The following is a 56,355-nucleotide window of genomic DNA, read 5'->3' on the forward strand; positions in this document are numbered from 1 at the left end:
TGAGCTTGTCGGCCATGGCAGTCTCGAAGTTGGAGAAGAAAACAAAAACGGCCCGCTGCTTGCGCAAGGCGGGCCGTTGATCGGAGAGAAACCTACAGGTGGTGACGGACGTGTTCGATCAGCGAGCCCAAGGCGCTCCTAGTAGCGAGGCAACAGCGATCGAAAGACGGATCATGGACTCAATATAGCATGCCAACGCGGCGAATCGACAGCACCCTCGCTCAATGCAGGCCGCGCTCGTCTGGCTCGTCGGTCGAGGTGGCGATCACGCTGACGGGCTTGCCCTTGACCTTGCGATAGACGTACACCGCATAGCCCGACAGGCCGTAGGCACAGAAAACGCCGAACAGGACCATCGGTGGATGGATGTTGATCAGTGCGATGCCAAGTGCGATGGCCACGATCACGATGAACGGCACGGTGCGCTTGAAGCTCACGTCCTTGAAGCTGTAGAAGGGCACGTTGGTGACCATCGTCAGCCCGGCATACAGGGTCAGCGCAAAGGCACCCCAGGCCAGCGCCGGAAGCGTGCTGACACCCTTGAAGCCGGCGTCGTCCATCACCCAGATGAATCCGATCACCAGCGCCGCGGCGGCCGGGCTCGGCAAGCCCTGGAAGAAGCGCTTGTCGACGATTCCGATGTTGGTGTTGAAGCGGGCCAGCCGCAAGGCGGCGCAGGCGCAATACACGAATGCGGCGATCCAGCCCGCCTTGGCCAGACCCTTGAGCGCCCACTCATAGACGATCAGCGCCGGCGCCGCGCCGAAGCTGACCATGTCCGACAGGCTGTCCATCTGCTCGCCGAATGCGCTCTGGGTATTCGTCATGCGCGCCACGCGCCCGTCAAGGCTGTCCAGCAAGGCCGCGGTGAAGATGCCGTAGGCCGCCAGTTCGAAGCGGCCGTTCATCGCCATGACGATGGCGTAGAAGCCTCCGAACAAGGCCGCTAGGGTGAACAGGTTCGGCAGGATGTAGATGCCTCTGCGACGCGGGCGGCGCGGCTCGTGGAATTCGGCGTCGTCGTCGGGCAAGGCCACGGCAACGTCGGGCGGCGAGAGGTCCGGTTCAGGCATGGGCGGGGAGCATAACCCAGTAGCTGGATGAAAAAGGCCGCCCCGAAAGGGGGCGGCCTCGATGCGGCAATTGCGATGCCCGCAAGGGCATCGGCATCAGTTGCGGCTCTTGTCGACCAGCTTGTTGGCCTTGATCCAGGGCATCATGGCGCGCAGCTTCTCGCCCACGACCTCGATGGGATGCTCGGCGGTGAGGCGGCGACGCGAAATCAGGGTCGGTGCGCCGGCACGGTTCTCCAGGATGAAGCTCTTGGCGTACTCGCCGGTCTGGATGTCCTTCAGGCACTGCTTCATGGCCTTGCGGGTCTCGTCGGTCACCACGCGCGGCCCGGTCACGTACTCGCCGTACTCGGCATTGTTCGAGATCGAGTAGTTCATGTTCGCGATGCCGCCTTCGTAGATCAGGTCGACGATCAGCTTCAGCTCGTGCAGGCACTCGAAGTAGGCCATCTCGGGGGCATAGCCGGCTTCCACCAGCGTATCAAAGCCCGCCTTGATCAGCTCGACGGTGCCACCGCACAGCACGGCCTGCTCGCCGAAGAGGTCGGTCTCGGTCTCTTCGCGGAAGTTGGTCTCGATGATGCCTGCCTTGCCGCCGCCATTGGCCGCGGCGTAGCTCAGGGCCAGGTCGCGCGCCTTGCCGCTCTTGTCGGCATGCACAGCGATCAGGTGCGGCACACCGCCACCTTGCGTGTAGGTGTTGCGCACGGTGTGGCCGGGAGCCTTGGGTGCCACCATCCAGACATCCAGGTCATCGCGCGGCTGGACCTGGCCGTAGTGCACGTTGAAGCCGTGCGCGAAGGCCAGCGAGGCGCCTTCGCGAATGTTCGGCTCGACCTCCTTCTTGTAGACCTCGGCGATCTGCTCGTCGGGCAGCAGGATCATGACGACGTCTGCGCCCTTCACAGCCTCGGCCACCTCAGCCACCTTCAGGCCCGCCTTCTCGACCTTGCCCCACGACGCGCCACCGCGGCGCAGGCCGACGGTCACCTTGACCCCGCTGTCGTTCAGGTTCTGGGCATGCGCGTGGCCTTGTGAGCCATAGCCGATGATCGTGACGTTCTTGCCCTTGATGAGGCTGAGATCGGCGTCCTTGTCGTAGTAGACCTTCATGATGTTTCTCTCTGGCTGGCGGGGGAAATGGGTTCTTGGGAATCGGGCATCAGACCCGGAGGATTCGTTCACCGCGGCCGATGCCGCTGGTGCCTGTGCGCACCGTCTCGAGGATGGCGGCGCGGTCGATGGCCTCGATGAAGGCGTCCAGCTTGCCGGCATCGCCGGTGAGCTCGACGGTGTAGCTCTTTTCGGTCACGTCGATGATGCGGCCGCGGAAGATGTCGGCCATGCGCTTCATCTCTTCGCGCTCCTTGCCGACGGCACGCACCTTGATGAGCATGAGTTCGCGCTCGGTGAACTGGCCTTCGGTCAGGTCGACCACCTTGACCACGTCGACCAGGCGGTTCAGGTGCTTGGTGATCTGCTCGATCACTTCGTCCGAGCCGGTGGTGACGATGGTCATCCGGGACAGCGAGGCGTCCTCGGTAGGCGCGACCGTGAGGCTTTCGATGTTGTAGCCGCGGGCGGAAAACAGCGCCACCACGCGTGACAAGGCGCCGGGCTCGTTCTCGAGCAGCACGGCGATGATGTGTTTCATGGGTGAACTCCTGGCGCGCTCTTCACGGCCGGCGGCGGTAACCGCCGGCGCTTGGCCACGCCCTCAAGTCGAACGGAAAATGAATGGCCAGAGGCTGTTCTGACGATCCGGCCGCCTTTCCCGCACCGCGGTAACCGCGCGGGAGCAGCCAGCCTTCACGCCGTCACAGGTCCTCGGACCCCAGCAGCATCTCGCTGATGCCCTTGCCCGCCTGCACCATCGGCCAGACGTTTTCGGTCGGGTCGGTGCGCACGTCGAGGAAGACGGTACGGTCCTTCAGGCGGATCAGCTCCTTGAGCGCCGGCTCCACCTCGGAAGGCTTCTCGATCTTGATGCCGACGTGGCCATAGGCTTCGGCCAGCTTGACGAAGTCGGGCAGCGCGTCCATGTAGCTGTGCGAGTAGCGGCCACCGTAGTCCAGCTCCTGCCACTGCCGGACCATGCCGAGGTACCGGTTGTTCAAGGAGATGATCTTGACCGGCGTCTTGTACTGCTGGCAGGTGGACAGCTCCTGGATGCACATCTGGATCGAGCCTTCGCCGGTGATGCAGAAGACGTCCGAATCCGGCTTGGCGAGCTTGATGCCCATCGCGTAAGGCAGCCCCACGCCCATGGTGCCCAGGCCGCCGGAGTTGATCCAGCGGCGCGGCTCGGCAAAGCCGTAGAACTGCGCGGCCCACATCTGGTGCTGGCCGACATCCGAGGTGATGTAAGTGTCCCGATTGCGGGTCAGCTGCCACAGCGTCTCGATGACCTGCTGCGGCTTGATGACCTCGTCGCTCTTGCGGTAGGCGAGGCACTCCTTCTTGCGCCAGTCGTTGATCTGGCTCCACCAGGCATTGATCGCGTCCTTCTCGGGTTTGGCGGTCGACTCCTTGAGGTGGGCGATCAGCTCCTGCAGCACGTCCTTCACGTCGCCAACGATGGGAATGTCCACCTTGACCCGCTTCGAGATCGACGACGGATCGATGTCGATGTGGATGATCTTTCGCTCCACCGAGGCGAAATGCTTCGGGTTGCCGATCACCCGGTCGTCGAAGCGCGCACCCACGGCCAGCAGCACGTCGCAGTGCTGCATCGTCATGTTGGCTTCGTAGGTGCCGTGCATGCCCAGCATGCCGAGGAACTTGGGATCGCTCGCCGAGATGGCGCCCAGTCCCATGAGGGTATTGGTGCAGGGGAACCCCAGCAGATCCGCCAGTTCGCGAAGCTCGGCCGCCGCGTTGCCCAGCACCACGCCGCCGCCGGTGTAGATGTAGGGCCGCTTGGCGCCCAGCAGCAGCTGGGCGGCCTTGCGGATCTGACCGCCATGGCCCTTCTTTACCGGGTTGTACGAGCGCATCTCGACGCGCTCGGGGTAGTGGAACGGCGCCGTCTTCAGCGAGACATCCTTGGGGATGTCCACCACGACGGGGCCCGGCCGGCCGGTGCTCGCGATGTGGAAAGCCTTCTTGATGGTCGTCGCCAGCTCGCGAACGTCCTTGACCAGGAAGTTGTGCTTGACGATCGGTCGGGTGATGCCGACGGTGTCGCACTCCTGGAAGGCGTCCAGGCCGATGGCCGGCGTGGGGACCTGCCCGGTGATGATCACCATCGGGATCGAATCCATGTAGGCCGTCGCAATGCCGGTCACCGCGTTCGTGACACCCGGGCCGGAAGTGACCAGCGCAACGCCGACGTCTCCGGTGGCGCGGGCATAGCCGTCCGCTGCATGGATCGCCGCCTGCTCGTGGCGCACCAGCACGTGCTGGATGCTTTCCTGCTTGTACAGCGCGTCGTAGATGTAGAGAACCGCGCCACCTGGGTAGCCCCACAGGTACTTCACGCCTTCGGCCTGAAGACAGCGAACGAGGATCTCGGAGCCGTTCGGCTCCTGGGAGGATGAAGAGGGATGCGGTTGTGCCGAAGCGGCACGCTTGACTTCCGCGGCAGACATGTCCATTTCGAACCTTTGTGAATTTCTCTGACGAAAAACCATCGGTGCCCCTCCTCTCGCCCTTGTGGGGCGGATTTGGAACCTGCGCGTTACAAAAATGCCTGTAGCCCGTGGTCGGGCCGGCCTGAACGACGAGTTCGCAAATTGTGCGAAGCAGCATTATTGCACTGTTGTCCGAGGCCGACGGTTTTTGTGGGGCGAATGACATAATCGCCGCCGATTTCGCAGGGGCTGCGGCCTCCTGACGTCCGCCTTGGCCACCGATAAAGAACTCACCGATTTCCTCAAGAGCGTCGAGAAGCGCGCATTCAAGCGAACGGTCTATGCCGTGCGTGACGATGACGCTGCGCTGGACATCGTCCAGGACTCGATGATCCGCCTGGCCCAGAAGTACGCCGACCGCCCGGCAGCGGAGCTGCCGCTGGTGTTCCAACGCATCATGTCGAACGCGACGATGGACTGGTTCCGGCGCCAGAAGGTGCGCAACGCGGTCATCCAGAACCTGTCCGACTTCGACACTGGGGACGACGACGGCGACTTCGACCTCCTGGAACTGCTCACCACGGTGGAGGGCTCGCTCGGCTCCGAGAGTGCCGCAGACACGGTCGGACGGGAACAGATATTGCTTCTGATCGAAAAGGAAATCGCCCTGCTTCCTGGCCGTCAACGAGAGGCCTTCCTGCTTCGTTACTGGGAGGAACTGGATGTTGCAGAGACAGCCACGGTCATGGGTTGCTCCGAGGGCAGCGTGAAGACGCATTGCTCGCGTGCAGTGCATGCCCTGGCGAAATCGCTCAGAGCCAAGGGAATCTCGCCATGAACAGCACTGTCAACCGCCAGGCGGCCGAAGCCGAGCGCCTGGAGGCCCGCTTCGGGCTCCGCCTGGGGGCCCTGCTGAACGAGCAGGCGGCCCGAACTCCGCATGACATCTCGGAGCGCTTGCGTGTCGCGCGCGAGCAGGCGTTGGCGAGCGCGCGATCTTCCCGGCTGTCGACGGCAGGCACGGACACCGTGGTCGGCAATGGTCGCAGCGCCGTGCTCGGCCGCCTGCCGAGTTGGCTGTTTCGCTTTGCCTCGGTGATGCCGCTGGTCGTCTTGGTCGCCGGAATGGTGCTGATAGACGAGTGGCACGATCGCGCCCAGATCGAAGCCGCCGCTGACGTGGACGTCAATCTGCTGGCCGATGAACTGCCGCCTGACGCCTACAGCGACGCCGGCTTTGTTGAATTCCTGAAAGAAGACGCGCAGTGATCCGAGGGTTCCCGCTCGCCGCTGCGTGCCTGAGCGTTGCGCTGAGCTGGCCTGTGCTTGCCGCGGCGCAGGGTCCGGCCGGCGGCCCGGCCTGGACAGAGCTCTCGCCGGACCAGCAGACTGCCCTGGCGCCCTTGAAGAACGACTGGAACAGCCTGGACACCGGGCGCAAGCAGAAGTGGCTCGAGGTGGCATCGCGCTTCGGCTCGATGAAGCCTGAGCGCCAGGAGCGGGTGCGCGAACGCATGACCGAATGGGCGCGGCTGTCCCCTTCGCAGCGCACCGAAGCCCGCGTCAACTATCAGCAGTCCAAGCAATTGCCGCCGGAGGATCGCCAAGCTCGGTGGGAGGCCTATCAGGCGCTTTCGCCCGAGGAACGTGCCGCGCTCGCCGCCCGCGCCCGGCCGCCGGTCAACACCGCGCCCTCCAGCCCGGCCCAGGCCTTGCGCCGGGCACCGGTGGATGCCCAGTTGCCGAAGTCCAACATCGTCGCTCCTAACCGCGCTGTGGTCCCCCCGCTCAAGCCGGTGGCACCGACCGTCGTGCAGGGCAATCCCGGGGCGACGACGACCCTGGTGACTGCCACGCCCAAGCCGCCGCCGCACCAGCAGCCGGGCCAGCCCAAGATCGCGGCCACGCCCAAGCTGGTCGACAAGACCACGCTGCTGCCCAAGAGCGGTCCGCAGGCAGCGGGCACGTCCCAGAAACCGGCCAGGCCGGGGGGGCCGGCGCAGGGGTCCACTGCGTCCAAGCCGCAGTGAGTGGGGCCCCGCTGGCCCAGGGCCTTGACGCCCTGCCGGCGCCGACGCTCCTGCGTCGGCTCGCAGCCTTTGTCTACGAGGGCGTGTTGCTGTTTGGGGTGCTGATGATCGCCGCCATCGCTTATTCCGCATCGACAGGCCTGCGAGACCCGGATGCACAGGGCACTCTGGGGCTGCAGGTTTTCCTCTTTTTCGTGCTGGGCCTGTACTTCGGCTGGTTCTGGTCCCACGGTGGGCAGACCGTGGCCATGAAGGCCTGGCACATTCGCCTCACCAGCGTCACTGGTGGCCCCGTGTCCATGCGGCGCGCTCTGATGCGCTACGTGTTGAGCTGGCTGTGGTTTGCGCCGGCACTGCTGATTGCCCATCTTTCGGGCCTCAAGAGCGGTGGGAGCTTGTTCGGCATCGTGACGACCGGCGTGCTCGCCTATGCAGCCCTGTCCCGGTTGAGTCCGGAGCGACAGTTCTGGCACGACATGGTCTGCGGGACCCGGCTGGTGGACTCCCGGGCGGACAGGAAGCCCGTGCACGCCTGAGCAGGTGTCCGGCGCCCTGTCAGAATCGGGCTGATGAGCAACAAGCCGTTTTCTGTCTGCGTCTACTGCGGCTCGCGCTTTGGCGACTCGCCGGCGTTCTTGTCAGCGGCTCGGGCGCTGGGCGAGGCGATTGCCTCCCGTGGCTGGCGACTCGTCTATGGCGGGGGCAACGTAGGCCTGATGGGAGCGACAGCGGACGCGGCGCTCGAGGTCGGCGGCCATGTCGTCGGAGTCATCCCCGAGCGTTTGATGAACCGCGAAGTCGGCCATCGAGGTCTGACCGAACTGCATGTAGTGCAGACGATGCACGAGCGCAAAAAGGTGATGGCCGAGCTGGCAGACGCCTTCGTCGCGCTGCCTGGCGGCATCGGCACGCTGGAGGAGTTGTTCGAAGTGTGGACCTGGCGCCATCTCGGGTACCACGACCAGCCCATCGGTCTGCTCAATGTCGGCGGCTTCTACGACCCGCTGCTGACCTTCATGAACCACACGCGGGATGCCGGCTTCGTCGATGACGAGCAGCAGCGGATGCTGACAGTTTCGGCCGACGCGGCCGACCTGCTGGATCGCCTGGCCGCCGAAGCGGTCGGTGCCGGCGGCGTCGAAGATTTCAGCCGGATCTAGACAGCTGCCTCGTCCGTCTCGCCGGTGCGAATGCGCACCACCTGCTCGACGGCCGTGACGAAGATCTTGCCGTCGCCGATCTTGCCGGTCTTGGCCGCCTTCACGATGGCCTCGATCGAGCGCTCCACGTCGTCATCGCGGACCACCACTTCGACTTTCACCTTGGGCAGGAAATCGACCACGTATTCGGCGCCCCGGTACAGCTCGGTGTGTCCCTTCTGGCGGCCGAATCCCTTCACTTCCGTCACCGTCAGGCCGGAGACCCCCACCTCGGCCAGGGCCTCGCGCACTTCCTCGAGCTTGAAGGGCTTGATGATGGCGGTGATCTGCTTCATGGCGGGCTCCGTTGGGTCAGTCAACAGTGAGAGGCTCGACTCGATTTAAGCACGGAACTTCGACGTGATCGGATACCGCCAGTCGCGTCCGAAGGCCCGGTGGGTGATCCGGATGCCGACCGGCGCCTGGCGACGCTTGTACTCGTTGATCTTGATGAGCCGCGTCACCCGCTCGACGTCCGCCCGGGAGTAGCCGGCCGCCACGATCTCCTCTATTCCCTGGTCATCCTCCATGTAGCGGGCCAGGATGGCGTCCAGGACGTCGTAGGCAGGCAGGCTGTCCTGGTCCTTCTGATCGGGCCGCAGCTCGGCCGAAGGCGGCCGCGTGATGATGCGCTCGGGGATCACCGGGCCCACGGTGCCGTCGGCGCGGGGGGTGGGCTGCCGGTTCTTCCAGTCGGCCAGGCGGTAGACCAGCGTCTTGGCCACGTCCTTGATCACCGCGAAGCCGCCGGCCATGTCGCCGTAGAGCGTGCAGTAGCCGGTCGCCATCTCGCTCTTGTTGCCGGTGGTCAGCACGATCGCGCCGGTCTTGTTGGACAAGGCCATCAGCAGCGTGCCCCGCACGCGGGCCTGGATGTTCTCTTCGGTGGCGTCTTCGGCCAGGCCGGTGAACTGCGTCGCCAGCGCGGCGCGGAAGGCCTCGAACATCGGTGTGATGCCGATCTCGTCGTAGCGCACGCCGAGCCGGGCCACCATGTCCCGGGCGTCCAGCCACGAGATGTCGGCCGTGTAGGGCGAGGGCATCATCACGCACCGCACTTTGTCGGCCCCCAGCGCATCGACTGCCACCGCCAGCACCAGCGCTGAATCGATGCCTCCCGACAAGCCGATGATGGCGCCCGGGAAGCCGTTCTTGCCGACGTAGTCCCGCACGCCGGTCACAAGCGCGGCCCAAGCCTGGCCCTCGGCATCCGGAACGGCAGCCACAGACCCGCCGACGACGCCATCGGCACCGAGCTCGACCATCAACGTCGCCGCCTCGAACATCGGCGCCCTCGCCTTCACGCAGCCCTGCGCATCCACGGCAAAGGAGGCCCCGTCGAACACGACTTCGTCCTGGCCGCCGACCAGATGCGAATACAGCAAAGGCCGCCCGCACGCTCGCGCTCGCTGGGCCATGCGCTCTTCGCGCTCCTCGTGCTTGTCCAGGTGGAATGGGGAGGCATTGAGGACGCACAGCACATCGGCGCCAGCCGCACAGGCCGCTTCGGGCGCTTCGTCGAACCAGGCGTCCTCGCAGATCAGGATGCCGAAGCGCAGACCTTGCACCTCGAACACCAAGGGGTCGCGGCCGGCATCGCGCCCGGAGGCGAAGTAGCGCCGCTCGTCGAAAACCTGGTAGTTGGGCAACTCGCGCTTGCAGTAAGAGGCGACAACCTGGCCGCCAGCAAGCACCGAAGCGGCATTGAACCTGCGCGGCAATGCGGCATAGGACTTGGACCTAACATCGACCGCTTCTTCCCACGCCATCGGATGCCCGACGACCAGATGCAGCCCCTCGCAATCCGCCAACTCGATGGCCAAGGCCGAAAGCTGTGCGTCGCAGGCCCGCATGAAGGCGGGTCGCAGCAGCAGGTCTTCCGGCGGGTAGCCGCACAGGGCCAGTTCGGGTGCCAGCACGAGGCGCGCGCCTTGCGCATGCGCTTCGCGCGCGGCGGCAGCGATCCGGCTCGCGTTGCCGGACAAATCGCCCACCGTCGCGTTGATCTGGGCCAGGGCCACCACGACGGTGCCTGATGCGGTGTCCGGGCTGCGCATGAGCGATCTCGAAAGCGGAGCGACAAATTATGTCATCCGGGTCCATGGCGACCTGGACGATATCGACGCCTCGGCGTGGAACGAACTGCTGTCCAGCCAGGACCAGCCTCTGCCCTTCCTGCGCCTGGAGTTTCTGCGCGCTCTTCACGACACCGGATGCGCAGCGCCGGACGAAGGATGGGCACCGGCCTTCGTCACCCTGCATCGCGAGGGACGCCTGGACGGCGCCGTGGCCGCGTACCTGAAATCGCACTCGTATGGCGAGTACGTGTTCGACTGGGCCTGGGCAGATGCCTACCAGCGGCACGGCCTCGTCTACTACCCCAAGCTGCTGGCCGCCGTGCCGTTCACGCCGGTCCCCGGGCCGCGACTGCTCGCCCGCAGCGATGCAGACCGCCGTGTGCTGCTGCGGGCGCTCAAGAGCCTGGCCGTGCAGACCGAGCTGTCATCCGCCCACCTGCTCTTCGGCAACGAGGCTGACTTCGAGGCGGCCGAGGCTGAAGGCTGGATGATCCGCCACGGCGTGCAGTTCCACTGGCGCAATCGCGAAGGCGAGCCCTACGCGGATTTCGCCGACTTCCTTTCGGCGCTGCAGCGCGACAAGCGCAAGAAGATCCAGCAGGAGCGCCGACGGGTGGCCGAGGCGGGCATCACCTTCGAGGCACGGGCCGGACGAGAGATCAGCGAAGCCGACTGGCGGTTCTTTCACCGCTGCTACACCCTCACCTACCGCGCCCACGGATCCGCGCCCTACCTGAACCTGGCGTTCTTCAAGCGCGTCGCGGCCGAACTGCCGGACCATTGGCTGATGTTCATCGCCCAGCGGGCGGGCCAGCCGATCGCGGCGTCTCTGGTCGCCATCGATGCGAGCCGCGGCTGGGCCTGGGGCCGCTACTGGGGCGCGACCGAGCCCGTGCCGCTGCTGCACTTCGAGGCCTGCTATTACCAGCCGCTGCAGTGGTGCATCACCCAGCGCTATCAGTGCTTCGAAGGAGGCGCCCAGGGCGAGCACAAGATGGCCCGGGGCCTGACGCCCACACCGACGCGCTCGGCGCACTGGCTGGCCCATCCGCAGTTCGCCCGCGCCGTCGAGGACTTCCTCGCCCGCGAGGGCCAGGGGGTGGCCGCCTACCTGGACGAGTTGCGCGAACGCGACCCGTTCAAGGCGTGAACGCGGCCGGCCCCCGCCTCACTTGCCCTTGAAGTCGCCGGCCAGGGCGCCCACGAAGCGCTGGGGATCGATGTACTTGCGCCAGACGGCCGTCGCCTGCTCCGCCGTCACCGCCGCGATCGCCTCATCCACCTTCTGAGACACGGTGAAGCGCCGCCCGAGGTAGTCGTTGCGGACCAGGGCCCCGGCCAGGTTGCCGTCCTGGGCCCGGGCGAGGCGGCGGTAGTTCAGCAGGGCCGCCTTGGCCTGCTCGATCTCGGCTGGCGTGAAGCCGTTCTTGAGCAAGCGGTCGGACTCGTCCTTGAAGGCCGCTTCGACCTTGGCGCGGTTCTGCGGCGCGAAGATCGCCGTCACCTGCCAGCCGGTGTTGGCGTCTTCCGCGTTCCAGTCCAGCGTGCTGCCCACGTGGTAGCTCAGGCCCTCGGCTTCGCGCACCCGCTTCCACAGGCGCGAGTTGCCGCCGCTGCCGAACGCGAAGTTGGCCACCATCAGCGCCGCCTGGTCAGGGTCCAGCTCCTTGATGGGCAGTGACTGGCGGACCTCCATCGTCGCGTTCTGCTTGTCCGGCGCTTCGAACGCCAGACGCGCCGGCGGAACAGCGACCAGCGGCCGCGGAACGTGCCGGAAGCCGACGCCCGGCGCCCAGCCTGCGAAGGCCTTGTCGAGCGCCGTGCGCACCGCAGCGGCATCCATCGACCCGACTGCAGCGAACTGCGCGTTGGCCAGGCCGACGAAGCGCTTGTGAAACGCCTTGAGCTGGTCGACGTTCACGGCCTTCACCTCGGCGATCGTCTCTTCGAAGCTGCGGGCATAGCGCACATCCCCCTTCGGATACGGATTGCCGTGGCGATCCAGGGCCTCCTGCACGATGGCCTCCGGTTCCTTGCGGCTTTGCTCGACCCCCGTCATCACCTGACGTCGCACCTCCTCCAGCGCGTCGGGCGGGAGGGTCGGCTGGCGAAGCAACTGGCCGACCAGCTCGATGGTGGCCGGTAGGTTCTCGCGCGTCGTCATCACATTGACCGTCAGGTCCTCCGCGCTGCCGCCGATCTGGATTTCGGCCTTGAGGGCCGTCATGCGGTCCTGGATCTGCTGGCGCGAAAGCTGGGTGGTGCCCTTGTCCAGCATGGCCGCCATCATCTCGCCGGCGGTGGACTGGCCCTTGAGGCTCGCCTCGTCGCCCAGGCGCAGCGTCAGCTGGGCATTGACCACGTCGCCACGGGTCGCCTTGGGCAGCAGCGAGACCTTCATGCCCGGCGCGATCTCGAAACGCTGGGTGCGCGCCTCGATGTTGGCCGGCGAGGCATCGAAGGCCTCGGCCTGCGCCAGCGTCTCGACCGGCTTGAAGCTCTTGAGCTGCTCCACCACATCCACGGCCTCCGGCTTCGGCGCGCGCGTCGGCTGCTCGGTCGGCACGTAGGTGCCCAGCGTCCGGTTGTCGCGCAGAAGGTAGGCCGTGGCGACGCGGTTCACATCTGCCGCAGTAACGGCCTTGACCCGGTCACGCAGCAGGAAGAACAGGCGCCAGTCTCCCTGCGCCACCGTCTCGGACAAGGCGACGCCCACGGTCTCGGGATCCGAGAAGCGCAGCTCCCAGTCCTTCAGCCATTTGGCCTTGGCGCGGTTCACCTCCTCGTCGGTGATGGGTTGCGAGGCCAGGGCCTCGAGCGTCGAAAGTAAAGCCTCTCGCGCCTTCTCCAGGCCCTGCTCCGGCCCGAGCTGCGCCCCGAAGATCACGAAGCCCGGATCGTGCAGATCGGCGTTCCACGAGAACACACTGGAGGCCAGTTGGCTCTCGACCAGCTTCTTGTGCAGCCGCCCCGCCGGCACATCGCTCATCACCAGGCCGAGCAATTCGACCGCCGCCGTGTCCGGGTGCGCCCCGGGCGGGACGTGGTAGGCCGAGAAAAGCAGCGGCACGCCACTCTGGCGACGCAGCGTGACGGCGCGATCGCCGTCCTGCACGGGGTCTATGGTGTAGAGCTTGGGCAACACCCGCTTGGGTGCCGGAATGCGGCCGAAGTCGGCTTGCACCCAGCCCAGCACCTTGGCCGGATCGAATTTGCCGCTGACGATCAGCGTCGCGTTGTCCGGCTGGTAGTACTGGTGATAGAAGGCCTGCAGGCGCGGGATGTCGACGTTCTCGACATCGGCTCTTGCGCCTATGGTGTCGTGGCCGTAGTTGTGCCAGTCGAACATCGTGGCCAGCGTCTTCTGGAAAAGGATGCGCGACGGGCTGTTCTCGCCCTTCTCCATCTCGTTGCGCACCACCGTCATCTCGGTGTCGAGGTCGCGGCGGGCGACGAAGCTGTTGACCATCGCGTCGGCCTGCCAGCCGAGATACCAGCGCAGGTTGTCCTCGTTGGCGGTGAAGCTGGCGAAGTAGTTGGTGCGGTCCAGCCAGGTGCTGCCGTTGTAGTTCAGGCCGCGACGGCTGAACTCGGCCTTGGGATCGCGGTGCAGCGGCGAGCCCTTGAACAGCAGGTGCTCCAGCAGGTGCGCCATGCCGGTCTCGCCGTAGTTCTCCTGGCGCGAACCCACGCGGTAGGTGACGTTGACGGTCGTGGTGGGCTTGGCATCGTCAGGGGCCAGGAGCACCTGGAGGCCGTTGGGCAGGCGGTATTCAGTGATGCCTTCGACGGTGCGCACCGGCTTGAGCGCACTGGGCACCGGTGCGGGCGCGGTGGCCACGGGCTTGCGCTGCGGGGCCTTGGGCGCGGGCTTGCGCGCCGGCGCGGCTTGGGTGGCACTGACCAGCAGGATGCTGGCGAGGATCGCCCAACGGGACGAGAAGAGACGCATCGTTTCGGCTCCTGAAGCGGACAACGCGCGTCGCCGAAACGAAAACGCCGCCTGAGCGAGGCGGCGTTGCGGCCGGCGGCACGCCAGCGCGGACGATAACCCAAGCGTGTTGCTGGGTCGTATCAGGCAGACATCAGGCCTGCTTGGCCTTCCAGCTGGCCTGGCCCAGGCGAATCTCCTCGCGGGCGGCTTCGGCGCCTTCCCAGCCCAGCACCTTGACCCACTTACCGGCCTCGAGATCCTTGTAGTGCTCGAAAAAGTGCTGGATGGTCTTCAGGCGCATCGGGTTCAGATCCTCGGGCTTCTGCCACTGGGTGTAGATCGGCAGGATCTTGTCGATGGGCACCGCCAGCAGCTTGTTGTCGCCGCCAGCCTCATCGTCCATGCGCAGCATGCCGAGCGGGCGGCAGGTCACCACCACGCCGGGGATCAGCGGCACCGGGGTGATCACCAGGACGTCCACCGGATCACCATCGTCGGCCAGCGTCTGCGGGATGTAGCCGTAGTTGCACGGGTAGTGCATCGACGTGGACATGAAGCGATCGACGAACAGCGCCCCGCTGTCCTCATCGACCTCATACTTGATCGGGTCCGCGTTCATCGGGATTTCGATGATCACGTTGAACTCGTCGGGGGCCTTGGGGCCCGGTGTCACGTTGTGCAGGCTCATGGTGTTCTGGAGAGTTTGCAGTCAGCGGGAAAACCCCGATTCTACGGACCGCCCTTGCCCTGCCCTGACGCGGCATGCCCATTGCTGCACCGCAGGAAAACACCAAGCCGGGGTGAAGGGGCATCCCGTAGCATGCCAGCGCGACCCCCTCGGGGCAGCCGAAGCGCGCCCTGTGCCTGGCTGTGACAGCCCCGGGCGCAAAGCACAAACGAGTGTCTGTGAGCGGAAGGAGAACCCTTTGATGTCGACCACCATGGCGCTTTATGTGGCGCTGGCGTGCGGCCTTGCGGCTGTGATTTACGGCTTCATCCAGCGCAGCTGGATCCTGAGCCAGGACCCGGGCAATGCCCGCATGCAGGAGATCGCCGGCGCGATACAGCAGGGCGCTGCGGCCTACCTGGCACGTCAATACAAGACCATCGGCATGGTGGGCGTGGTCCTCGCCGTCCTGATCGCCGTCTTCCTCGACGGCAAGACCGCCGGCGGCTTCGTCCTCGGCGCGGTGCTTTCCGGGGCCTGCGGCTTCATCGGCATGAACGTTTCGGTGCGCGCCAACGTGCGAACCGCGCAAGCGGCCACGCAAGGCATCGGCCCGGCACTCAACGTCGCGTTCAAGGGCGGCGCCATCACCGGCATGCTGGTGGTGGGCCTGGGCCTGCTGGGCGTCGGCCTGTTCTTCTGGTGGGTCACCGGCGGCACCAACGTGGAATCGGCGACGCTGAAGCCGCTGCTCGGGCTGGCCTTCGGCTCCTCGCTCATCTCCATCTTCGCGCGTCTGGGCGGCGGCATCTTCACCAAGGGCGCCGACGTGGGCGCCGACCTGGTCGGCAAGGTCGAGGCTGGCATCCCCGAGGACGACCCGCGCAACCCGGCGGTGATCGCGGACAACGTGGGTGACAACGTCGGCGACTGCGCTGGCATGGCCGCCGACCTGTTCGAGACCTACGCCGTGACCCTGATCGCCACCATGACGCTGGGCGGCCTGATGGTCACCGGCGCGCCGCTGAACGCGGTGGTCTATCCGCTGATCCTCGGCGGCGTTTCCATCATCGCCTCGATCATCGGTTGCAGCTTCGTCAAGGCCTCGCCGGGCATGAAGAACGTGATGCCGGCGCTGTATCGCGGGCTGATCGTCGCGGGCGTGCTGTCGCTCATCGCCTTCTACTTCGTGACGACCGCCCTGTTCCCGCAGGCCGTGACGCTGACGGACGGCAAGACGATCAGCGCCATGGCCCTGTGGGGGGCGTGCGCCGTCGGGCTGGTGCTGACGGCCTTGATGGTGTGGATCACCGAGTACTACACCGGCACCGACTACAAGCCCGTGCAGCATGTGGCGCAGGCCTCGACCACCGGCCACGGCACCAACATCATCGCGGGCCTGGGCGTGTCGATGAAGTCGACCGCCTGGCCGGTGATCTTCGTCTGCCTCGCCATCGGCGTGTCCTACTGGCTGGGCGGGCTGTTCGGCATCGCCGTGGCAGCGACCTCGATGCTGAGCATGGCCGGCATCGTCGTCGCGCTGGACGCCTACGGCCCGATCACAGACAACGCGGGCGGCATCGCGGAGATGGCCGACCTGCCCGACAGCGTGCGCGATATCACCGACCCGCTGGACGCGGTGGGCAACACCACCAAGGCGGTGACCAAGGGCTACGCGATCGGCTCGGCCGGCCTGGCAGCGCTGGTGCTGTTCGCCGACTACACCCACGCCCTCGAGGGCCGAGGCATGCACCTGCGCTTCGACCTGTCGGACCACATGGTGATCATCGGGCTGTTCATCGGCGGCCTGATCCCGTACCTCTTCGGTGCGATGGCCATGGAGGCCGTGGGCCGTGCCGCCGGCTCGGTGGTGGAGGAAGTGCGCCGCCAGTTCCGCGAGATCAAGGGCATCATGGAAGGCACGGCCAAGCCCGAGTACGGCAAGGCGGTCGACATGCTGACCGTGGCCGCGATCAAGGAGATGATGATCCCCTCGCTGCTGCCGGTGGTGGTGCCTATCCTCGTCGGCCTGCTGCTCGGCCCGGCCGCGCTCGGCGGCCTGCTGATGGGCACGATCGTGACCGGCCTGTTCGTCGCCATCTCGATGTGCACCGGCGGCGGTGCCTGGGACAACGCCAAGAAGTACATCGAGGACGGTCACCATGGCGGCAAGGGCAGCGAGGCGCACAAGGCCGCCGTCACCGGCGACACCGTAGGCGACCCGTACAAGGACACCGCCGGCCCGGCCGTCAACCCGCTGATCAAGATCATCAACATCGTGGCCCTGCTGATCGTGCCGCTGCTGCCGATGGCCACCAGCGCCACCTCGCACCCGACGCCCGAGCAGGCCGCGGCGACAGCGCCGGCCGCTGCCCCGGCCACCACACCGGCCACCACCCCGGCCCCCGGGGCGCCGGCCTCGGCCGCCAGCGGCAACTGACGCGGTCCGCAGCCATCGAACCGGGCCGGCAGATGCCGGCCCTTCTCTTTGCAAAACCCTTTGACGCGGCCAGGACGACTTCGTATCGTTGCCCGCGCCCATCCCGTTCCTGACGAAGGAGATACGCATGACGACCTTGACCGTGAACGGCAAGCGGGTGACGGCGAATGCCGACCCGTCCACGCCACTGTTGTGGGTGCTGCGCGAGGACCTCGGCCTGACCGGCACGAAGTTCGGTTGCGGGATGGCGCTGTGCGGCGCCTGCACCGTGCATCTGGACGGCCAGGCCGTCCGCTCCTGCCAGACGCCGCTGTCCGCCGCCGCCGGCAAGAAGGTGACGACGATCGAGGGCGTGGGCGCCACCCGGACAGGCAAGGCCGTGCAGGCCGCCTGGGCGCAGGTCGACGTGCCGCAGTGCGGCTACTGTCAGTCCGGGCAGATCATGAGCGCCTGCGCCCTGCTGGAAAAGAACAAGGCGCCCCAGGATGCCGACATCGAAGGCGCCATGAGCGGCAACATCTGCCGCTGCGGCACCTACAACCAGATCCGCGCCGCCATCCATGACGCCGCGGGCCACTTGAAGGGAGCGTGACATGAATGCTCCGACCCGTCGCGAGTTCCTCCAGGCCGGCGCCGCCTCTTCGCTGGTCATCGGCTTCGCCCTGCCCCTCACCGGCCGCGCCGCCTCCGCCGCGCCAGCGGGAGCGGCCTTCACGCCCAATGCGTGGCTGCGGATTACGCCCGACGACCGGGTGACCGTCCTTTGCGGTTCCTCCGAGATGGGCCAGGGCGTGCTCACCGCCATCCCGATGCTCATGGCCGAGGAGCTGGACGCCGACTGGAAGAAGGTCAGCGTCGAGCAGGCCCCGGTCGACAAGGCCTACAACAACCCGATCTTCGGCATGCAGGCCACCGGTGGCTCGACCACCGTGCGAGCCCACTGGGAGCCGGTGCGCAAGGCCGGTGCCGCCGCGCGGCAGATGCTGGTCGCGGCGGCCGCTGCCCAATGGAAAGTCGGCCCCGACGAATGCCGCACCGAGGCCGGGCAGGTCATCCACAAGAGCGGCAAGAAGCTCTCGTACGGCCAGTTGGTGGCCGCAGCGGCCACGCAACCGGTGCCGACCGAGCCGACACTGAAGGATCCGAAGGACTTCCGCATCCTCGGCAAGCCGACGAAGCGGCTGGACACCGCGGCGAAGATCAACGGCACGGCCAAGTTCGGCATCGACGCGCAGTTGCCCGGCATGCTGGTGGCCGTGATGGCGCGCGCGCCGCAACCCGGCGCCAAGGCCACGGCAGTCAACGATGCCAAGGCCAAGGCCGTCAAGGGCGTGCAGCAGGTCATCACCCTGCCGACCGGCGTGGCAGTGCTGGCCACGGGCTACTGGGCGGCGAAACAGGGTCGGGACGCGCTGGAGATCACCTGGGACCTGGGCAAGCTGGCCGGCCTGAACTCCGCCGCCGTGTCCGACATGCTTCGCGACGGGGCCAACAACGCCGACGCGGTCGCCAAGGACGTGGGCAACCTCAAGGACGCCGCGGCCAACAGCGCGTCGACCTTCGAGGCGGTCTACGAGGCGCCCTACCTCGCCCACGCGTGCATGGAGCCCATGAACTGCACGGCCTGGGTGCGCGGCGACGAGGTCGAGATCTGGGCCGGCACGCAGAGCCAGGGGCCGGTGCAGGGCATCCTGGGCCAGGTGGCCCAGGTGACACCGGCCAAGGTGAAGATCAACACGATGCTGCTCGGCGGCGGCTTCGGCCGGCGGTTCGCTCCCGACTTCACCATCGACGCGACGCTGCTGTCCAAGATCTCGGGCAAGCCGGTCAAGCTCATCTACACCCGCGAAGACGACATGGCCGCCGGCTTCTACCGCCCGGCCTCGGTGGCGAAGTTCCAGGGCGGGCTGGATGCCGCCGGCAAGCCGACGCTGCTGCGCATAGACGTCGGCTCGCCGTCCATCATGGAGGCGTCCGGCTTCATGAAGCTTCCGCCCGACGGGGTCGACACCTTCGCCCTCGAAGGCATCAGCGACAACCCGTACGACATCCCGAGCTCGCGCATCGGCTACGGCCGCGTCGAACCCGGTCCCCAGGTCTGGTTCTGGCGCTCGGTGGGGCACTCGCAGAACATCTTCTTCATCGAAAGCTTCATCGACGAGATGGCGGCCCAGGCGAAGAAGGATCCCTTCGAATTCCGCCGCCAGCTGCTCGGCAACGCCCCGCGCTACAAGGCGGTGCTGGAGTTGGCTGCGCAGAAGGCCGGCTGGGGCACCAAGCTGCCGGCAGGCGTGCACCGGGGGATCGCGGTGGCCCAGAGCTTCGGCAGCTACGTGGCCGAAGTGGCCGAGGTTTCGGTCGCGCCCGACGGAACTCCCAAGGTCCACCGCGTCGTGGCGGCTGTGGACTGCGGCCTCACGGCCAACCCCCTGACCATCTCGCGCCAGATCGAAGGCGCCATCGTCTATGGCCTGTCGGCGGCGTTGTACGGCCGGATCAGCTTCAAGGACGGCCGGGTCGAGCAGGGCAACTTCCACAACTACCAGGTGCTGCGCATGAACGAGATGCCCAAGGTGGAGGTACACATCCTGGCCAGCACCGAGAAGCCGGGAGGCATCGGCGAGCCGGGCACCCCGCCGATCGCTCCGGCCGTCACCAACGCCATCTTCGCGGCCACCGGCAAACGCATCCGCACGCTGCCGATCGACACGGAGTTGCTGAAGAGGGCGTGATGCCCGCCCGGCATGGGCGTCCTGCCTGCCGGGCGCTATCCTGAGGGCCGATGCGACTTCCCTGGCTGCACGGCGACAGCCCGTTCCCCCCGACCTCCCAGGCGCTCGGCCCCGAGACCGACGCGCCCGGCCTGCTCGCCGCCGGTGGCGACCTGGGCCCCGAGCGGCTGACCGAGGCTTACCGGCATGGCATCTTTCCCTGGTACGGCGAGGGCCAGCCGTTGCTGTGGTGGACGACCGACCCGCGCATGGTGCTGCCGGTGGCCGAATTCAGGCTCTCACGCTCGCTGCGCAAGACGCTGCAGCGTTTCTTGCGCACCCCGGGCTGCGAGATCCGCTTCGACGGTGACACGCCCGGGGTCATCAAGGCCTGCGCCGCCGCCCCGCGCGAGGGGCAGGACGGCACCTGGATCGTGCCGGAGATGGTCGAAGCCTACGTACGCCTGTACCGGCTGGGACGCGTCCACAGCGTGGAGACGTGGATCGACGGCCAGCTCGTGGGCGGCCTGTACGGCGTCGCGCTGGGTCGCATGCTCTTTGGCGAATCGATGTTCGCGCGCCGGACCGACGCCTCCAAGATTGCACTGGCCGCGCTGGTCGCCTTCTGCCGGGCAAAGGGCATAGCGCTCATCGACTGCCAGCAGCAGACCGCTCACCTGGCCAGCCTCGGGGCGCGGCCCATTGCCAGGCCGGCGTTCGAGGCGCACCTGCGCCAGGCCGTGGCGACGCCGGGGCCGGAGCGCTGGGCCTATGATCCGGGCTGTTGGATCCATCTCGGCTTGAAACCCGACGATCAGCCCCCGCCGTGACCCACCCGAAAGAGCTTCCGTTCGCGTCGCTCCAGTTCTACGCGACGGCGCCCTACCCTTGCAGCTATCTGCCGGACCGGCTGGCCCGCTCCCAGGTCGCCACGCCGGGCCACCTGATTCACGCCGAGGCCTATTCCGCGCTCGTCGCGTGCGGCTTTCGCCGCAGCGGCATGTTCACCTACCGGCCCTACTGCGACAGCTGTCACGCCTGCAAGCCGCTTCGGGTGCCGGTGAACCAGTTCCAGCCCTCCCGCAGCCAGCGACGTGCGCAGGCGGCCCATGCCGGCTTGAAGACGCGGGTGATGCGATTGGGCTTCGTGCCCGAGCACTACCAGCTCTACCTGCGCTACCAGGCCGGCCGCCACGCGGGCGGCGGCATGGACCACGACAGCGTCGACCAGTACACCCAGTTCCTGCTGCAGACCCGCGTCAACTCCAGGCTGGTGGAGTTCCGCGAGCCCGTGCCGCCGGGCGATCCCGAAGCGCTCGGCGAGTTGCGAATGGTGGCCATCGTCGACATCCTCAGCGACGGGCTTTCGGCGGTCTACACCTTCTACGATCCCGAGGTGAAGGGCAGCTTCGGCACCTATTGCGTGATGTGGCAGATCGAGCAGACCAAGGCACTCAAGCTGCCTCACCTGTACCTGGGCTACTGGATCGCCGAGAGCCCGAAGATGGCCTACAAGAACCAGTTCCGCCCGTACGAGCTGCTGATCGACGGGCAATGGCAGTCGGACCCCGGCGGCGCCTGATCCCGTGCGCTTGCCGTTCACGCCGCCGGATCGACGGCCTGTCGCGCACGGATGGCGCGCAGTGCACTGCATAGGCACCATGGCGGCATTCGAAGTTCACCGCGCCGGAGCCGCCACATGACCACCCCCCGCCACGCTAGCCCCCTGTCGCTGATGATCGCGCCGCTGGTGTCGGTGCTGGCCACCCTGGCCATCCTCGCCGCCCCGCAGGCGGCGCAGGCGACGACGATCGACATCCAGACCGGCCTGTTCAGCTCGCGCGTCGTCGGCTCGGGCAAGATCATCGAGGACAAGCGCACGGTCCCGGCCTTCAGCAAGCTGCGTCTGGACAGCGCCATCACCGTCAATGCACGCCCGGCTGCGGCGCCTGGCGTCACCATCAAGGCCGACGACAACATCGCCCCGCTGGTCATGACGAACGTGGAAGGCGACACCCTGGTCGTGAAGATCAAGCCCAACACCGGCATCCGCACCGAAAGCCAGCTGGTCGTGACCGTCGATTTCACCCGGCTGACGCAGGCCGACCTGCGCGGCAGCGGCGATCTCAACGTCAGCGCGCTCAAGGGCGAGCAGTTCGAACTGTCGCTCGCCGGCTCCGGCGACGTGCGGCTGGACAACGCCGAGCTCGGCAAGCTCTCCGCGCGGCTGGCCGGCTCGGGCGACATCTGGGTCAAGGGCAAGTGCGACGACGCCGGCTACAACCTCGCCGGCTCCGGTGACGTCCACGCCGCCGACATGAACGCCAAGCGGGTCAACGTCGACATCGCCGGCTCCGGGGACGTGCGGGTCCACGCCACCGAGGCGCTAGCGGTGCAGATCGCCGGCTCGGGCGACGTGGCCTACAGCGGCAACCCGCCCAAGGTGACGAGCCGCGTCGTCGGCTCCGGCGACCTGCGCTCGGTGAGATAGTTGGCACGCCCGGCGGTTGTGAGGCCCGTGCATTCGGGACATCATCGCCGCCATGACCACCCGCCCAGACCCCAGCCTGCGACAGCTCGACATCGAGCTGCCGGCCAGCCCCGCCGCCACGCTCAAGCTCACAGAGCTTCTCGCTGACGAAGACACCTCCGTCCCCGAGGTGGCGGATGTGATCGAGGGCGACCTGGCGCTGGCTTCGGCCGTCGTGCGCACCGTCAACTCGGCGATGTTCGGCATCCTCCGCCGGGTCGAGACGGTGGCCGAAGCGGTGCTCTACCTCGGCATGCGAGAGGTCGCCGCCATCACCCTCGAACTCGGCCTGCGCACGAGCTTCCCCACTTCGCCGGCCATGAACCGAATCTGGGACGCAGCGCGGCTGCGCGGGCTGCTGATGGGCCGCAGTGCCGTCTCGCTCGGCCTCCACGCCTGGCGCGCTCAGTCGGCCGGTCTCTTCGCCGAAAGCGGCCAGGCCGTGCTGTGCCTGCATTCACCCCAGGACTATCCGGCCCTGCTGGCCCGACATGCCGGGGACGCCGATCGCAGCGCCCTCCTGGCCGCGGAGACGGCCGCCTTTGGCGTCAGCCACGACGTCCTGGGGGCCTCGCTCTGCCGCGCCTGGGGCCTGGCGGGCGAAGTGGCCGATTTCATCCGCGAGCGGCCACAGCCGCCCGCACGCTGGGCGCAGCGGTCGCAGGAGCTGCGCTCCATGCTCGCGCTGGGCGCCGTGGCCGATGCCCTGATCGCCGGCGGCGATGCCCAGGAGATCGCCACGCAAGTGGCTCCAGCCGCGGGCCTGGAGGGCGTCGCCCTGGCCCGCGCAGCCAGCCAGCACTGGCACCGCATACAGGACGCGAGCAGCGAGGCCTGAGCAAAGCCACACGGCCGCGCAGGAAGCATCCCCCCGGCTGGGGACGGTCAACTTGCTGCCCCGATGGCAAAGTGCACCAAAGGCCGGCGCCATCCGCGTCGCGCCGACCGGGCATGACATTGCGGCTGTCGACCTACAACTGCGAGAACCTGTTCAGCCGAGCCACCCAGCCTTCGGCTGGCGCGCCGGGGTTGCGTCCGCGCCGCCGCCGGCTGGACCCGCGACGTTCGCAGGCCAAGGCCCGAGTGCTGCGGGCCGTCGATGCCGATGTGCAGTGCCTGCTGGAGGTCGAGGACCACAGCGCGCTGGCGGCCTTCAACGGCCTGCTGCTGCACGGGCGATTTCCCTACCACCTGCTGCTCGAGGGCAATGACCGCCGGGCGATGCACCTGGGCGTCCTGAGCAAGCTGCCGCTCGGGCGCCTGAGAAGCCACTGCTTCGACCGCGATGACGAGGGGCCGGTGTTCGGCCGTGATTGCCTCGAACTCGAACTCGAGTTGCCGGGCGGCCCAAGCCTTCATCTTCTGCTGAACCACTTCGACTCGCCGGGCGACGATGCGCGGCTTCGCCGCCAGGCCCGGGCCGTCAGCCGCATCCTCGGCGCTCACTACGACCTGTCGCGCGACCTGGTCGCCGTGCTTGGCGACCTGAACGATTCGCCTCAGCGCGCGCCGCAGAGCCTCGCACCCCTGCTGCGACTGCCCGGCCTGAACGACGTGCTGGCACTGCAGTTCCCGATCCCCGACGACCGGTGGACCGCCCATCGGCGACGCAACGAGCAGCTCGACTACATCCTGGTCTCGGACGCGCTGAAAGCACGCTTCCTGCGCGCGGGCGCCGAGCGCCGCGGAATGCCGGACCTCGCCCACCACTCCATCGCCCAGGAGCGGCCCTTCGCCGGCCTGGGCGCGGGTGTGCGCGAGGCCTCGGGCCGCGCGGCCGTGTGGGCCGACTTCGACCTGTAGGCGCCCCGTTACCGGGAACGTGGCTTGCTGGCCTATGGGGGTCCACGGGCCGGCAAAGTCTTGCCGACGACAGCCCGGCGCCATGCCCGGGTCCGAGCCCGGCCCCATCCGTGTTCCAGGAGTCGGCCCATGACCACCACTGCCTTGGCGCCGGGCAGACGCGCGCTACGCATCGCCCAGGTCGCCCCGTTGTTCGAAAGCGTGCCGCCGAAGTTCTACGGCGGCACCGAGCGGGTTGTTTCCTACCTGACCGAAGCGCTGGTCCGGTTGGGGCATCAAGTCACGCTGTTCGCGAGCGGAGATTCCATCACCAGCGCGCGCCTTTGCTCATGCTGGCCGCGCGCCCTGCGACTGGATGGGCGAAGCCTGGAACACGAAGTGCCGCACATGCTGCACATGGAGCACGTGTTCCGGCATGCAGCCGAGTTCGACGTCATCCATTTCCATACCGATCACCTGCACTTTCCACTGGCCCGCCGCAGCCACGTCCCGCAAGTGACCACCTTGCACGGCCGACTCGACCTGCCCGAGCTGGTCCCTCTGATGCGCGAATTCCGGGAGATGCCGCTGGTTTCGATCTCCGACGCCCAGCGCCGGCCGCTGGCATGGGCCCACTGGCAGGCCACTGTCCACCACGGTCTTCCCGCCTCCCTTCTGCAGATGCGGGCCGAACCCGGTCGCTACCTCGCCTTCCTCGGCCGCATCTCGCCCGAGAAGCGCTGCGACCGGGCGATCGAGATCGCGCGTCGGCTGGGCATGCCGCTGAAGATCGCCGCCAAGGTGGATCCGGCCGACCAGGCCTACTACGAAAACAGCATCCAACCGCTGATGGACGACCCTCTGGTGGAGTTCATCGGCGAAATCAGCGAGGACAGGAAGGCCGAGTTCCTGGGCCACGCGATCGCCCTGCTCTTTCCCATCGAATGGCCGGAGCCCTTCGGCCTGGTGATGATCGAGGCCATGGCGTGCGGCACACCGGTGGTGGCCTTCCGCCACGGATCGGTGCCCGAGATCATCGACCCCGGTGTCACCGGCTTCATCGTGGACAGCGTCGACGAGGCCGTGCACGCCACCCGCCAGGCCGCCGGGCTGGATCGCCGCGCCTGCCGCAGGCGCTTCGACGAGCGCTTCACCGCCGATCAGATGGCGCTCAACTACCTGGCCGTCTACCAACGCCTGATCCATCGCGCGGCCGAGCCGCTGAAGGAGGTCTCGAATGGCTGAAGCCCCTGCAGACGCGCACCCGACCGAACGCCCGCACGACGACTACCACATCAGTTCGCCGTCGACGCGGCTGGACCTGCGCACCCGGGTGCTCAAGCATGCCGACAGCTTCGTGGTGCTGGACCGGCTGGGCAACGCCGAGCAGAAGGGTCCGACCGAGTACGGCCTGTTCCACCAGGACACGCGCTTTCTGTCGCGGCTCGATCTGCGCATCAGCACGCGCGGCCATCCCGCCCGGCCCTTGATGCTGCTGAGCTCGGCCGTGCAGGACGACAACGCGATGATGTTCGTCCACCTGACCAACCCGGCGCTCGAGAAGGAAGGCGCCGAGCCGCTGCAGCAGGGCATGCTGCACCTGCTGCGAACCCAGGTGCTGTGGCGCGGCGCGCTGTGCGACCGGCTGCGCATCCACAACTATGGAGGCGAGCCGGTGCACTTCACGCTGCACGTCGCGTTCGGTGCGGATTTCGCCGACATCTTCGAAGCCCGCGGCATGAAGCGCGAGCGGCGCGGCGAGTTGTTGCAGCCGGTGGTCGAACCCCAGGCCGTGGTGCTGGGCTACACCGGCCTGGACGGCCGCCGTCGCCGCACCCGCATCGTGTTCGACACCCTGCCGCAGTCGCTTTCGGCCAGCGAGGCGACCTTCGCTCTGGACCTGCCGCCCCACGACGCATGCTGCCTGCGCTGGACCGTCGGCTGCACGGCAGACGAAGCGGCCGAGGCACCGGCGGCCGCCGTCGATCCGTCGTCGCCGCAGCCTCCCCCCTGGTACGAGGTCGCGATCGAGGCCCGGCGCGCCGAGATCCAGCAGGCGCGGGGCGCGGAACCGGTGCTCAGCACCTCGAACACCCAGTTCGACGAGTGGCTCAACCGCTCGCTCGCCGACCTGCACATGCTCGCCACCGACACCCCGCGAGGCCGCTATCCCTATGCGGGCGTGCCCTGGTTCAGCACGCCTTTCGGCCGCGACGGCATCATCACCGCCCTGCAGTGCCTCTGGCTGGCGCCCGAGATGGCCCGCGGGGTGCTGTGCTACCTCGCCTCGATGCAGGCCGACACCGAGAACGACGCGCAGGATGCGCAGCCCGGCAAGATCCTGCACGAGACACGCGGCGGCGAGATGGCCGCCATCGGGGAGGTGCCCTTCGGCCGCTACTACGGCTCCATCGATTCGACGCCCTTGTTCCTGATGCTGGGGGGCGCCTACCTGCAGCGCAGCGCCGACATCGAGCAGATCCGCGCCTTGTGGCCCCACTTCGAGCGGGCGCTGGAGTGGATAGACCGCTACGGCGACTGCGACGGCGACGGCTTTGTCGAATACGCGCGCCAGACCGATCGAGGCCTGGCCAACCAGGGCTGGAAGGACTCGCACGACGCTGTCTTCCATACCGATGGCTCCATGGCCCAGGCACCTATCGCCCTGTGCGAGGTGCAAGGCTATGTCTTCGCCGCCCGGCGCGCCGCGGCCACCATGGCTCGCGCCCTCGGCCTGCACGACCGGGCCCGGGCGCTGGACGACCAGGCCGAGGCCCTGCGCCAGAGGTTCGAGGACACCTTCTGGTGCGAGGACCTGGGCGTGTATGCACTGGCGCTGGACGGCCACAAGCAACCTTGCCGCGTGCCCAGCTCGAACGCCGGCCAGGTGCTCTTCACCGGCATCGCCAGCCCCGACCGGGCCCGGCGCGTGGGTGAGGCGCTGATGTCGGAGACCGGATTCTCCGGCTGGGGAGTCCGGACCATCGGGTCGACCGCCTCGCGCTACAACCCGATGTCGTATCACAACGGCTCGGTCTGGCCTCACGACAACTCGCTCGTCGCGGCCGGCCTGGCCCGCTATGGCATGCGCGGACACGCCGCACGCATCCTGGGCGGCTTGTTCGACGCCTCGCTGCACTTCGACCTGCACCGCCTGCCGGAACTGTTCTGCGGCTTCGTTCGCCATCCTGGCGAGAGCCCCACGCTGTACCCGCAGGCCTGCTCTCCGCAGGCCTGGGCCGCCGCCGCGCCGCTGTTGTGCATCCAGGCCTGCCTGGGACTGGAGGTCGATGGCCTGGAAGGCCGCGTCCGCCTGGTCAACCCGGTGATGCCGGCCTTCCTCGACCAGTTGCGCATCCGCGGCATCCGGCTGCCCAAGGGCCGGATGGACATCGCGGTCACGCGCCACGAGGCCGACGTCGGCGTGAGGCTGATGCGGCGCGAGGGCGAAGCGGAACTCGTCGTGCAGATGTAGCGCTTCAGCTGAACGGCCGGCTCACGTAGCGCGAGCCGGCCAGGCCGAAACGCCAGGGGCGGTCCGCCGCCTTCGTGATGCCGATGCGCAGCCCGCTGACCACCTTCAACCGACCCTCGGCCGGCTGCAGCGTGAAAGGCGCCCGATCCAGCGGCGCGCCATCCAGTTCACGGGTTATGCCCAGTGCCTGGGCGAGCCGGCCAGGCCCGGAGCACAGCAGCAGTGGATCCTGCAGCCCGCGGCGCTCGCGCATCGCATCGAGCCCGGCTGTGGGCTCTATCGCGCGGATCAGCACCCCTGCACCGTGGCCGGTCTCGCGGCAGACGAAGTTCAGGCACCAGTGGATGCCGTAGGAGCGGTAGACGTAGGCATGCCCGGGCGGGCCGAACATCGACAGCGTGCGCGGCCTCGGTCCGCCGTGGCTGTGCGAGGCGGGATCGTCGCTGTCGTAGGCCTCGGTCTCGACGATGCGGCCGCCGACGCCATCGACCAGCACCGTGACGCCGATGAGGGCCCGGGCGACCTGCAGTGACGGAGCTTCGAAGTCGACCTGGGCGATGCGAGCCATGCGGCCGAGCTTAGCCGCGCTCAGCGCCAGCCGGCATTGCCGGATTGCCAGTACGGCGGCCAGGCGCACAGGGGCGACCGATTCGCCAGCCCGGCCGATGCGGCACGGTTGAGGACGGCCTCCGCCGCGGCTCTCAAGGGCTCGCCATAGCGGGTGTAGGCATTGATCGCCGCGCGGCACTGCGTCTCCGGTTGCGGCGCCAGCGCCATGGCCACGAACCAGGCGTTGCGCGCATCGCGCTCGCGCCCCACCAGCGCGCTGGCGATGGCAAGAGTCGCCCAGTCGTCGGCACGGGGGGCCTGCCAACGCGGGTCTCGCCGGACGAGCGCATGCAGGGCCAGCTGGCGCGCGGTGTCGGCCTGGGGTGGGCGGTCCTTGAGCTGCAGCAAGGCGAACTGCCCGGCCACCTGGGCGTCCAGCGGATTGGCGCCGAAGGCCCTTTGCTGCAGGCCCAGGGCCTCACGCACCTGGCCGCGGCGCCAGTAGGCGATCGCCGCGCCCTCGGCCAGTCGGCGGGCCTCGGCGGCGTCGGCCGTCAGGTCGAGCTCGCCGTCTTCGCGGCCGACCCCCAGCGCATTGACCGCGATGCGAATCTCGTCGTCCCTCTGCGCACCGTCGGCCTGCGCCGCGACGACCAGCACATGGGCCACCAGCGGCTCGGCCCGGCGCGCGGCGCGCGGCAGCCAGTTGGCGAGCAACTCATTGGCACGGGCGGCAAGATCCGCAGGCAGCGGTGGGGCGGCCGGCGGCGGCGGTGGCGCCACCACGGCAGGCCCGACCGTGACGGGCGTCGTGGCGGGTGGGGTGGCCGTGGGCAAGGCCACGGCGGGGGACGCGGGCATCGCAGGGCCTGTCGCCGCGACCGCCGAGGGCGGTGACGGTCCCCGCATCGTGAGCCAGGCCAACACCCGCTGCCGCTCGCTTTGCGACGTACCAGGCACCGTGGCGGGCCGAGGCGATGGCGTCGCCACGCGCGTCGCGGGCCGGCGTGCGGTGGCGGCTGCGCCCTTGTCCGCACCAGCCGGCGCGGCCGCAGCGGCGACCACCACGGGCGGCCGCTTCGACGGAGCCGGTGTCTGCCTCTTGCTGCGCACGGGCGGCGCCGGGTCGGCCACTCCGGATTCGGCCGTCACCGGCGGTCTCGGTGCCGGTCTCGGTGCCGGTGCCTGCGCTGGTCCAGGGGCCGGTGCCAGGACGACGGTTGCCGGGCTCGGCAGGGCAACCGACGCAGGCTGCTCGGCGGGCTCGGCGGCGACGACCGCTTCCTCCACCGCCGAGGCGGCCGGGGCTGCGGGCGCTGGCGCTGCGTGCACAGGCGACGAGGCCGGCGGCGGACTTGCCGCCACGGCCGCTGACTCGATCTTTCGCTCGGTGCTCGACCAGGGGGCCTGCCAGGCCCACCAGCCGGCCGCCACCACAGAGGCCGCAGCCAGGGCACCCACGCCGGCCACCAACCGTGGCGCGACACGGCGGCGGGGCCGGTCGCGCCGTGGCGCCAGCAGCAGGCGGTCCTCGACCGCCGGCGCGCGGCGCAACAGGTCTTCGCTGATCGGTGCAGCGATCCGCGTGACCGGCGTGGCCAGATCGTCGCCGCTGCGGCGGGCGCGGGCGGCCAGTTGCCAGCCTCGCTCGAGGGAAGCGGCCATGTCGGGCTCGCCCAGCACCCGGCTGGCAACCGCGATCAGTTCGTCGTGCGGGCGGACCAGGCCGGCCTCGGTGTCATGCGCCTCGAGCAGTCGGCGAACCAGCGCGCGAGCCTCGCCCAGACGTTCGGCGGTCCAGCAGGCTTGGGGCGTGCCTTCCGGATCGGGCAGCAGTCGGCGCAGCATCGCCGCCAGGCTGTACAGGTCGCAGCGCCAGTCCAGCCTTTGCGTCGGGCCCAGGTCGCCGGCGGCGCCGGCCTCCAGGGCATGCAGCAGGCGGGGCGACTGGTACTCGTAGTCCGGCTGCCGGGCGATCGGCAGGGCGCGGGTCAGGCGCTCGCCCTCCACCAGCGAGAAGGCGAAGTCGATCAGGGCCATCTGCTCGAATCGCGGCCACAGCACGGCCCCGGCGTCATCGGGATCGAAATCGACCGGGCCCAGGGGTATGCAGACGTTGTCGGCCTTGAGGTCCAGGTGCACCAGGTGCAGGCCGTGGATCGCGTCCAGCGCGACCAGGCAATGCCTGGCCAGGGCCCACCAGTGCGCGGCGTCCTCGAACACGTGGCGGTGCTCCACGCCGTCGCGCCGCACGGGCAGCAGCGTGGTCCAGTGGTCCACGGTCACGCCGGCGTCGTAGGTCTGCACCAGCGCCGGCCGGTCGGCCGCGCCGCGATCGAACTGCACCACGTCCGGCACCGGCGCGATGCCGTGCCCGACGAGGCGGGCCAGGATGCGCCATTCGCGCTCCGTCCAGTGGCGGAAATCCCCGGCCGTCGTGGCCAGGAAGCGCTTGGTGTAGCGGCGGCGCTCGCCAGGCGCCGTCTCTTCGCGGAACACCTCGACGTGGTCGCCCGTGACCATGCGCAGCCGGCTGCGGCCGAACACGCGGTCGATGTCGCCCGGCGTCATGACGCGCCTCCCGCCCACCAGCGACTTCGCTGCAAGACCAGCACCGTCGCATCGTCGACGCTGCCTCTCTGCCGGGCCTGGTCGATCACATCCTCGCAGCGGCGCGCCAGCGACACCGGCTGGCGCAGAAGGCGCGCCCAGTCGTCCGTCTCCAGATGCTTGTGCACGCCGTCGCTGCACAGCACCAGCAGATCACCCCGCGCCAGCGCATGCACGGCCACGTTGGCGCCGGCGATGGCGCCGTTGCCGACCATGCGCGCGGGATCGTCCGCGCCGCTGCCGTCGGGCGGCTGCTCGCCGAGGTGGCCGAAGGTGTCGTCGCGGGTCAGCGCCTCGATATCCTGGCCGTCGCCGGCAGGCAGCCTGTAGGCGCGGCAGTCACCCACCCAGGCGACCAGCCAGGTCCGGCCGAAACGATCCGCGGGCGCGCACAGGGCCACGGTGGCCGCACCCGGGGCCTCGGTGACCTGGGCGATGCGCTGGGCGATCGCGCGATCCGCATCCAGCATGGCCGCGCGCACCCTCGCGGCATCGACGGCGTGGCCGTCGAGCGTCTGGTGGAGGTGGCGGACCAGGTGGCGGCTGGCGAGCTGCGCCATCGCACCGCCGCCCACGCCATCGGCGACGACGAAGAGGCACCTGGGGCTGGGCAACGGGCTGTGGCTGTCCTCATTCGCAGCGTGCTGCGGGCCGCAAGACGACGCGGCGGCCGCGTCGATGCGGCGCAGCAGGCTGCGCTGCGTGGCCTGTTGCCCGACCACCGGCGCAGGAGGCTGCGGCACCGCGGCGCGGCGCGGCTCTATCGGCGTGGCGAGGCTGGCGGCCGGCAGGCCGTGGCGGTCCATGATCCCGCCCTCAGCCCTGCCCGGCGCGGGCCAGCACGAGCGTGCACGCCGGGCCTTCATCGAGCGAAGCGCCGAGGACCATGACCTGCCCTTGCCGCCAACGCAGGCGACTGCCGGCCCCATGGTGGACGCCGTCCAGCCACACGCCGTTGTCGCCGTGGACCCGGACCTCGGCGCCCGCCTCGTCGATGGCGGTGATGTCCAGGTGGTGGCCGGAGACGGCGTCATGACCTCTATCGACCACCAGCGCCTGGTTGCGCGAGCGACCCACGCTCAGCGGCAAGCGGGCCGGCGAAAGCGACATCGTCTGCTCGCCGGCACCCAGACGGGCGCGCAGCTCCCAGCCGGCAGCCGTTCCATCCAGAGGAGGCGAGATTGCGGTGAGCGGCGTCCTCGGAGCGTTCGCCGCCAGCCCGGGCGCGACCGGCGTGCCGGGCGCCGAGGGCCGAGGCTGCACTCTGAGGGCGAGCCAGGGGTAGTCGGATGCAGGCCCATCGGCTCGCGCCGAGAGAACGATGCGTGCCCCGTCGGGCAATGCCACCGGCTGGTGGGGGCCCGGCACGGCGCTGTCGGGCCTGGCCCCGCTGCCGCGCGCGGCAGCAGGCGGCGGCTCGACCCGCACGCCATTGGTCGAGCCCGCATCGCCGATCCACCAGCGCCCGCGCTCCAGCCACAGCTCGGCATGGCGGCGGCTGGCGTAGTTGCCATGCACGCGGATGTCGCACCCCTCGCCGGTGCCGACGAGGTAGCGGCGGCCGGCCACCACCGAAGGCAGCACGACCTGACGCCGGCCCTCGCCATCCTCGAGGTCGAACTCCACCCGTTGCCCGGCCATCGGCGTGGACGGCGTGTTGCCGAGCGGTCCCGCCGGGGCGTTCAGGCGGGACGCGGCGTCCTGCTCGGTCCAGCGGCCGACGATCTCGACGAGGTAGGGCTTGGTGGCCGGCGGGGGCGCGACCCGCAGGGCCTCGAGCAGATCGTCGTACTCACCCTTTTCGGCGGCAGCGTCGCGCGTGTCGGCATCTTCGAGACCCGAGAACTGCGACAGGTCCATGGCCGCCGCATTGGGCAGTGCGCCTATCACCTCGCGCGCCAGGTAGCGCTTGACCTGCTCGGGCTTGAACTCCCTCAGGAAGCCGGCCAGCCGCTGGCGCGCCCCGTCGTCCTGGCAGCGCACGGCGATCCCGGTCAGCAGGAAGCGATCGCGATCCGCAATGGCCAGGTGCAGGCGGACGTGGCTGGCCACGAAGTGCTCCAGCTCGTCCCTCACCGCAGCGATCAGGGAGCCGTAGGCGCCGAGGTGTTCTATGCCGGGCAATGACACCACCTCTCGGTCGCCCGTTCGCGCAGGCGAGCGCGGCGCGGGCTCGGCGCCCGCGTCGGACGATGGCAGATCGGCGCGGCCGGCCAGCCCACCGATCTGATGCACACGGCCGAGAACCCAGGACTTGATCGACATGATGCGGCTCGCTGGAAAGGAAGGGACGTTGGTCAGGGGCGCCAGGCGACGACCAGCGTCGCCAGGGGACCAGGCTGGGGCAGATGCCTCACGCGCGGCAGAGCAGGCAGGCCGTAGCGCCCCAGGCGGTCGAGAAAATCGCCCCAGGCAGGTTGCAGCCGGTCGCCCGCCTGCATGCGGCGCTGCAGCGTCGGCAGCGACAGTTCGATCAGCAAGGCGATGCGGGAAACGCCGCCGACCATCACCATGGCTCGGCGCAGCGTGTCCTCGAGATCGGCCAGGCAACGCTCGAAGGGGCCGTCGAAGGTCCACACGAGCGGCTCGGGGAGGCGGGCGGTGTCGTCGGATTTGCTCATGGTGTGGTGGTGGCCGGGATGAGTCCTCGCTGCCGGCCGACGATCTGCAGGGCGATCTCCGCTGAAGGGTTGGGACCGTGGTCGCCGACACCGTGCACCTGGCCGCTGCGGCGGATCCAGTTGCGCTCGGTCAGCACGGCGATGGCCTTGGTCCAGCGCGGGCTGGAAGCGTCGGTGCGGTAGGTGGCGACGTACCACTTGTAGGGCCGCAGGGAACTGCAGGACGGCAGATGCTGGCCCGGCCGTGCCACCGCGGCGGGTCCGCCCGCGCACTGGCGCGCGATCTCGTCCAGCGAGAACCCGTCGTTGGGGAAGCTGGGCGTCCCGGTCTTGCCGGCCAGCCAGTCGATGCCTTTGCAGCGGGCCGCGTCGAAGACCTGCTCGCAGGCGCTTCGAGCGGTCCCGGCGCGGTGGCTGAACGACAGGCCGGAAAGGATCACCTCGGCCGCGTCCTGGCTCAGGCGCATCGGCTCGGCAGAGGGGTGGCTCCAGCGGGCCAGTGCACGCTGCAGGGGCGTGCCCGCGCGGGCTCCGGCGTCGGTCAAGGCGTCGACCAGGTGCGGCCGAGGCACGCTGGCCTGGCCATTGGCCGCCGCCGCGAGCGTAGCCATCATGCCGGCGATGCCCAGTGCACTCGCCCGTGCGTGGCCCTGGCCCCAGCCCTCGGCGACCACGTCGACCATGGCGCCACCGCGGCACTTTTCCCAGTCGTCATCCGACAGTCGCCGGCCATCGGCACCGAGGGCGCAGCGTGACACGAGCGCCGGGCGCAGCGTCGTGGGCGGCATCAGGTGCATCGAGGTGGCCGCCTTGCCCGTCTGGGGCTCTGCCAGCAGTCGGCCGTAGGCGATGGGCAGCGACAGTGCGGTGACCGGCTGAGGCTCGTTGCCGGCGTCGGGCCTGGCGGTCAACGAGCGGCCGAAGAGCAGGTCGCGCTTGCCGCAGTCGCCGCTGGCACCGGCGCAGCCCTCGTTCCAGCCGAATTCGCTCGCCATCGTCTGAACGGCCCACGGCCGGTCGCAATGGTCGAAGCGCTTGTCCTGGCAGAACATGCGGTCGAGGAAGCGGGCCGAATCCGAGCGCATCAGCTGGCCTCGCAGGCTCTCTCGCGCGGGCTCGGCGGCGGCGTTGCGGGACATGCCCGAGCGTTCGCCGGCCAGCCAGCGGGTCCCCACCTCGGGGTCGGACAGGAATGCCGCTGCCATGATCGGCTTGACGGTAGAGGCCGGCATCGCGTCGTGAAAGACCGCAGGATTCAGCAGCGCGTCCGGCCGGTACTGCACCGGGTAGGGCAGGCGGCGGTCGCAATCCGCCTCGCGGCCGGGACCGTCGACCTCCTGGCGCGCGCACGGCGACATCGCGCCGGCGAGGGCCTCGATGCGACCGGTCGCGACGTCGATCACCGCCACTGCCGCCATGCGCACCATCGCGCCCTCGAGCAGTTGATGGCCGATCGGCTCGCCGTGGTCTTCGGCGCGCGTCATGGCCAGCGACTGGCAGACCTCGCGCCGGCCGGTGTAGCAGGCCGCCGTCTTCTGGGCCAGCGCCTGCAGGCCGGGATCGATGGTGAGTTGCACCGAGCCGCCGACTTCGACCGGCGTGCCGTCGAGCGGGACGCGGCGGACGCCGCCAGCATCGGCTGCCAGGCGGTACAAGGTGCCGCCGGGCTGCCGCAAGCTGTCCAGCGGCTGCAGCAGCGCCGACAGCGAGGGCGGCACCATCCAGCGGCTGTCTTCGGGCGCGTCTGCGGGCCCGGGTTCACCGGGCAGGGGCGAGACGCCCGCGTCGCCCGCCAGCACCGGGCTGCCGCACAGCCGGCGCTGGGCACTGCGCTCGCCGGCCACGTAGTGCGTCGGCGCGAGGCTGCTGCCGTGTCCCACGTAAACGCAGCCGGCCACCCCGTTCCACGGATTTCGCCGGGACATCTGGTGCGCCTGGATCTCGACCAGTTGGTCCGGGCGCCAGCGAGCGACGGTGGAGGCCCCTTCCGTGCCCCGCCAGGCGAGGTTGTCGAGCATGCGGGCGTTGTCTCGCAGGAGGATCGCCAGGGCGGTGACCAGGTCCGCGCAACCCATGCGGAAGCTCTGGTTCTGAGTCTCCGGAAGCTCGATGGGGCGTGCCAGGGTCCTGTTGGCCGCGGCAAACCAGCGCGCCGCATCGAAGCCGACCGGGCCGGCCACCCGCGAATTGGCACGGGTGCTGAAGCGCAGCAGCGCCGCGTCGAAGGCGGCCAGCGAACTGGCGACACGCTCGGCCGGCGCCGGCCCGGCCGCGGCCGCAGGACCAGCAATCAGTGGCAGCCAATCGCCCGCTCGCCAGGAGCTGCCTGCCCAGTCGTGCCTGCAGGACGGCAGGCCGGCCAGGATCGCCTCCCCGCCGGGCAGCGCGGGGGCCACGGCGGGGCGCTCGACCACCGCCTCCTCGAAGGTCTTCAGCGCGGCGATCAGGCGCACGCTGCGGTAGCGGTCGGGTGCCTCCCCTGCGCTACTCGCCGGCCTCACCACCGCCACCAGCAGCACCAGGCCCAGCATCACCGGCAGGATCGCCAGGCTGGCCGCGATGGCGAAGCGCAGGAGGGAGATGTCGCGCCGCTCAGCCATGGCTGCCCCGCGGCGGCACGTCGACGTTGATGCACAAGGCCAGGAAGGCGAGGTTCACCACCAGCGAGGTCATCCCGAAGCTGACGAACGGGAAGGTGACGCCCGTCAGCGGCAACACCGCGAGGTTGCCGGCCACCGTGACGGCGAGCTGGCAGAAGGTGAGCGCCACCCACGCGACGCCCATCCAGCTCAGCAGCGCCTGGTCGTCATGCACCATCCGGCCCGGCCCGGCCGCGACGTAGCCCGGCTCGCCGCGCGTGACGCGGCCGTGATGGCGGATCAGCCGGTGCAGCCAGAGCGCACAGGCGAGCGAAGCGGCCCAGGCGGCTGCCGGGCCGAAGACGCCGTGGATGGCCGTGAAGGTGTAGTCGCTGTGGATCTGCGCGGGCACCCCGCTGCAGGAGCCGACCGGCGCATAGCCGCACCACGGCACGTTGCCCAGGCCGAAGCCGGCGGCGGGGGTGGCGCGCTGGAACCAGGCCACCAGCGCCGACTGGTCGTTCACCGAGGCATAGGGCGACGACAGGCTCTCCAACCGGGTCGCCGTGACACTGTCCACCGTGCCGACCGCGAACAGTGCCGCGGTGACGCCGACGATCCACAGGGCGAAGAGCAACACCGCCAGCAGCATCGCCCAGGCCCGCTGGCCGGCGCGCAAATGCCACCACAAGGCCACGGAGGCAGCGACGAAGGCCCCGGAGGCATAGCCGGCGATCAGCAAGGGCCCCATGTCGCGCGTGATCACCATGACGGCCACCAGCACGCCTGCGACGAACAGCAGCGGCCCCAGGTATCGCCAGAACGACCCGCCTGCCGTACCCGATCGAGCCAGGCGCTCGGCCAGCGGCGCGGCACGAAGAAAGAAGAACCAGGCCGCACCGACGATGAGCCACACGCGGCCCAGTTCCGACGTCAGCTGCCGCATGCTTGACAGCGCCATGCCGAAGGCCAGCACGCCGGCAAGCGCCACGAGGATGAGGCCCGCGAGGGCGGCGGGCCGCCCCAGCCCCGCGCTCACGCCGCGCGCCGCCTCGCCCAGCAGGGACAACGCAAAGCCCAGCGCCCGCGAGATCGGCTGGCGCAAGAACAGCACCACCGAGAACACCAGCATGCCCAGCCAGAGGTGCCCCTGGTGGTACAGCGCCAGGTAGCGATTGCCAGGGTGACCGTTGGCCGACAGATCCAGCAACAGCAACCCGCCCAATCCCGTGGCCAGCACCAGACCGGGATAACCCAGCCGTGAGCTCATGGCTTGAGCCGGACGCGGCCGCGCCCGGACGCCAGAGCCGGCCAAAGCCACGATCCCTGCAAGCGCCGCGGCGCCGAGCAGCCACCAGACGAATGGCGCCGGCGGATCAGACCAGGCTGGCCCGACCCTCGCGGGCTCGAAGGCGTGCGCACCCGCCAACGGCCATGGCACGCGCCCCAGCCAGGCCGCGAATGCCCAGAGGCCCAGCGCCAGCGCCACGCCAGCGGTTTTCGGCCAGGGACGGCGACTGACCAGAAGCAGGAGGTAGCCCAATCCCATCGCACCCGCCCACTGCCAGGCCGCCGTGCGGTAGAGGAATCGCGTAGCCAGATTCTTGCGATCCGCCAGCGCGGCGGCCGCGGGCTCGGCCGTCGGCGAAACGACCGCGAAACGCTGGTCTCGCCCCTCGGCCAATCCGGCCATCCGGTCGAAGGCCGGCCACCAGCACGCGATGGCCAGCAGCACGCCGAGCACTTCCATCCATGCGGCCGAGCGACGCACGAACCACCCTGCCCTGCGGCGGGGCGCGATGAGGCCTGCGCTGGCTTGCATGTCCAAAGGGCGGGAGCCGGCAGGGCAGCCGGGCGAGATTCGGGGGACCGCCTCCTAACGCGCGGCCCGCGCTCCGGTCGACAGGAAGTGCACCAACAAACGCGATCTGTTTCGTTTGCTCACCGAACGCCGCCGAGCCAGCAAAAACGCCAACGGCACCCGAAGGTGCCGTTGGCGTGCTGCTCTGTGCTGCTTGGTGGGCGGTGCAGGGTTCGAACCTGCGACCCCTGCCGTGTGAAGGCAGTGCTCTACCGCTGAGCTAACCGCCCGGAATTCGGTTTCTGGTGTTCAGATGCGAACCCGGGAAAGCCTTGGATTATGCCATAAGTTTGCGCCACTGCGTCTTGCCGCCGCTGGCCTTGTCCAGTTCGGCCAGCAAGGCCTCGTGGGCCAGGAGTTCATCGCCGGTCGCCACGATGATCGGCAGATCGAACGCCGACAGGTCGATCTGCTCGACTTGGATCATCTGGCCCGGGGTCTCGTGGGTGTCGATGACCAGCGAATCCTGGCCACGCGTCAGGCGGATGTAGACCTCGGCCAGGAGCCCCGCATCCAGCAGGGCACCGTGCAAAGTGCGGTTGGAGTTGTCCACCTCCAGCCGCTTGCACAAGGCGTCCAGCGAATTGCTCTTGCCAGGGAACATGTCGCGCGCCAAGGCCAGCGTGTCGCTGATGCCACCCACGCACTCGGCGAAGGGCGGTCGGCCCAGGCGCCTCAGCTCCGCATTGAGAAAGCCGACGTCGAAGGCCGCGTTGTGGATCACGATCTCGGCGCCGGACAGGAACTCCATCAGCTCCTCGGCCACGGCGGCGAAGACCGGCTTGTCGGCGAGGAACTCGTCGGTCAGCCCGTGCACGCGCACTGCGTCTTCGCTGTTCTTGCGCTCGGGGTTGAGATAGAAGTGCTTGTTGTTGCCGGTCAGCCGCCGCCCCACCATCTCGATGCAGCCGATCTCGATGACGCGGTCGCCGCTTTCAGGCGACAGGCCGGTGGTTTCGGTGTCGAGGAAGATCTGCCTCATGCGATCGCCTTCTGGCCGGCCGCCGGCTGGCGCGCACCCCAGGCCCAAAGCGCCATCCCGAACAGGATCATCGGCAGGCACAGCCACTGGCCCATGCTCATGTTGAAGGCCAGCAGGCCCAGGAAGCTGTCGGGCTCACGGAAGTACTCGGCGATGAAGCGGAAGACGCCGTAGCCCGCCAGGAACGCGCCGGAGACCTGCCCCGTGCCGCGGGGCTTCTTCGCGTAGATCCACAGCAGGATGAACAGCAGCACGCCCTCGAGCAGGAACTGGTAGATCTGGGAAGGGTGGCGGGGAATGTCCAGGCCGGATTGCGGGAAGACCATCGCCCAGGGCAGGCTCGGGTCGGCCGCACGCCCCCACAGTTCGCCGTTGATGAAGTTGCCCACGCGCCCGCTGGCCAGCCCCAGGGGCACGCAAGGAGCAATGAGGTCGGTGACCTGCCAGAACGGGCGCTGACGCCACCTGGCGAACAGCGCCATAGCCACCACCACGCCCAGCAGCCCGCCATGGAAGGACATCCCGCCCTTCCACACCGCCACCACCTCGAACAGATGGCTGGCGTAGTAGCCCGGCTTGTAGAAAAGGACGTAGCCCAGCCGCCCACCGAGCACCACCCCGACCACGCCGTAGAACAGCAGGTCCTCCACGTCGCGGCGGGTCCAGCCGCCGCTGGCGAACCAGGGCAACTTCACGCGGCGTGCGGCGAGAAACAGGAACAGTCCGAAGGCGACGAGATACGTGAGGCCGTACCAGTGGATCTGCAGCGGCAGGCCGATGCGCGTGAGATCCAGCGCAACCGGGTTGAATTGGGGGTGCGTGAGCATGGGGCGGCATGATAAGGCGCAGGCCGGTCGGCCTCCGGGCGCCCGGCGCGCGGTCTATAGTTCCCGGGTTTGCCCGAACCAGACCGCTGCACCATGTCCGACCTCAATCGCCGCTCCAAGAACATCACCGAGGGCGTCGCCCGCGCCCCCAATCGCTCCATGTACTACGGCATGGGCTACCAGGAGGGCGACTTCGGCAAGCCGATGGTCGGCGTCGCCAACGGCCACTCCACCATCACGCCCTGCAACTCGGGCCTGCAGAAGCTGGCTGATGCCGCGGTGCAAGGCCTGAAGGAGGCCGGCGCCAACCCGCAGATCTTCGGCACGCCGACCATCTCCGACGGCATGGCCATGGGCACCGAAGGCATGAAGTACTCGCTGGTCTCGCGCGAGGTCATCGCCGACTGCGTCGAGACCTGCGTCGGCGGCCAGTGGATGGACGGCGTCATCGTCATCGGCGGTTGCGACAAGAACATGCCCGGCGGCCTGATGGGCATGCTGCGCGCCAACGTGCCGTCGATCTACGTCTACGGCGGCACCATCCTGCCCGGCCACTACAAGGGCCAGGACCTGAACATCGTCAGCGTCTTCGAGGCGGTCGGCCAGTTCTCGGCCGGCAAGATGAGCGAAGAGGACTTCTGCCAGATCGAGAAGCGCGCCATCCCCGGCACCGGCTCCTGCGGCGGCATGTACACCGCCAACACCATGAGCTCGGCCTTCGAGGCCCTGGGCATGAGCCTGCCCTACTCTTCCACCATGGCCAACGTGGAGGACGAGATCGTCGCCAGCGTCAAGCGCTGCGCAGGCGTCCTGGTCGAGGCCATTCGCCTGGACCTGAAGCCGCGCGACATCGTCACCAAGGAGTCGATCGAGAACGCGGTGGCGGTGATCATGGCGACCGGCGGGTCGACCAACGCGGTGCTGCACTTCCTGGCCATCGCCCATGCGGCCGGTGTCGACTGGACGATCGACGATTTCGAGCGCGTGCGCCGCAAGGTGCCGGTGATTTGCGACCTGAAGCCCAGCGGCCGCTTCCTGGCCATCGACCTGCACCGTGCCGGCGGCATCCCGCAGGTCATGAAGCTCCTGCTCGATGCCGGCCTGCTGCACGGCGATTGCATGACCATCACCGGCAAGACCGTCGCGCAGAACCTGGCCGATGTGCCGAGCATTCCGCCGGCCGGCCAGGAAGTGATTCGCCCTCTGTCGGCGCCCATGTACGAGGAAGGACACCTCGCGATCCTGAAGGGCAACCTGTCGACCGAAGGGTGCGTGGCCAAGATCACCGGCCTGAAGAATCCGGTCATCACCGGCCCGGCACGCGTCTTCGACGACGAGCAGTCGGCGCTTGCGGCCATCATGGCCGGCCAGATCAAGGCCGGCGACGTGATGGTCCTGCGCTACCTCGGGCCCAAGGGCGGCCCGGGCATGCCCGAGATGCTGGCTCCGACGGGGGCGCTGATCGGCCAGGGCCTGGGCGAATCAGTGGGCCTGATCACCGACGGGCGCTTTTCCGGCGGAACCTGGGGCATGGTGGTCGGCCACGTGGCCCCCGAGGCCTACGAGGGCGGCACCATTGCCCTGGTCCAGGAGGGCGATTCGATCACCATCGACGCGCACCAACTGTTGCTGCAGCTTCATGTCGATGACGGCGAATTGGCCCGGCGCCGCGCCGCGTGGAAACGACCCGAGCCGCGCTACACACGTGGCGTGCTGGCGAAGTTTGCCAAGAACGCCTGCAGTGCCAGTGGCGGGGCTGTGCTGGACCGGTTCGAATGAGGTGAAGGCTCAGCGGCGGCCGCCGCCCTTCTTCGGATCCTTCGGCCCCAGGCCGAGGTTTTCGACGTTGCGGCGGCGCCGGTCGGCCTTGCGCTCCTCGTCCTTTTCCATTTCGCGACGCTTGGTCCAGCCGCTGGCATCCGACCAGGCCCACCAGACCAGCGCGAGAATGAACGGCAGGGCGAACTTCCACAGGTCGCCGAAAAACTCGAGATTCCAGTCGGCCATCGGACTGACGCCTGCAATGCGCAAGACGATCAGGATGACGCCGACGATGATGAAAACCATGCACTCGCTCCGAAAGGCGGACGCCGGCGGCGCAAGATCGGCGTCAACCGGACTTTGTAAACTCCGTTGTTCCGACTGTAATCCAGCCCCCCGGGGAATTTCCCCACCAACGTCGTGAAGGACCCCATGAAAGCCTTGATCGCACTGCTCGCCGTCGCCGCCGTGTCGCCCGCATTGGCCAATGCAGACCTGGCCGCGAAGAAGAACTGCCTGGCTTGCCACTCCGTCGACAAGAAGGTCGTGGGCCCGGCCTACAAGGAAGTCGCCGCGAAGTACGCCGGCCAGAAGGACGCCGTGGCGAAGCTGGCCGAAAAGATCCAGAAGGGCGGTGTCGGCGTCTGGGGCCAGGTGCCGATGCCGGCCAACCCCGTGACGCCCGACGAAGCCAAGCAACTGGCCACCTGGGTGATGTCGCTCAAGTGATTTCTTAGCCTCCAAGCAAAAAGCCCCGCACCGCGGGGCTTTTTGCTTTTCAGGTCCGTGTTTCCAGACTCCGCATCCTGCGGCGCCTGGCTCAGTTGTTCTCCGACAACTGATCCAGGATGGCCGGGTTCTGGTGTTCGCTCACATCGCGGTGCGATATGAGCAAACCCCGCCCCCCAAACGCGCTTCGCGCCGCCGCATCCTGCGGCGCCCGGATCAGTTGTTCTCCGACAACTGATCCAGGATGGCCGGGTTCTGGTGCTCGCTCACATCGCGGTGCGATATGAGCAAACCCCGCCCCCCAAACGCGCTTCGCGCCGCCGCATCCTGCGGCGCCCGGATCAGTTGTTCTCCGACAACTGATCCAGGATGGCCGTCTTCTGGTGCTCGCTCACATCGCGGTGCGATATGAGCAAACCCCGCCCCCCAAACGCGCTTCGCGCCGCCGCATCCTGCGGCGCCCGGATCAGTTGTTCTCCGACAACTGATCCAGGATGGCCGGGTTCTCGAGGGTGGAGGTGTCCTGGGTGATGGCTTCGCCCTTGGCGATGGAGCGCAGCAGGCGCCGCATGATCTTGCCGGAGCGGGTCTTGGGCAGGTTCTCGCCGAAACGGATGTCCTTGGGCTTGGCGATCGGGCCGATCTCCTTTCCCACGTGGTCGCGCAGCTGCTTGGCGATCGCCTTGGCTTCCTCACCGGTGGGGCGAGGACGCTTGAGGACCACGAAGGCGCAGACGGCTTCGCCGGTGGTGTCGTCCGGGCGACCGACCACCGCCGCTTCTGCCACCAGCTCGGTGCAGCTGACGAGCGCGGACTCGATCTCCATCGTTCCCATGCGGTGACCGGAGACGTTCAACACGTCGTCGATCCGGCCTGTGATGGTGAAGTAGCCCGTCGTGACGTCACGGATGGCGCCGTCGCCGGCCAAGTAGTAGCCCTTGAGCTCCGGCGGGTAGTAGCTCTTCTTGAATCGCTCCGGGTCGCCCCAGATCGTGCGGATCATCGAGGGCCACGGCTTCTTCACCACCAGGATGCCGCCCTGCCCATTCGGTACGTCGTTGCCGGTCTCGTCGACGATGGCCGCCTGGATCCCGGGGAACGGCAAGGTGCAGGAGCCCGGCACCAGCGGCGTGGCGCCTGGTAGCGGCGTGATCATGTGGCCGCCCGTCTCGGTTTGCCAGAAGGTGTCGACGATGGGGCAGCGGCTGCCGCCGACATGCTGGTGGTACCACTCCCAGGCGGCCGGATTGATCGGCTCGCCGACCGAGCCGAGGATGCGCAGGGACGACAGGTCGTATCGCTTGGGATGGATCGCCTCGTTGGCCTCGGCCGCCTTGATGAGCGAGCGGATGGCCGTGGGCGCGGTGTAGAAGACCGACACCTTGTGCTTCTCGATCATCTGCCAGAAACGGCCGGCGTCCGGGTAGGTGGGCACGCCTTCGAAGACGATCTCGGTCGCGCCAAGCGCCAGCGGGCCGTAGGTGATGTAGGTGTGTCCGGTCACCCAGCCGATGTCTGCCGTGCACCAGAAGACGTCTTCCGGCTTGAGGTCGAAGGTCCACTTGCTCGTGAGCGCTGCGTGGACCAGGAAGCCGCCCGTCGCGTGCTGCACACCCTTGGGCTTGCCGGTCGAGCCGGACGTGTACAGCAGGAACAGCGGATGCTCGGCCTCGACCCACTCCGGCTCGCAGGTGGTCGGCAGGCTGCCGATCACGTCCTGCATCCACAGGTCGCGGCCGGCGGCCATGGCCACCGGGGCGCCGCTGCGCTTGACGACCAGCACATTGGTCACCGAATCGCAGCCGCCCAGCGCGATGGCTTCGTCGACGATCGACTTCAGCGGCAGTTGCTTGCCGCCTCGGATCTGATGGTCCGCAGTGATGACGGCCTTGGCTCCGGTGTCCTCGATGCGATCACGCAGCGACTGGGCCGAGAAGCCACCGAAGACGACGGAGTGCGTCGCGCCTATGCGGGCACAGGCCTGCATGGCCGCCACGCCGTCGATCGACATCGAGATGTAGATCACCACCCGATCGCCCTTGCGGATGCCGAGCGACTTCAGGCCGTTGGCGATCTGGCAGGTGCGCGCGAGGAGTTCGGAATAGCTGACCTTGGTGACCTCGCCGCCGTCGGCTTCGAAGATGATGGCCGTCTTGTCGCCCAGGCCCCGCTCTACGTTGCGATCGAGGCAGTTGTACGAGGCGTTCAACGTGCCGTCCTCGTACCACTTGAAGAACGGTGCGTTCGAATCGTCGAGCACCTTGGTGAAGGGCTTCTTCCAGCTGACCATCTCGCGCCCGAGTCGGCCCCAGTAGCCGGCATAGTCGGACTCGGCCTCCTGGCACAAGGCCTCGTACGCCGCCATGCCCGGCACGGCGGCCTTCTCGGCCAGCGCTGCGGGCGGGGCGTAGGTCTTCAGCTCTTCGCTCATCGATCGTCTCCTCTAGGCTCCAGACATCGGCGGCCAGCGGCACGCCCTCAACTTGCCACCGTTGATCAGCAACGGTTCGGTTGCAACGGTTGCCGCAACTGTCGTCAAAGCGTCTGACGAACGGCTTACTCCTGGCGGGCCTGGCTGTCAACGCCCTGCCCTGACCGGCTTCTACAATCCGCCGCGCCCGATCAGCGAATGTCGCACAACCTCACACCCAAGATGGCGTCCAACCCCGACAAGATCCCCCCACCCCTGCGGCCCCTGCCCCGGTTCATCTTTGCCAGCCGATGGCTGCAGCTGCCGCTGTACCTCGGGTTGATCGTCGCCCAAGGCGTCTACGTCTACCAGTTCTGGGGCGAGCTGGTCCACCTGATCGAGGCCGTCTTCGGCAGTCAGGAAGCACTGGCGACGCTGGTCAACAGCCTGGGATACAAGGGCGCCGCGATCGTGGATCCGGTCACCAAGGCCGTCTCCTACGCCCCGATCTCCAAGCTCAGCGAGACCATCATCATGCTGGTGGTGCTGGGCCTGATCGACGTGGTGATGATCTCGAACCTGCTCATCATGGTCATCGTCGGCGGCTACGAGACCTTCGTGTCCCGTCTGGAACTCGATTCGCACCCGGATCAGCCCGAGTGGCTCAGCCACGTCAACGCATCGGTGCTGAAGGTCAAGCTGGCGACGGCCATCATCGGCATCAGCTCGATCCACCTGCTCAAGACCTTCATCAATGCCGAGAACTACACCGAGAAGACGCTGATGTGGCAGACGCTGATCCACATCGCCTTCCTGCTGTCGGCCCTGGCGATCGCGGCCGCGGATCGGGTGATGCCGGCGGCCGGCAAGCACTGACCGCATCGAGACCCCCAGATAAAATTGGCATCGCCCCAGCCATCGCCACCCCGCGCAAGACCATGACCACCATCCGCCAGGCCGACCTCGTCGAATCCGTCGCGAGCGCGCTGCAGTACATCAGCTACTTCCACCCGACCGACTACATCGCCCACCTCGCCCGCGCCTACGAACGCGAGCAGAGCCCGGCGGCCAAGGACGCGATTGCCCAGATCCTGACCAACTCGCGCATGTCGGCCGAAGGTCGACGCCCGATCTGCCAGGACACCGGCATCGTGAACGTCTTCCTGAAGATCGGGATGGACGTGAAGTGGGAAGGCTTCACCGGCTCCATCGCCGATGCGATCAACCAAGGCGTGCGCCAGGGCTACCTGAACCCGGACAACGTGCTGCGGGCCTCGGTGCTGGCCGATCCGATCTTCGAGCGCAAGAACACCAAGGACAACACGCCCGCAGTCATCCACATGGAAGTGGTGCCCGGCAACACGATGGAAGTCACCCTGGCAGCCAAGGGCGGCGGCAGCGAGAACAAGAGCAAGATGTACATGCTCAACCCCAGCGACAGCCTGGTCGACTGGGTGCTCAAGACGGTGCCCACCATGGGCGCCGGCTGGTGCCCGCCGGGCATGCTGGGCATCGGCATCGGCGGCACGGCCGAGAAGGCCGTCCTCCTGGCGAAGGAGGCGCTCATGGACGACATCGACATGTACGAGCTGCTTCAGCGCGGCCCATCGAACAAGCTCGAGGAGTTGCGCATCGAGCTGTACGAGAAGGTCAACGCCCTGGGCATCGGCGCCCAAGGCCTGGGCGGCCTCACCACGGTGCTGGACGTCAAGATCAAGACTTTCCCGACGCACGCCGCCTCCCTGCCGGTGGCCATGATCCCCAATTGCGCCGCCACCCGGCACGCCCACTTCGTGCTCGATGGATCCGGTGCCGTGCATCTGGACCCGCCCAGCCTGGACCTCTGGCCGGACGTGCACTGGGCGCCGGACTACAACAAGAGCAAGCGTGTCGATCTCAACACGCTGACGAAGGAAGAAGTGGCGGGCTGGAAGCCCGGCGACACGCTCCTGCTCAACGGCAAGATGCTCACCGGCCGCGACGCCGCGCACAAGCGCATCCAGGACATGCTCGCCAAGGGCGAGAAGCTGCCGGTGGACTTCACCAATCGCGTCATCTACTACGTCGGCCCGGTCGACCCGGTGCGCGATGAAGTCGTCGGCCCCGCCGGCCCGACCACGGCCACCCGGATGGACAAGTTCACCCGCATGATGCTCGAGAAGACCGGGCTGATCGCGATGGTGGGCAAGGCAGAGCGCGGACCGGTCGCGATCGAAGCGATCAAGGACAGCAAGAGTGCGTACCTGATGGCTGTCGGTGGCGCCGCCTATCTTGTCTCGAAGTCCATCCAGGCCGCCAAGGTCGTCGGCTTCGCCGACCTCGGCATGGAGGCGATCTACGAGTTCGACGTGGTCGATATGCCGGTGACCGTGGCCGTGGACGCCGGCGGCACCAGCGTCCACATTGAAGGGCCGAAGGCCTGGCAAGGCAAGATCGGCCAGATCCCTGTCGTCACTGCCTGAGGCGGGCAGCCCTCACAGGCTGCGCACCACCCTCTGAGGGAAGGGAATCTCGACCCCTTCCCGGTTCAGGCACCCAAGAATGGCCAGGTTGACGTCCGAGCGCACGCCGCCCAGGCCGTTTTCCGGGTCGACGATCCAGAAGTGCACCCCCAGCGTCAGGCCGTCGGCGCCGAACTCGGTGAGTTGCACCGACGGCCCCGGTTCGGCCAGCACGCGCGGCACCGAGCCCGCGGCGGCCGCGATCTTGGGCACGAGCGCCGGCAGGTCGGTGCCGTAGGCCACCTGCACCTGGGTCGACACCAGGACCTTCGGATCGGCGAGCGACAGGTTCTCGACCCGTTGCGTGATGAGCATCTCGTTGGGCACGATGGCCTCGCGGCCGTTGAGCGCACGGATGACCGTGTAGCGGGTGGCGATGTCGGTGATGCGCCCTTCGAAGCCATCGACCTTCACCGTGTCTCCGATCCGCAGTGAACGCTCGGCCAGGATGACGAAGCCGGACACGTAGTTGGCGGCGAGCTTCTGCAGGCCGAAGCCGATGCCCACGCCCACGGCGCCGCCGAGCACTGACAGGGCAGTCAGGTCGATGCCGACCGCCGTGAGGGCGATCAGCAGCCCGACGAAGGTCAGCAGCGCCCGCACGACATTGGCAGCCGCCTTGCGCAGCGACAATTGCTCGCCATAGGCGCCGCGCAGCAGCCGCTGCTCGATGGCAGCAGACACCCACAGCGCCAACACCAGCACGAAACCGGCCGACAACGCGCCTTCCACCAGGTTGCGCATCGTCATCTTGGCGCCGCCGAGCTTCAGGTGGATGTCGTCGAGTTCGTCCAGGACCACCGGCAGCACGCCGGTGATCCATCCCACCACGGCCAGCCACGCCAGCCACGAGATCGTGCGCTCGGCCAGGCGCATGACGCGCGAGCTCGGGAAGGCCGCCGTCAGCACCCGGACCGACAGCCTGATCACGGCGAACGACAGCAGCACCGGCAGCGCGATCTTGAAAACCGCCAACGGCACGCCCAGCGCCGGAAGGACGCCGCGGGCCGCATAGGCGAGCGTCAGCGTCAGCGCGGGAAAAAGCGCCCCGTCGACGATCCGCCGGCCGAACCACACGGACTGGGGTGGCGCTTCGGCGCCGCGCAGCAGCCGCACCACCGCCCAGGCCAGCCCCAGGCAGCCCACCACGACCGCGATCTCGATCCAGGCGCTGGAATGGGAGAGGGCCGCTAATAGCTCGTCCAGCGTGACGGCCGGCAGGATGGAAGTCGAATTCGCCATGCGGCCGATTGTCTCAGCCGTGCGTGCAGGTTCCGGGTCAGACGTCGGCCAGAACGCGCAGATGCGCCGCCACGCTGCGGGCGAGCGCACTCAGCGCATAGCCGCCCTCCAGGCAAGACACGATGCGCCCCTCGGCGTGCCGTTTCGCCACCTCCACCAGGCGGCGCGTGATCCATTCGTAGTCGGCCTCGACCAGGCCCAGCTGGCCCAGCTCGTCTTCGCGGTGGGCATCGAATCCGGCCGAAATGAACAGCATCTGCGGGCGGAAGGCGTCCAGCCTCGGCATCCAGTTGGCCTCGATCAGCTCGCGAACCTGCGGCCCGCGGGTGTACGCCGGGATGGGCAGGTTGATCATGTTCGTACCCTTGGGCACGCCGCCGCTGAAGGGATAGAGCTGGTCCTGGAAGAAGCTGGCCATCAGGATGCGCTCGTCGCCGGCGATGATGTCCTCGGTGCCGTTGCCGTGGTGGACGTCGAAGTCGATGATCGCCACCCGCTCCAGGCCGCGCACATCCAGCGCATGCCGCGCCGCGATCGCCACATTGTTGAAGAAGCAGAAACCCATCGCGCTCGATCGCGTGGCATGGTGGCCCGGCGGGCGGATGGCGCAGAACGCGTTTTGCGCGCGGCGGTCGATGACCGCATCGGTTGCCGCCACCGCGGCGCCGGCGGCGCGCATGGCGGCCTGCCAGGTGGCCGGGCAGACGGTGGTGTCCGGATCGATGGCGACGTGCTCGCCGTTGGCCGCGGCCTGCTGCATGAACTCGGCCAGTTCGAGCACGTAGCCCTCGGCATGGGCCAGCGCGAGATCCGAGACCTGGGCCAGCGGCGCATCGAAGCGGGTGAGCGCCACGTCCAGTCCGGTGGCCAGCAGGTGATCCTCGATGGCGTCGAGCCTCGCCGGGCATTCAGGGTGGCCGCGGCCCATGTCATGAGCCCGGCAGTCAGGATGCGTGAAGTAGGCAGTGGTCATGGGCAGATCCAAAGGCGGCGGTCCACCGTTCTGAGCTATCGTCGTCTCACCATGATCAGCGCCGCCCTGCAGTCGAGATTGACTGAACTCAAAGACCAGATTAGCACGATCGTGGTGGGCAAGGCCGCGCAGATCGACGACAGCATTGCCTGCCTGCTCGCCGGCGGCCACCTCCTGATAGAGGACGTGCCCGGCGTCGGCAAGACCACGTTGGCGCACACGCTGGCCGTCTCGCTGGGCCTGCAGTTCGCACGTGCGCAGTTCACCGCCGACCTGATGCCGACCGACCTCATAGGCGTGTCGGTCTACGAGCGGGCCAAGGAAGAATTCGTCTTCCATGCGGGGCCCATCTTCGCGCAGGTGCTGCTGGCCGACGAGATCAACCGCGCCGGCCCCAAGACACAGAGCGCCCTGCTGGAGGCGATGGAGGAGCATCAGGTCAGCGTAGACGGACACACCCGCCCCCTGCCCGCGCCCTTCTTCGTCATCGCCACCCAGAACCCGACCGACCAGCTCGGCACCTACCCGCTGCCGGAAAGCCAGCTCGACCGATTCCTGATGTGCATCACGCTGGGCTACCCGGACCACCGCGCCGAGCGAGCCCTGCTGGCCGGCATCGACCGGCGCGATGCCATCGCGCGGCTTCAGCCGGTGATGAGCCCGGACGAACTCCGCACGATCATGTCCGCCGTCCCGCAGGTCCACGCGTCCGACGCCCTGCTCGACTACCTGCAGGCGCTGATCGGCGCCACGCGCTCGGGCCAGTGGTTCGTGGAAGGGATGTCGCCGCGTGCAGGCATTGCGGTGCTGCGGGTGGCGCGTGCGCGCGCGCTGATGGCCGGGCGCGACCACGTGACGCCCGACGACCTGCAATCCCTGCTGCCTCAGGCCATCGCCCACCGCCTGATGCCCGTGCCAGGGGCCGGACGCGGCCGGCGCGAGCAGGTCCGGGCCATGGTCGAGGCGGTTCCGCTGCCCTAGGCGCCGAGATGATCAAGGCGCTGCGCCGCCGCATCAGCCGCTGGTGGGAGGGGCGTCACCGTCCCGCGGAACAGTGGCACCTCACCCAGCGGAACATCTACATCGTGCCCACGCGTGCGGGCCTGGCCTTCGGCATCACGTTGCTGCTCCTTCTCGTGGCGTCGATCAACTACCAGCTCAACCTCGGCTACGCGCTGACCTTCCTGCTCGCCGGCAGTGCGCTCGCGTCCATGCACATGACGCACAACACCCTGCGCGGCCTGACGCTGCACGCTCGTCCGCCCTCCCCCGTGTTCGCAGGCGACCGCGCGACCTTGGAGGTGGTGGTGACCAACCCCGGCGCGACGCGTCATGGCCTCGGGTTCGCCGTGCGGGGTGCCGAAGCGCCCCCGGCGCTGGCCTACGCCGAGATCGGACCGGCGGGGCAGACCACGGTGGCCGTCGGCGTGCTGGCCCAGCGGAGGGGCCTGCATCCCTTGCCGCTGCTGCACATCGAGAGCCGTTTCCCGTTCGGCCTGTTTCGCGCCTGGTCGCTGTGGCGTCCGGCCGGTCTGCTTTGCGTCTATCCCCGGCCCGAGCAGCCCCCAGCGGCGCTGCCGGTGGCCGCTGCCGTGGCCGGAGGGCCGGTGCCGCGGCGATCGACTGCCGCCGGCGGCGAGTTCGACGGCCTGCGCCCCTGGAGGCGTGGCGACAGTCTGCGCCAGGTGGCCTGGAAGAAGCTCGCCCATCATGGCGAGCTGGTCAGCCGCGAAGGCCGCGAGTCTGCGCGCCGCGAACTCTGGCTGGACTGGACCCAGGCCCGGCAGCCGGACATCGAGACACGCCTGTCGCGCCTGGCCGCCTGGGTGCTGCAGGCCGATGCGCAGGGGATGGCCTATGGCCTGCGGCTGCCGGACCGCGAGCTGGCGCCGGCGGACGGCCCGGCACACCGCCATGCCGCACTGACGGCACTGGCCACCTGGGGCTGAACGATGGACCGGCCGGCCGCGCTCGCCCGCCTTTCCCCGCGCTGGCGCCCGGTCGGTCGCGAGGCCCGGGACACTCTGTTCATGCTGGTCGTGATCGCCTGGACCATCGCGCCACACCTGATGCGCCTGGGCACCTGGGTCGGCGTGCTGTGCCTGGTCGTGCTGGTGTGGCGCGGCGCCCTGGCATTGCGGCAGGGCCCCCTGCCCAGCCGCTGGTGGTTGGTGGCCATCCTCGGCATCGCGGCAGGCTTGACGCTTTGGACGCAGCGCACGCTGTTCGGCAAGGACGCGGGCGTCACCTTGCTGGTCGTGCTGATGGCGCTGAAGACGCTCGAGCTGCGTGCCCGCCGCGATGCACTGGTGGTCTTCTTCCTCGGCTTCTTCCTGGTGCTGACGCAGTTCCTGTATTCGCAATCGCTCGCCACGGCGCTGGCCATGGGACTGTCCGTCTGGGGCTGGCTCACGGCCCTGACGCTGGCCCACATGCCTGCAGGGCGCCCGCGGCTGGCGGAGGCGGCGGGCCTGGCCGGCCGTGCCGCTCTGGTCGGCACGCCGGTGATGGTGGCGCTGTTCCTGCTCTTCCCGCGCCTCGGTCCCCTGTGGGCCATGCCGGGGGGCGGCGCGAAGACCGGCCTGTCGGACAACCTGCAGTTGGGCGACGTGGCGCAACTCGCCAACGACGACGAGATCGCCTTCCGCCTGCGCTTCGAAGGCCCCTCGCCGCCGGCCGAGGCGTTGTACTTCCGCGGTCCGGTGCTGTCGGATTACGACGGAAGGCGATGGCGCTCCAATTCGTTCGTGCCCGCCGGCGCCGAATCGGCCCCGACGGAGGCAGCGCCCTCTCGGCGGATCTATCGCTACGAGATGACCCTGGAGCCGCTGCGCATCCCCTGGCTGCCTCTGCTCGAAGGCACGCGGCTGATGCCCGAAGCCATGCCGCCGCTGGTCGGCCTGCCCGGCCAGCCCGATGCCGATGGGCAGTGGAAGCTGCCGCGACCGCAGACCGAGCGGGTGCTCCTGAAGGCCCAGGCCGACCTGCAGACGCCGCACGCTGCCGCTCTGCGCCCCTTCGAGCGGCGGATGCTGCTCACGCTGCCGGCCGATCGCCATCCGCGCACCCGTGCCTGGGCGGCCGAATTGCGCGCCCGCCCGGGCCTGCGCGGTGCAGATGCCACCGCCCTCGCCGGGGCGGTGTTGCAACACATACGCAGCACCTCGTTCGTCTACACGCTCGAACCGGGCAGCTATGGCGACGACCCGATCGACGAGTTCTGGCTGGACCGGCGAGAAGGCTTCTGCGAGCACTATGCGGCCGCCTTCGTCGTCGTGATGAGGGCCATGGGCGTGCCGGCCCGCATCGTCACCGGCTACCAGGGCACCGACTTCCTGCCGGTCGACGGCTACTTCGCCGTGCGGCAGAGCCATGCGCACGCCTGGGCCGAATTCTGGCAAGCCGGTCGCGGCTGGGTCAGGGCCGACCCGACGGGCGCGGTGGCACCGGAACGCATCCGCCGAAGCGAGGCGCTCCAGCCGCCGCCCGGCCTCTTTGGCGGTGCCTTGCAGGCGGTCAGCCCCGACCTGCGACTGCAATGGCGCCAATGGGTGGAGGCCCTGGACAACCGCTGGAACCAGTGGATCCTCGGCTATGGCAAGCGCCAGCAGTTCGATCTGCTTTCGCAATGGGGCGTGCAATCGCCGGATCTGATGTCGCTGGCGCGCGTGCTGGTGACGCTGGTGGTGGGTGCCGGTGTGGCGGGTGCGGCCTGGGCCTGGTTCGATGCACGCCGCCTGGGCCCCTGGCAACGCCTTAGGGAGCGCATCGCCCGACAACTCGCGCGCCTGGGCATAGACGCGCGACCCAGCGACACGCTGGGCACCTTGGCCGCGCGCCTGCGCGAGCGCTGCGGCGAAAGTGGAGAAGCCGCCGCCCGCGCCCTCGCGGCCCTCGAGCTGCATCGCTACGGTCGACCGGGGCGGACCGGCACGCCCGCCGGCTGGTGGCGTGACTTCCACGACGCGATCGCCCGGGCCAGGGCCATCGCGCCCGCCGTGGGCCAGGAGCGCGCTCGATAATCACGGCATGCGATTTCATGTCTCAGGCCGCCCCGGCCTGATCACCGTGGGCCTGGTGGGCCTGGCCGGCCTGCTGACCTTTGCCCCCGTCGGCGCCCTGGCGGCCAAATCTCGTCCGGCGGCGCGGGTCGTCCAGTCCGACAGTGCCCTGGACGTGGTCCTCTACGGCCGGCGCGAGGACGTGGCCGCCTTCGCTCGCCAGGCCGCCGAAAGCGAAGGGCTGGACCCGGAGTGGACCATCGCGCAACTCGCGCAGGCGCGCTACCAGCCGACGGTCGCGAAGCTCGTGATGCCGCCGCCGGCCGGCACGGCCAAGAACTGGGCCGCCTACCGCAGTCGCTTCGTCGAGGCGCAACGCATCCGCGAAGGCCTGCGCTGGTGGCAGTCGCAGGAGCCGTGGCTGAACCAGGCTCAGGCGCGCTGGGGCGTGCCGCCGGAGATCATCGTCTCCATCGTCGGCGTGGAGACCTTCTATGGCCGCATCACCGGCGGCTTCAAGGTGCTCGACGCCCTGGCCACGCTGAGCTTCGATTTCCCGGCCGGCCGCTCCGATCGCAGCGCCTTCTATCGAGGCGAGCTCCAGGCCTTCCTGCGCTGGTGCGCCGACGAAGGGCGCGACCCGCAGTCGGTCAAGGGCTCGTATGCGGGGGCCATGGGCCTGCCCCAGTTCATGCCCAGCACCTTGCGCCGCTATGCCGTCGATTTCGATGGCGACGGCCGCATCGACCTCGAGGCCAATGGAGCCGACGTGGTCGGCAGCGTCGGCCACTACTTTGCCCAGCACGGCTGGCAGGAAGGTCTGCCGACGACCTTCGCGGTCACGCCGCCTGCGGACCTCGAGCAGCGGGCCCGCCTGCTGGTGCCCGACATCCTGCCCACCTTCACTTCGGCCCAGATGGCCGAGGCCGGGGCCAGGCTCGATGAGGCGGGTCGCGCGCACGAGGGGCAGTTGGCCCTCGTGCAGTTGTTCAATGGGGACGAGGAGCCAAGCTATGTGGCCGGCACCCGCAACTTCTATGTCGTCACACGCTACAACTGGTCCAGTTACTACGCGATGGCAGTGATCGAGCTGGCCAGGGCACTGAAACAGATGCGTCCGCCGGTGGAAACCGCGGCCCCTGCCAAGGACGCCGCCGACAGGCCCACGCCCGCTTCGTCAGACGGGCAGCCAGCTGCCACCAGCGGCTAGCCATTCGCAGCCGAAGATCTCGCCCAAGGGCTTCGCTCCGAGCAAGTCCTGCACCGGCCCGGCGCGCCAGCGACCATCGCCATGCAGGGCCAGCACATGCGTCGCGGCCCGGGCCACCCAATGCATGTCGTGGCTGCTCATCACCAACGCACGGCCGGGGCGCCGTGCCACCCAATCGGCACACCACCGCGCGACCAGGCCCTGGTGAGCGGGATCCTGGAACGCGATCGGCTCGTCCATCAGCATCACGGGCGCTCCCTGCACCGCCGCCTGCGCAATCGCCACGCGCTGCCGCTCTCCGCCCGAAAGGCGCGTCACCGGACGATCGGCGAGGTCGGCGATGTCCAGCGTGGCCAGGTCCAGCTCCGAGCCCTCGACCTGCACCCTCGAAAGCTCGAGCAGGCGGCGCACCGGCAGGGCGAATCGGTCCGTCGCCTGCTGCGGCATCCATGCCCGCAGGCACGCGGCTTCCGCGGCCGGCCACTCGCCTTGCGGGCGGCCCTGCCAGGCGATGCTGCCCTGGCGTCCGGGCACGGGCAAGCCGGCGAGCGCCCGCAACAGGCTGCTCTTGCCGGATGCATTGCGACCGATGAGACACCATCTTTCGCCCGCGTTCACGCGCCAGTCGAGGCCGTCGACGAGATGACGTTCGCCCGCCCACAAGTCCAGCGCGCGCGTCTCGATCAGGGGGGGCGGATCGGCTTGCATCAGCGCACGCCGCGCACCAGCAGCGCGATGAAGCACGGGGCCCCGACCAAGGCCATCACAGCGCCCACGGGCAGCTCCATCGGTGCCGCCACCGTGCGAGAGATGAGATCCGCCGCCACGAGCAAGGTGGCCCCCCCGATGGCCGACAAGCCAGCCAGTTCGCGGGTGTGCTGGACGCCCGCGAGCCGCCACGCTTGCGGCACGACCAGGCCCACGAAACCCACGGCGCCCGCGGTCGCCACCGCCAGCCCGACCGCCATCGACGCAGCAGCCAGCAGCTCGACCCGCAGGCGCCGCACCGGCTCGCCCAGCAGGCCTGCCGCCTCGCTGCCGAGCATCAGCCTGTCGATGGGACGACCGCGGAAGATCAGCATCGCGAGCAACAGCCCGGCCGCTGCGATGCACATGCCTCCCTCCCGCGCCGCTGACAGATCACCCACGAGCCAGAAGATGGCGCCGCGCAGGCGTTCGTCGGGAGTCAGCATCAGCAGCAACGTGGCCAGCGCGCCGAACAAGGCCGCGAGCATCGCGCCCACGAGGATGAGCCTGGGCGACGCATCATCGGTCGAGGCCAGGGCCCGACGAGCGAGCAGCAGCAGCAGGCCGCCCGCGCCCAGGGCGCCGAGGCCTGCACCAATCCACACATGAGTGCCAATCAGCAGGGCGGCCAAAGCACCGACCGATGCACCGCCCGAGGTCCCCAGCACATACGGATCCGCCAGCGGATTGCGAAGCAGCACCTGCATCACGAGCCCCGCCAGCGCGAGCAGGGCCCCGACGCCCGCGGCCGCGAGCACTCGCGGCAGCCTCAGCGCCAGCACCAAGGCGGTGTCCCATCCGGCGCTACCGAACGCCAGCGCCGAGAGCAGCACCACAGCAGCCGCGCCGAGAGCCAGAGTCCATCGCAGCGGCAGGCCGTGAATCATGTCGCTCATTCGAGAAGTGCGGGATGCTAACCCGGGCTTCCACTCACTCGCGAGGCGGCTGGATGAGCAAGTCGCGCGCCTACAATTCTCGATCCTCACTGCCTCATGCGAAGGTCCATGTCACGCCTGCCGGAACTTGCCGAGCGCATCGACCGCCTCCTGCTGCGGCACGAGGAACTGGCCCGAACCAACACGCTGCTCGAAGAGCAACTGCAGGCCATGACCGCGGAACGCGACAGCCTGAAATCCCGCCTCGGGGCAGCCCGCGCGCGCATCGATGCGCTGCTCGATCGCCTGCCGGTGGAAAAAGCCGCTCCGGGGGCGGATGAATGAAGCAACTGGAAGTGACGATCCTGGGCCAGAGCTACCTGCTG

The 56,355-nt window shown here is 68.6% G+C and carries 50 protein-coding genes and 1 tRNA gene (2 of these 51 running past the window's edge); 26 read left to right on the forward strand and 25 right to left on the reverse strand.

Features of this window, described 5'->3' with window-relative positions:
- The 5 genes from ACS5PM_RS00240 to ACS5PM_RS00260 all read right to left on the reverse strand — a co-directional run.
- On the reverse strand, window positions 1-16 hold the 5' portion of the coding sequence (locus tag ACS5PM_RS00240) for a 2-isopropylmalate synthase (RefSeq protein ID WP_439384205.1). Its footprint begins 1,526 nt before the window's first position; the window shows 16 of its 1,542 coding nt (coding positions 1-16); its start codon is at window positions 14-16; the stop codon falls past the left edge of the window.
- Between the two features lie 205 nt (window positions 17-221).
- Entirely contained in the window at window positions 222-1,073 is an 852-nt protein-coding gene (pssA, locus tag ACS5PM_RS00245) for a CDP-diacylglycerol--serine O-phosphatidyltransferase (protein ID WP_439384207.1), read from the reverse strand.
- A 96-nt stretch (window positions 1,074-1,169) separates the two neighbouring features.
- Window positions 1,170-2,186 carry a ketol-acid reductoisomerase gene (gene ilvC, locus ACS5PM_RS00250; protein WP_439384209.1) on the reverse strand — a complete coding sequence of 339 codons (1,017 nt, stop codon included), beginning with the start codon at window positions 2,184-2,186 and terminating at the stop codon, window positions 1,170-1,172.
- Between the two features lie 49 nt (window positions 2,187-2,235).
- Window positions 2,236-2,727, reverse strand: coding sequence for an acetolactate synthase small subunit (gene ilvN / locus ACS5PM_RS00255; protein ID WP_439384212.1), 492 nt, complete (start codon window positions 2,725-2,727; stop codon window positions 2,236-2,238).
- A gap of 163 nt (window positions 2,728-2,890) precedes the next feature.
- Window positions 2,891-4,669, reverse strand: coding sequence for an acetolactate synthase 3 catalytic subunit (locus ACS5PM_RS00260; RefSeq protein ID WP_439384214.1), 1,779 nt, complete (start codon window positions 4,667-4,669; stop codon window positions 2,891-2,893).
- A 247-nt stretch (window positions 4,670-4,916) separates the two neighbouring features.
- Here ACS5PM_RS00260 and ACS5PM_RS00265 point away from each other — a divergent pair, with 247 nt between their 5' ends.
- From ACS5PM_RS00265 to ACS5PM_RS00285, 5 genes are read left to right on the forward strand one after another with little or no spacing between them, the layout of a single operon-like run.
- Window positions 4,917-5,483, forward strand: coding sequence for an RNA polymerase sigma factor (locus ACS5PM_RS00265; protein ID WP_439384216.1), 567 nt, complete (start codon window positions 4,917-4,919; stop codon window positions 5,481-5,483).
- Complete coding sequence (locus ACS5PM_RS00270; RefSeq protein WP_439384218.1) at window positions 5,480-5,914, forward strand: DUF3619 family protein; 435 nt, start codon at window positions 5,480-5,482, stop codon at window positions 5,912-5,914. Before ACS5PM_RS00265 ends, ACS5PM_RS00270 begins: the two co-directional genes overlap by 4 nt.
- Window positions 5,911-6,675, forward strand: a complete 765-nt coding sequence (locus tag ACS5PM_RS00275) for a DUF3106 domain-containing protein (RefSeq protein WP_439384220.1) — start codon at window positions 5,911-5,913, stop codon at window positions 6,673-6,675. Before ACS5PM_RS00270 ends, ACS5PM_RS00275 begins: the two co-directional genes overlap by 4 nt.
- Window positions 6,672-7,211 (forward strand): RDD family protein, encoded by a 540-nt coding sequence (locus ACS5PM_RS00280; protein WP_439384222.1) that lies wholly within the window; start codon window positions 6,672-6,674, stop codon window positions 7,209-7,211. The genes ACS5PM_RS00275 and ACS5PM_RS00280 overlap by 4 nt, the downstream gene beginning before the upstream one ends.
- A 33-nt stretch (window positions 7,212-7,244) precedes the next feature.
- Entirely contained in the window at window positions 7,245-7,835 is a 591-nt protein-coding gene (locus ACS5PM_RS00285; protein WP_439384224.1) for an LOG family protein, read from the forward strand.
- On the opposite strand, the gene ACS5PM_RS00290 is transcribed toward ACS5PM_RS00285, so the two are convergent.
- Entirely contained in the window at window positions 7,832-8,170 is a 339-nt protein-coding gene (locus tag ACS5PM_RS00290; protein ID WP_439384226.1) for a P-II family nitrogen regulator, read from the reverse strand. The genes ACS5PM_RS00285 and ACS5PM_RS00290 overlap by 4 nt on opposite strands.
- Window positions 8,171-8,215: 45 nt before the next feature.
- On the reverse strand, window positions 8,216-9,931 hold the full coding sequence (locus tag ACS5PM_RS00295; protein WP_439384228.1) for an NAD+ synthase: 1,716 nt from the start codon (window positions 9,929-9,931) through the stop codon (window positions 8,216-8,218).
- On the opposite strand from ACS5PM_RS00295, the gene ACS5PM_RS00300 reads away from it, so the two are divergent.
- The gene (locus tag ACS5PM_RS00300) at window positions 9,930-11,102 is read left to right on the forward strand and encodes a GNAT family N-acetyltransferase (protein WP_439384230.1); all 1,173 of its coding nucleotides are present in this window, start codon (window positions 9,930-9,932) and stop codon (window positions 11,100-11,102) included. The two genes, ACS5PM_RS00295 and ACS5PM_RS00300, sit on opposite strands and share 2 nt — an antisense overlap.
- 18 nt (window positions 11,103-11,120) lie before the next feature.
- Here the strand turns inward: ACS5PM_RS00300 and ACS5PM_RS00305 are convergent, their stop codons facing one another.
- Together ACS5PM_RS00305 and ppa are read right to left on the reverse strand one after the other, a co-directional pair.
- A complete protein-coding gene (locus ACS5PM_RS00305; RefSeq protein ID WP_439384232.1) occupies window positions 11,121-13,904 on the reverse strand; it encodes a M16 family metallopeptidase in 2,784 nt (927 codons plus the stop codon).
- 133 nt (window positions 13,905-14,037) lie between these two features.
- On the reverse strand, window positions 14,038-14,574 hold the full coding sequence (ppa, locus tag ACS5PM_RS00310) for an inorganic diphosphatase (protein WP_439384234.1): 537 nt from the start codon (window positions 14,572-14,574) through the stop codon (window positions 14,038-14,040).
- Between the two features lie 241 nt (window positions 14,575-14,815).
- Here ppa and ACS5PM_RS00315 point away from each other — a divergent pair, with 241 nt between their 5' ends.
- From ACS5PM_RS00315 to ACS5PM_RS00360, 10 genes are all read left to right on the forward strand, one after another.
- Complete coding sequence (locus tag ACS5PM_RS00315; RefSeq protein WP_439384236.1) at window positions 14,816-16,993, forward strand: sodium-translocating pyrophosphatase; 2,178 nt, start codon at window positions 14,816-14,818, stop codon at window positions 16,991-16,993.
- 127 nt (window positions 16,994-17,120) lie between these two features.
- Window positions 17,121-17,585 (forward strand): (2Fe-2S)-binding protein, encoded by a 465-nt coding sequence (locus tag ACS5PM_RS00320; RefSeq protein ID WP_439384238.1) that lies wholly within the window; start codon window positions 17,121-17,123, stop codon window positions 17,583-17,585.
- Between the two features lies 1 nt (window position 17,586).
- Window positions 17,587-19,725: a xanthine dehydrogenase family protein molybdopterin-binding subunit gene (locus tag ACS5PM_RS00325; protein ID WP_439384240.1), complete on the forward strand. Its 2,139-nt coding sequence runs from the start codon at window positions 17,587-17,589 to the stop codon at window positions 19,723-19,725.
- Between the two features lie 50 nt (window positions 19,726-19,775).
- Window positions 19,776-20,534, forward strand: coding sequence for a leucyl/phenylalanyl-tRNA--protein transferase (gene aat, locus ACS5PM_RS00330; RefSeq protein ID WP_439384242.1), 759 nt, complete (start codon window positions 19,776-19,778; stop codon window positions 20,532-20,534).
- On the forward strand, window positions 20,531-21,286 hold the full coding sequence (locus ACS5PM_RS00335) for an arginyltransferase (RefSeq protein ID WP_439384244.1): 756 nt from the start codon (window positions 20,531-20,533) through the stop codon (window positions 21,284-21,286). Before aat ends, ACS5PM_RS00335 begins: the two co-directional genes overlap by 4 nt.
- Before the next feature lie 117 nt (window positions 21,287-21,403).
- Window positions 21,404-22,195, forward strand: a complete 792-nt coding sequence (locus ACS5PM_RS00340) for a head GIN domain-containing protein (RefSeq protein ID WP_439384246.1) — start codon at window positions 21,404-21,406, stop codon at window positions 22,193-22,195.
- Window positions 22,196-22,247: 52 nt separating this feature from the next.
- A complete protein-coding gene (locus tag ACS5PM_RS00345) occupies window positions 22,248-23,072 on the forward strand; it encodes an HDOD domain-containing protein (RefSeq protein WP_439384248.1) in 825 nt (274 codons plus the stop codon).
- A 113-nt stretch (window positions 23,073-23,185) separates the two neighbouring features.
- Window positions 23,186-24,037, forward strand: coding sequence for an endonuclease/exonuclease/phosphatase family protein (locus tag ACS5PM_RS00350; RefSeq protein WP_439384250.1), 852 nt, complete (start codon window positions 23,186-23,188; stop codon window positions 24,035-24,037).
- 129 nt (window positions 24,038-24,166) lie between these two features.
- The gene (locus ACS5PM_RS00355) at window positions 24,167-25,261 is read left to right on the forward strand and encodes a glycosyltransferase family 4 protein (RefSeq protein WP_439384252.1); all 1,095 of its coding nucleotides are present in this window, start codon (window positions 24,167-24,169) and stop codon (window positions 25,259-25,261) included.
- Window positions 25,254-27,491: an amylo-alpha-1,6-glucosidase gene (locus tag ACS5PM_RS00360; RefSeq protein ID WP_439384254.1), complete on the forward strand. Its 2,238-nt coding sequence runs from the start codon at window positions 25,254-25,256 to the stop codon at window positions 27,489-27,491. The genes ACS5PM_RS00355 and ACS5PM_RS00360 overlap by 8 nt, the downstream gene beginning before the upstream one ends.
- Before the next feature lie 4 nt (window positions 27,492-27,495).
- Here ACS5PM_RS00360 and ACS5PM_RS00365 read toward each other — a convergent pair whose 3' ends face one another.
- From ACS5PM_RS00365 to lgt, 10 genes are all read right to left on the reverse strand, one after another.
- Window positions 27,496-28,059 (reverse strand): DNA-3-methyladenine glycosylase, encoded by a 564-nt coding sequence (locus tag ACS5PM_RS00365; RefSeq protein ID WP_439384256.1) that lies wholly within the window; start codon window positions 28,057-28,059, stop codon window positions 27,496-27,498.
- Between the two features lie 20 nt (window positions 28,060-28,079).
- On the reverse strand, window positions 28,080-30,611 hold the full coding sequence (locus tag ACS5PM_RS00370) for a hypothetical protein (protein ID WP_439384258.1): 2,532 nt from the start codon (window positions 30,609-30,611) through the stop codon (window positions 28,080-28,082).
- Window positions 30,608-31,456, reverse strand: coding sequence for a PP2C family protein-serine/threonine phosphatase (locus tag ACS5PM_RS00375; protein WP_439384260.1), 849 nt, complete (start codon window positions 31,454-31,456; stop codon window positions 30,608-30,610). Before ACS5PM_RS00375 ends, ACS5PM_RS00370 begins: the two co-directional genes overlap by 4 nt.
- A 10-nt stretch (window positions 31,457-31,466) precedes the next feature.
- Complete coding sequence (locus tag ACS5PM_RS00380; RefSeq protein WP_439384263.1) at window positions 31,467-32,915, reverse strand: FHA domain-containing protein; 1,449 nt, start codon at window positions 32,913-32,915, stop codon at window positions 31,467-31,469.
- A 32-nt stretch (window positions 32,916-32,947) separates the two neighbouring features.
- Complete coding sequence (locus ACS5PM_RS00385; RefSeq protein WP_439384265.1) at window positions 32,948-33,271, reverse strand: hypothetical protein; 324 nt, start codon at window positions 33,269-33,271, stop codon at window positions 32,948-32,950.
- Window positions 33,268-35,871: a penicillin-binding protein 2 gene (locus tag ACS5PM_RS00390; RefSeq protein WP_439384267.1), complete on the reverse strand. Its 2,604-nt coding sequence runs from the start codon at window positions 35,869-35,871 to the stop codon at window positions 33,268-33,270. The genes ACS5PM_RS00385 and ACS5PM_RS00390 overlap by 4 nt, the downstream gene beginning before the upstream one ends.
- A complete protein-coding gene (locus ACS5PM_RS00395) occupies window positions 35,864-37,621 on the reverse strand; it encodes an FtsW/RodA/SpoVE family cell cycle protein (RefSeq protein ID WP_439384269.1) in 1,758 nt (585 codons plus the stop codon). The genes ACS5PM_RS00390 and ACS5PM_RS00395 overlap by 8 nt, the downstream gene beginning before the upstream one ends.
- 245 nt (window positions 37,622-37,866) lie before the next feature.
- Window positions 37,867-37,941, reverse strand: a tRNA-Val gene (locus tag ACS5PM_RS00400).
- Between the two features lie 47 nt (window positions 37,942-37,988).
- A complete protein-coding gene (gene dnaQ, locus ACS5PM_RS00405) occupies window positions 37,989-38,693 on the reverse strand; it encodes a DNA polymerase III subunit epsilon (RefSeq protein WP_439384271.1) in 705 nt (234 codons plus the stop codon).
- A complete protein-coding gene (lgt, locus tag ACS5PM_RS00410) occupies window positions 38,690-39,520 on the reverse strand; it encodes a prolipoprotein diacylglyceryl transferase (protein WP_439384274.1) in 831 nt (276 codons plus the stop codon). The genes dnaQ and lgt overlap by 4 nt, the downstream gene beginning before the upstream one ends.
- A 93-nt stretch (window positions 39,521-39,613) precedes the next feature.
- On the opposite strand from lgt, the gene ilvD reads away from it, so the two are divergent.
- Entirely contained in the window at window positions 39,614-41,299 is a 1,686-nt protein-coding gene (gene ilvD, locus ACS5PM_RS00415) for a dihydroxy-acid dehydratase (protein ID WP_439384276.1), read from the forward strand.
- Window positions 41,300-41,308: 9 nt separating this feature from the next.
- Here ilvD and ACS5PM_RS00420 read toward each other — a convergent pair whose 3' ends face one another.
- Window positions 41,309-41,587 carry a TIGR04438 family Trp-rich protein gene (locus ACS5PM_RS00420; RefSeq protein WP_439384278.1) on the reverse strand — a complete coding sequence of 93 codons (279 nt, stop codon included), beginning with the start codon at window positions 41,585-41,587 and terminating at the stop codon, window positions 41,309-41,311.
- A 126-nt stretch (window positions 41,588-41,713) separates the two neighbouring features.
- Between ACS5PM_RS00420 and ACS5PM_RS00425 the strand changes: the two genes are divergently transcribed.
- Window positions 41,714-42,010 carry a c-type cytochrome gene (locus ACS5PM_RS00425; protein ID WP_439384280.1) on the forward strand — a complete coding sequence of 99 codons (297 nt, stop codon included), beginning with the start codon at window positions 41,714-41,716 and terminating at the stop codon, window positions 42,008-42,010.
- A gap of 466 nt (window positions 42,011-42,476) precedes the next feature.
- On the opposite strand, the gene acs is transcribed toward ACS5PM_RS00425, so the two are convergent.
- Window positions 42,477-44,441 carry an acetate--CoA ligase gene (gene acs / locus ACS5PM_RS00430; RefSeq protein WP_439384282.1) on the reverse strand — a complete coding sequence of 655 codons (1,965 nt, stop codon included), beginning with the start codon at window positions 44,439-44,441 and terminating at the stop codon, window positions 42,477-42,479.
- A gap of 222 nt (window positions 44,442-44,663) precedes the next feature.
- Here acs and ACS5PM_RS00435 point away from each other — a divergent pair, with 222 nt between their 5' ends.
- Both ACS5PM_RS00435 and ACS5PM_RS00440 read left to right on the forward strand, forming a co-directional pair.
- Window positions 44,664-45,296 (forward strand): TIGR00645 family protein, encoded by a 633-nt coding sequence (locus ACS5PM_RS00435; protein WP_439385576.1) that lies wholly within the window; start codon window positions 44,664-44,666, stop codon window positions 45,294-45,296.
- Window positions 45,297-45,358: 62 nt separating this feature from the next.
- Entirely contained in the window at window positions 45,359-46,882 is a 1,524-nt protein-coding gene (locus ACS5PM_RS00440; RefSeq protein ID WP_439384284.1) for a fumarate hydratase, read from the forward strand.
- A gap of 12 nt (window positions 46,883-46,894) precedes the next feature.
- On the opposite strand, the gene ACS5PM_RS00445 is transcribed toward ACS5PM_RS00440, so the two are convergent.
- The gene (locus tag ACS5PM_RS00445) at window positions 46,895-48,163 is read right to left on the reverse strand and encodes a mechanosensitive ion channel family protein (protein ID WP_439384286.1); all 1,269 of its coding nucleotides are present in this window, start codon (window positions 48,161-48,163) and stop codon (window positions 46,895-46,897) included.
- A gap of 37 nt (window positions 48,164-48,200) precedes the next feature.
- On the reverse strand, window positions 48,201-49,136 hold the full coding sequence (locus ACS5PM_RS00450; protein WP_439384288.1) for a histone deacetylase family protein: 936 nt from the start codon (window positions 49,134-49,136) through the stop codon (window positions 48,201-48,203).
- 51 nt (window positions 49,137-49,187) lie between these two features.
- Between ACS5PM_RS00450 and ACS5PM_RS00455 the strand changes: the two genes are divergently transcribed.
- Genes ACS5PM_RS00455 through mltB form a run of 4 tightly spaced genes read left to right on the forward strand, consistent with a single transcriptional unit; the run spans window position 49,188 to window position 54,347 of the window.
- Window positions 49,188-50,117 carry an AAA family ATPase gene (locus ACS5PM_RS00455; RefSeq protein WP_439384290.1) on the forward strand — a complete coding sequence of 310 codons (930 nt, stop codon included), beginning with the start codon at window positions 49,188-49,190 and terminating at the stop codon, window positions 50,115-50,117.
- 8 nt (window positions 50,118-50,125) lie between these two features.
- Window positions 50,126-51,085, forward strand: a complete 960-nt coding sequence (locus ACS5PM_RS00460; protein WP_439384292.1) for a DUF58 domain-containing protein — start codon at window positions 50,126-50,128, stop codon at window positions 51,083-51,085.
- A 3-nt stretch (window positions 51,086-51,088) separates the two neighbouring features.
- Window positions 51,089-53,158, forward strand: a complete 2,070-nt coding sequence (locus ACS5PM_RS00465; protein WP_439384294.1) for a transglutaminase TgpA family protein — start codon at window positions 51,089-51,091, stop codon at window positions 53,156-53,158.
- A 7-nt stretch (window positions 53,159-53,165) separates the two neighbouring features.
- A complete protein-coding gene (mltB, locus tag ACS5PM_RS00470; protein WP_439384296.1) occupies window positions 53,166-54,347 on the forward strand; it encodes a lytic murein transglycosylase B in 1,182 nt (393 codons plus the stop codon).
- Here mltB and ACS5PM_RS00475 read toward each other — a convergent pair.
- Together ACS5PM_RS00475 and ACS5PM_RS00480 are read right to left on the reverse strand one after the other, a co-directional pair.
- Entirely contained in the window at window positions 54,315-55,055 is a 741-nt protein-coding gene (locus ACS5PM_RS00475; RefSeq protein ID WP_439384298.1) for an ABC transporter ATP-binding protein, read from the reverse strand. The genes mltB and ACS5PM_RS00475 overlap by 33 nt on opposite strands.
- Window positions 55,055-55,990 carry a FecCD family ABC transporter permease gene (locus tag ACS5PM_RS00480; RefSeq protein WP_439384300.1) on the reverse strand — a complete coding sequence of 312 codons (936 nt, stop codon included), beginning with the start codon at window positions 55,988-55,990 and terminating at the stop codon, window positions 55,055-55,057. Before ACS5PM_RS00480 ends, ACS5PM_RS00475 begins: the two co-directional genes overlap by 1 nt.
- Before the next feature lie 108 nt (window positions 55,991-56,098).
- Between ACS5PM_RS00480 and ACS5PM_RS00485 the strand changes: the two genes are divergently transcribed.
- Together ACS5PM_RS00485 and ACS5PM_RS00490 are read left to right on the forward strand one after the other, a co-directional pair.
- Window positions 56,099-56,314 (forward strand): DUF904 domain-containing protein, encoded by a 216-nt coding sequence (locus tag ACS5PM_RS00485; RefSeq protein ID WP_439384302.1) that lies wholly within the window; start codon window positions 56,099-56,101, stop codon window positions 56,312-56,314.
- Window positions 56,311-56,355, forward strand: the 5' end (the start) of a protein-coding gene (locus ACS5PM_RS00490) for a cell division protein ZapA (RefSeq protein WP_439384304.1). Its footprint extends 291 nt past the window's final position; 45 of the gene's 336 nt are visible here — the first part of the coding sequence; its start codon is at window positions 56,311-56,313; the stop codon falls past the right edge of the window. The genes ACS5PM_RS00485 and ACS5PM_RS00490 overlap by 4 nt, the downstream gene beginning before the upstream one ends.

Source organism: Ideonella flava, from assembly GCF_051857595.1.
GTDB lineage: Bacteria > Pseudomonadota > Gammaproteobacteria > Burkholderiales > Burkholderiaceae_C > Ideonella.

Excerpts from the sequence above, each read along its gene's own strand:
- pssA (WP_439384207.1), bottom strand. The coding sequence starts at position 1,073 with ATGCCTGAACCGGACCTCTCGCCGCCCGACGTTGCCGTGGCCTTGCCC.
- ilvC (WP_439384209.1), bottom strand. The coding sequence starts at position 2,186 with ATGAAGGTCTACTACGACAAGGACGCCGATCTCAGCCTCATCAAGGGC.
- ilvN (WP_439384212.1), bottom strand. The coding sequence starts at position 2,727 with ATGAAACACATCATCGCCGTGCTGCTCGAGAACGAGCCCGGCGCCTTG.
- ACS5PM_RS00260 (WP_439384214.1), bottom strand. The coding sequence starts at position 4,669 with ATGGACATGTCTGCCGCGGAAGTCAAGCGTGCCGCTTCGGCACAACCG.
- ACS5PM_RS00270 (WP_439384218.1), top strand. The coding sequence starts at position 5,480 with ATGAACAGCACTGTCAACCGCCAGGCGGCCGAAGCCGAGCGCCTGGAG.
- ACS5PM_RS00285 (WP_439384224.1), top strand. The coding sequence starts at position 7,245 with ATGAGCAACAAGCCGTTTTCTGTCTGCGTCTACTGCGGCTCGCGCTTT.
- ACS5PM_RS00290 (WP_439384226.1), bottom strand. The coding sequence starts at position 8,170 with ATGAAGCAGATCACCGCCATCATCAAGCCCTTCAAGCTCGAGGAAGTG.
- ACS5PM_RS00300 (WP_439384230.1), top strand. The coding sequence starts at position 9,930 with ATGAGCGATCTCGAAAGCGGAGCGACAAATTATGTCATCCGGGTCCAT.
- ACS5PM_RS00295 (WP_439384228.1), bottom strand. The coding sequence starts at position 9,931 with ATGCGCAGCCCGGACACCGCATCAGGCACCGTCGTGGTGGCCCTGGCC.
- ACS5PM_RS00305 (WP_439384232.1), bottom strand. The coding sequence starts at position 13,904 with ATGCGTCTCTTCTCGTCCCGTTGGGCGATCCTCGCCAGCATCCTGCTG.
- ppa (WP_439384234.1), bottom strand. The coding sequence starts at position 14,574 with ATGAGCCTGCACAACGTGACACCGGGCCCCAAGGCCCCCGACGAGTTC.
- ACS5PM_RS00315 (WP_439384236.1), top strand. The coding sequence starts at position 14,816 with ATGTCGACCACCATGGCGCTTTATGTGGCGCTGGCGTGCGGCCTTGCG.
- ACS5PM_RS00320 (WP_439384238.1), top strand. The coding sequence starts at position 17,121 with ATGACGACCTTGACCGTGAACGGCAAGCGGGTGACGGCGAATGCCGAC.
- ACS5PM_RS00325 (WP_439384240.1), top strand. The coding sequence starts at position 17,587 with ATGAATGCTCCGACCCGTCGCGAGTTCCTCCAGGCCGGCGCCGCCTCT.
- aat (WP_439384242.1), top strand. The coding sequence starts at position 19,776 with ATGCGACTTCCCTGGCTGCACGGCGACAGCCCGTTCCCCCCGACCTCC.
- ACS5PM_RS00340 (WP_439384246.1), top strand. The coding sequence starts at position 21,404 with ATGACCACCCCCCGCCACGCTAGCCCCCTGTCGCTGATGATCGCGCCG.
- ACS5PM_RS00345 (WP_439384248.1), top strand. The coding sequence starts at position 22,248 with ATGACCACCCGCCCAGACCCCAGCCTGCGACAGCTCGACATCGAGCTG.
- ACS5PM_RS00350 (WP_439384250.1), top strand. The coding sequence starts at position 23,186 with ATGACATTGCGGCTGTCGACCTACAACTGCGAGAACCTGTTCAGCCGA.
- ACS5PM_RS00355 (WP_439384252.1), top strand. The coding sequence starts at position 24,167 with ATGACCACCACTGCCTTGGCGCCGGGCAGACGCGCGCTACGCATCGCC.
- ACS5PM_RS00360 (WP_439384254.1), top strand. The coding sequence starts at position 25,254 with ATGGCTGAAGCCCCTGCAGACGCGCACCCGACCGAACGCCCGCACGAC.
- ACS5PM_RS00365 (WP_439384256.1), bottom strand. The coding sequence starts at position 28,059 with ATGGCTCGCATCGCCCAGGTCGACTTCGAAGCTCCGTCACTGCAGGTC.
- ACS5PM_RS00370 (WP_439384258.1), bottom strand. The coding sequence starts at position 30,611 with ATGACGCCGGGCGACATCGACCGCGTGTTCGGCCGCAGCCGGCTGCGC.
- ACS5PM_RS00375 (WP_439384260.1), bottom strand. The coding sequence starts at position 31,456 with ATGGACCGCCACGGCCTGCCGGCCGCCAGCCTCGCCACGCCGATAGAG.
- ACS5PM_RS00380 (WP_439384263.1), bottom strand. The coding sequence starts at position 32,915 with ATGTCGATCAAGTCCTGGGTTCTCGGCCGTGTGCATCAGATCGGTGGG.
- ACS5PM_RS00385 (WP_439384265.1), bottom strand. The coding sequence starts at position 33,271 with ATGAGCAAATCCGACGACACCGCCCGCCTCCCCGAGCCGCTCGTGTGG.
- ACS5PM_RS00390 (WP_439384267.1), bottom strand. The coding sequence starts at position 35,871 with ATGGCTGAGCGGCGCGACATCTCCCTCCTGCGCTTCGCCATCGCGGCC.
- dnaQ (WP_439384271.1), bottom strand. The coding sequence starts at position 38,693 with ATGAGGCAGATCTTCCTCGACACCGAAACCACCGGCCTGTCGCCTGAA.
- lgt (WP_439384274.1), bottom strand. The coding sequence starts at position 39,520 with ATGCTCACGCACCCCCAATTCAACCCGGTTGCGCTGGATCTCACGCGC.
- ilvD (WP_439384276.1), top strand. The coding sequence starts at position 39,614 with ATGTCCGACCTCAATCGCCGCTCCAAGAACATCACCGAGGGCGTCGCC.
- ACS5PM_RS00420 (WP_439384278.1), bottom strand. The coding sequence starts at position 41,587 with ATGGTTTTCATCATCGTCGGCGTCATCCTGATCGTCTTGCGCATTGCA.
- ACS5PM_RS00425 (WP_439384280.1), top strand. The coding sequence starts at position 41,714 with ATGAAAGCCTTGATCGCACTGCTCGCCGTCGCCGCCGTGTCGCCCGCA.
- acs (WP_439384282.1), bottom strand. The coding sequence starts at position 44,441 with ATGAGCGAAGAGCTGAAGACCTACGCCCCGCCCGCAGCGCTGGCCGAG.
- ACS5PM_RS00435 (WP_439385576.1), top strand. The coding sequence starts at position 44,664 with ATGGCGTCCAACCCCGACAAGATCCCCCCACCCCTGCGGCCCCTGCCC.
- ACS5PM_RS00440 (WP_439384284.1), top strand. The coding sequence starts at position 45,359 with ATGACCACCATCCGCCAGGCCGACCTCGTCGAATCCGTCGCGAGCGCG.
- ACS5PM_RS00445 (WP_439384286.1), bottom strand. The coding sequence starts at position 48,163 with ATGGCGAATTCGACTTCCATCCTGCCGGCCGTCACGCTGGACGAGCTA.
- ACS5PM_RS00450 (WP_439384288.1), bottom strand. The coding sequence starts at position 49,136 with ATGACCACTGCCTACTTCACGCATCCTGACTGCCGGGCTCATGACATG.
- ACS5PM_RS00455 (WP_439384290.1), top strand. The coding sequence starts at position 49,188 with ATGATCAGCGCCGCCCTGCAGTCGAGATTGACTGAACTCAAAGACCAG.
- ACS5PM_RS00460 (WP_439384292.1), top strand. The coding sequence starts at position 50,126 with ATGATCAAGGCGCTGCGCCGCCGCATCAGCCGCTGGTGGGAGGGGCGT.
- ACS5PM_RS00465 (WP_439384294.1), top strand. The coding sequence starts at position 51,089 with ATGGACCGGCCGGCCGCGCTCGCCCGCCTTTCCCCGCGCTGGCGCCCG.
- mltB (WP_439384296.1), top strand. The coding sequence starts at position 53,166 with ATGCGATTTCATGTCTCAGGCCGCCCCGGCCTGATCACCGTGGGCCTG.
- ACS5PM_RS00475 (WP_439384298.1), bottom strand. The coding sequence starts at position 55,055 with ATGCAAGCCGATCCGCCCCCCCTGATCGAGACGCGCGCGCTGGACTTG.
- ACS5PM_RS00480 (WP_439384300.1), bottom strand. The coding sequence starts at position 55,990 with ATGAGCGACATGATTCACGGCCTGCCGCTGCGATGGACTCTGGCTCTC.
- ACS5PM_RS00485 (WP_439384302.1), top strand. The coding sequence starts at position 56,099 with ATGTCACGCCTGCCGGAACTTGCCGAGCGCATCGACCGCCTCCTGCTG.